This window comes from Mycolicibacterium neoaurum ATCC 25795 (assembly GCF_000691525.1).
In the GTDB taxonomy this organism is placed as follows: Bacteria; Actinomycetota; Actinomycetes; order Mycobacteriales; family Mycobacteriaceae; genus Mycobacterium; species Mycobacterium neoaurum.
The window spans coordinates 450,205-507,656 of sequence record NZ_JMDW01000008.1; the positions used below are offsets into that span (position 1 = coordinate 450,205).

The 57,452-nt window shown below is 67.4% G+C and carries 57 protein-coding genes (2 of these 57 only partly in view); 38 read left to right on the forward strand and 19 right to left on the reverse strand.

The window, feature by feature from the left end; genetic code table 11:
- Positions 1-63, reverse strand: the beginning of a protein-coding gene (locus tag IC40_RS0109660; RefSeq protein WP_030134509.1) for a sensor histidine kinase. 1,431 nt of this gene lie to the left of the window's left edge; 63 of the gene's 1,494 nt are visible here — the first part of the coding sequence; it begins with the start codon at positions 61-63; its stop codon lies off the left edge, out of view.
- Positions 64-78: 15 nt separating this feature from the next.
- On the reverse strand, positions 79-1,794 hold the full coding sequence (locus tag IC40_RS0109665) for an NAD(P)/FAD-dependent oxidoreductase (RefSeq protein WP_030134510.1): 1,716 nt from the start codon (positions 1,792-1,794) through the stop codon (positions 79-81).
- Between the two features lie 91 nt (positions 1,795-1,885).
- On the opposite strand from IC40_RS0109665, the gene IC40_RS0109670 reads away from it, so the two are divergent.
- Positions 1,886-2,359, forward strand: coding sequence for an SRPBCC family protein (locus IC40_RS0109670; RefSeq protein ID WP_030134511.1), 474 nt, complete (start codon positions 1,886-1,888; stop codon positions 2,357-2,359).
- 34 nt (positions 2,360-2,393) lie between these two features.
- On the opposite strand, the gene IC40_RS0109675 is transcribed toward IC40_RS0109670, so the two are convergent.
- Together IC40_RS0109675 and IC40_RS0109680 are read right to left on the reverse strand one after the other, a co-directional pair.
- Positions 2,394-3,263 (reverse strand): universal stress protein, encoded by an 870-nt coding sequence (locus IC40_RS0109675; RefSeq protein ID WP_030134512.1) that lies wholly within the window; start codon positions 3,261-3,263, stop codon positions 2,394-2,396.
- Positions 3,247-4,440 carry a WS/DGAT domain-containing protein gene (locus tag IC40_RS0109680; RefSeq protein WP_030134513.1) on the reverse strand — a complete coding sequence of 398 codons (1,194 nt, stop codon included), beginning with the start codon at positions 4,438-4,440 and terminating at the stop codon, positions 3,247-3,249. Before IC40_RS0109680 ends, IC40_RS0109675 begins: the two co-directional genes overlap by 17 nt.
- A gap of 316 nt (positions 4,441-4,756) precedes the next feature.
- Here IC40_RS0109680 and infA point away from each other — a divergent pair, with 316 nt between their 5' ends.
- The 8 genes from infA (at position 4,757) to truA (ending at position 9,387) form a co-directional block, all read left to right on the forward strand.
- Positions 4,757-4,978 (forward strand): translation initiation factor IF-1, encoded by a 222-nt coding sequence (gene infA / locus IC40_RS0109685; RefSeq protein ID WP_003418601.1) that lies wholly within the window; start codon positions 4,757-4,759, stop codon positions 4,976-4,978.
- A 44-nt stretch (positions 4,979-5,022) separates the two neighbouring features.
- Positions 5,023-5,136, forward strand: a complete 114-nt coding sequence (gene rpmJ / locus IC40_RS27260) for a 50S ribosomal protein L36 (RefSeq protein ID WP_079925868.1) — start codon at positions 5,023-5,025, stop codon at positions 5,134-5,136.
- Positions 5,137-5,294: 158 nt separating this feature from the next.
- Positions 5,295-5,669 (forward strand): 30S ribosomal protein S13, encoded by a 375-nt coding sequence (gene rpsM, locus IC40_RS0109690; protein WP_019512359.1) that lies wholly within the window; start codon positions 5,295-5,297, stop codon positions 5,667-5,669.
- A gap of 6 nt (positions 5,670-5,675) precedes the next feature.
- Positions 5,676-6,092, forward strand: a complete 417-nt coding sequence (gene rpsK, locus IC40_RS0109695; protein WP_019512358.1) for a 30S ribosomal protein S11 — start codon at positions 5,676-5,678, stop codon at positions 6,090-6,092.
- A gap of 14 nt (positions 6,093-6,106) precedes the next feature.
- The gene (rpsD, locus tag IC40_RS0109700) at positions 6,107-6,712 is read left to right on the forward strand and encodes a 30S ribosomal protein S4 (protein ID WP_030134514.1); all 606 of its coding nucleotides are present in this window, start codon (positions 6,107-6,109) and stop codon (positions 6,710-6,712) included.
- A 94-nt stretch (positions 6,713-6,806) separates the two neighbouring features.
- Positions 6,807-7,859, forward strand: coding sequence for a DNA-directed RNA polymerase subunit alpha (locus IC40_RS0109705; protein ID WP_030134515.1), 1,053 nt, complete (start codon positions 6,807-6,809; stop codon positions 7,857-7,859).
- A 69-nt stretch (positions 7,860-7,928) separates the two neighbouring features.
- Complete coding sequence (gene rplQ, locus IC40_RS0109710; RefSeq protein WP_030134516.1) at positions 7,929-8,510, forward strand: 50S ribosomal protein L17; 582 nt, start codon at positions 7,929-7,931, stop codon at positions 8,508-8,510.
- A 7-nt stretch (positions 8,511-8,517) separates the two neighbouring features.
- Positions 8,518-9,387: a tRNA pseudouridine(38-40) synthase TruA gene (gene truA / locus IC40_RS0109715; RefSeq protein WP_030134517.1), complete on the forward strand. Its 870-nt coding sequence runs from the start codon at positions 8,518-8,520 to the stop codon at positions 9,385-9,387.
- A 78-nt stretch (positions 9,388-9,465) separates the two neighbouring features.
- On the opposite strand, the gene IC40_RS0109720 is transcribed toward truA, so the two are convergent.
- The 5 genes from IC40_RS0109720 to IC40_RS0109740 form a co-directional block, all read right to left on the reverse strand.
- Complete coding sequence (locus IC40_RS0109720; protein ID WP_030134518.1) at positions 9,466-10,152, reverse strand: cutinase family protein; 687 nt, start codon at positions 10,150-10,152, stop codon at positions 9,466-9,468.
- A gap of 52 nt (positions 10,153-10,204) precedes the next feature.
- Positions 10,205-10,915 (reverse strand): cutinase family protein, encoded by a 711-nt coding sequence (locus tag IC40_RS0109725; protein ID WP_030134519.1) that lies wholly within the window; start codon positions 10,913-10,915, stop codon positions 10,205-10,207.
- A gap of 22 nt (positions 10,916-10,937) precedes the next feature.
- On the reverse strand, positions 10,938-11,585 hold the full coding sequence (locus IC40_RS0109730; protein ID WP_030134520.1) for a cutinase family protein: 648 nt from the start codon (positions 11,583-11,585) through the stop codon (positions 10,938-10,940).
- 40 nt (positions 11,586-11,625) lie between these two features.
- Positions 11,626-12,249: a cutinase family protein gene (locus tag IC40_RS0109735; RefSeq protein ID WP_036460187.1), complete on the reverse strand. Its 624-nt coding sequence runs from the start codon at positions 12,247-12,249 to the stop codon at positions 11,626-11,628.
- 71 nt (positions 12,250-12,320) lie between these two features.
- Entirely contained in the window at positions 12,321-13,322 is a 1,002-nt protein-coding gene (locus IC40_RS0109740; protein WP_030134522.1) for an EamA family transporter, read from the reverse strand.
- Between the two features lie 73 nt (positions 13,323-13,395).
- Here IC40_RS0109740 and IC40_RS0109745 point away from each other — a divergent pair, with 73 nt between their 5' ends.
- Both IC40_RS0109745 and IC40_RS0109750 read left to right on the forward strand, forming a co-directional pair.
- Positions 13,396-13,950 carry a CGNR zinc finger domain-containing protein gene (locus IC40_RS0109745; protein WP_030134523.1) on the forward strand — a complete coding sequence of 185 codons (555 nt, stop codon included), beginning with the start codon at positions 13,396-13,398 and terminating at the stop codon, positions 13,948-13,950.
- Between the two features lie 11 nt (positions 13,951-13,961).
- Positions 13,962-15,224 (forward strand): saccharopine dehydrogenase family protein, encoded by a 1,263-nt coding sequence (locus IC40_RS0109750; protein WP_030134524.1) that lies wholly within the window; start codon positions 13,962-13,964, stop codon positions 15,222-15,224.
- Here IC40_RS0109750 and IC40_RS0109755 read toward each other — a convergent pair.
- The 4 genes from IC40_RS0109755 to IC40_RS0109770 are packed head-to-tail and all read right to left on the reverse strand — an operon-like array spanning position 15,212 to position 22,343.
- Complete coding sequence (locus tag IC40_RS0109755) at positions 15,212-17,266, reverse strand: FAD-dependent oxidoreductase (RefSeq protein ID WP_030134525.1); 2,055 nt, start codon at positions 17,264-17,266, stop codon at positions 15,212-15,214. The two genes, IC40_RS0109750 and IC40_RS0109755, sit on opposite strands and share 13 nt — an antisense overlap.
- Complete coding sequence (locus IC40_RS0109760; protein WP_030134526.1) at positions 17,266-20,460, reverse strand: ATP-binding protein; 3,195 nt, start codon at positions 20,458-20,460, stop codon at positions 17,266-17,268. The genes IC40_RS0109755 and IC40_RS0109760 overlap by 1 nt, the downstream gene beginning before the upstream one ends.
- Complete coding sequence (locus tag IC40_RS0109765) at positions 20,457-20,975, reverse strand: hypothetical protein (RefSeq protein ID WP_030134527.1); 519 nt, start codon at positions 20,973-20,975, stop codon at positions 20,457-20,459. Before IC40_RS0109765 ends, IC40_RS0109760 begins: the two co-directional genes overlap by 4 nt.
- On the reverse strand, positions 20,976-22,343 hold the full coding sequence (locus tag IC40_RS0109770; protein WP_138158161.1) for a hypothetical protein: 1,368 nt from the start codon (positions 22,341-22,343) through the stop codon (positions 20,976-20,978).
- 81 nt (positions 22,344-22,424) lie between these two features.
- Here IC40_RS0109770 and IC40_RS0109775 point away from each other — a divergent pair, with 81 nt between their 5' ends.
- From IC40_RS0109775 to eccB, 3 genes are read left to right on the forward strand one after another with little or no spacing between them, the layout of a single operon-like run.
- Positions 22,425-23,102: a hypothetical protein gene (locus IC40_RS0109775; protein ID WP_030134529.1), complete on the forward strand. Its 678-nt coding sequence runs from the start codon at positions 22,425-22,427 to the stop codon at positions 23,100-23,102.
- Positions 23,099-24,151: a polyprenyl synthetase family protein gene (locus IC40_RS0109780; RefSeq protein ID WP_030134530.1), complete on the forward strand. Its 1,053-nt coding sequence runs from the start codon at positions 23,099-23,101 to the stop codon at positions 24,149-24,151. The genes IC40_RS0109775 and IC40_RS0109780 overlap by 4 nt, the downstream gene beginning before the upstream one ends.
- A 54-nt stretch (positions 24,152-24,205) precedes the next feature.
- Complete coding sequence (eccB, locus tag IC40_RS0109785; protein ID WP_030134531.1) at positions 24,206-25,339, forward strand: type VII secretion protein EccB; 1,134 nt, start codon at positions 24,206-24,208, stop codon at positions 25,337-25,339.
- Here the strand turns inward: eccB and mycP are convergent.
- Complete coding sequence (gene mycP, locus IC40_RS0109790) at positions 25,271-26,638, reverse strand: type VII secretion-associated serine protease mycosin (protein ID WP_036469667.1); 1,368 nt, start codon at positions 26,636-26,638, stop codon at positions 25,271-25,273. The two genes, eccB and mycP, sit on opposite strands and share 69 nt — an antisense overlap.
- A complete protein-coding gene (eccD, locus tag IC40_RS0109795) occupies positions 26,635-27,888 on the reverse strand; it encodes a type VII secretion integral membrane protein EccD (RefSeq protein ID WP_157837313.1) in 1,254 nt (417 codons plus the stop codon). Before eccD ends, mycP begins: the two co-directional genes overlap by 4 nt.
- A gap of 119 nt (positions 27,889-28,007) precedes the next feature.
- On the opposite strand from eccD, the gene eccCb reads away from it, so the two are divergent.
- From eccCb to glpK, 7 genes are all read left to right on the forward strand, one after another.
- A complete protein-coding gene (eccCb, locus tag IC40_RS0109800; protein WP_030134534.1) occupies positions 28,008-31,532 on the forward strand; it encodes a type VII secretion protein EccCb in 3,525 nt (1,174 codons plus the stop codon).
- A complete protein-coding gene (locus tag IC40_RS0109805) occupies positions 31,529-32,644 on the forward strand; it encodes a type VII secretion-associated protein (RefSeq protein WP_030134535.1) in 1,116 nt (371 codons plus the stop codon). The genes eccCb and IC40_RS0109805 overlap by 4 nt, the downstream gene beginning before the upstream one ends.
- 70 nt (positions 32,645-32,714) lie before the next feature.
- Positions 32,715-33,023: a WXG100 family type VII secretion target gene (locus IC40_RS0109810; protein ID WP_030134536.1), complete on the forward strand. Its 309-nt coding sequence runs from the start codon at positions 32,715-32,717 to the stop codon at positions 33,021-33,023.
- A 10-nt stretch (positions 33,024-33,033) separates the two neighbouring features.
- Positions 33,034-33,327, forward strand: coding sequence for a WXG100 family type VII secretion target (locus IC40_RS0109815; protein WP_030134537.1), 294 nt, complete (start codon positions 33,034-33,036; stop codon positions 33,325-33,327).
- 137 nt (positions 33,328-33,464) lie between these two features.
- Positions 33,465-34,742 carry a helix-turn-helix domain-containing protein gene (locus IC40_RS0109820; protein ID WP_030134538.1) on the forward strand — a complete coding sequence of 426 codons (1,278 nt, stop codon included), beginning with the start codon at positions 33,465-33,467 and terminating at the stop codon, positions 34,740-34,742.
- A gap of 100 nt (positions 34,743-34,842) precedes the next feature.
- The gene (gene exaC / locus IC40_RS0109825) at positions 34,843-36,366 is read left to right on the forward strand and encodes an acetaldehyde dehydrogenase ExaC (protein ID WP_030134539.1); all 1,524 of its coding nucleotides are present in this window, start codon (positions 34,843-34,845) and stop codon (positions 36,364-36,366) included.
- Between the two features lie 128 nt (positions 36,367-36,494).
- The gene (gene glpK / locus IC40_RS0109830; RefSeq protein ID WP_030134540.1) at positions 36,495-38,012 is read left to right on the forward strand and encodes a glycerol kinase GlpK; all 1,518 of its coding nucleotides are present in this window, start codon (positions 36,495-36,497) and stop codon (positions 38,010-38,012) included.
- A gap of 78 nt (positions 38,013-38,090) precedes the next feature.
- Here the strand turns inward: glpK and IC40_RS0109835 are convergent, their stop codons facing one another.
- Complete coding sequence (locus tag IC40_RS0109835) at positions 38,091-38,489, reverse strand: GlcG/HbpS family heme-binding protein (protein ID WP_030134541.1); 399 nt, start codon at positions 38,487-38,489, stop codon at positions 38,091-38,093.
- Positions 38,490-38,751: 262 nt separating this feature from the next.
- Between IC40_RS0109835 and IC40_RS0109840 the strand changes: the two genes are divergently transcribed.
- The 3 genes from IC40_RS0109840 to IC40_RS0109850 all read left to right on the forward strand — a co-directional run bounded on the left by IC40_RS0109840 (position 38,752) and on the right by IC40_RS0109850 (position 40,568).
- A complete protein-coding gene (locus tag IC40_RS0109840; RefSeq protein ID WP_019512329.1) occupies positions 38,752-39,465 on the forward strand; it encodes an MIP/aquaporin family protein in 714 nt (237 codons plus the stop codon).
- Positions 39,466-39,535: 70 nt separating this feature from the next.
- A complete protein-coding gene (locus IC40_RS0109845) occupies positions 39,536-40,132 on the forward strand; it encodes a cob(I)yrinic acid a,c-diamide adenosyltransferase (RefSeq protein ID WP_030134542.1) in 597 nt (198 codons plus the stop codon).
- Position 40,133: 1 nt separating this feature from the next.
- Positions 40,134-40,568 (forward strand): OsmC family peroxiredoxin, encoded by a 435-nt coding sequence (locus IC40_RS0109850; protein WP_030134543.1) that lies wholly within the window; start codon positions 40,134-40,136, stop codon positions 40,566-40,568.
- 14 nt (positions 40,569-40,582) lie between these two features.
- On the opposite strand, the gene cobA is transcribed toward IC40_RS0109850, so the two are convergent.
- From cobA to IC40_RS0109865, 3 genes are all read right to left on the reverse strand, one after another.
- Positions 40,583-41,719: a uroporphyrinogen-III C-methyltransferase gene (gene cobA, locus IC40_RS26465; protein ID WP_081843379.1), complete on the reverse strand. Its 1,137-nt coding sequence runs from the start codon at positions 41,717-41,719 to the stop codon at positions 40,583-40,585.
- Between the two features lie 52 nt (positions 41,720-41,771).
- Complete coding sequence (locus tag IC40_RS26840; protein ID WP_157837314.1) at positions 41,772-42,422, reverse strand: LuxR C-terminal-related transcriptional regulator; 651 nt, start codon at positions 42,420-42,422, stop codon at positions 41,772-41,774.
- A 182-nt stretch (positions 42,423-42,604) separates the two neighbouring features.
- On the reverse strand, positions 42,605-43,321 hold the full coding sequence (locus tag IC40_RS0109865) for a (2Fe-2S)-binding protein (protein WP_030134546.1): 717 nt from the start codon (positions 43,319-43,321) through the stop codon (positions 42,605-42,607).
- A gap of 214 nt (positions 43,322-43,535) precedes the next feature.
- Here IC40_RS0109865 and IC40_RS0109870 point away from each other — a divergent pair, with 214 nt between their 5' ends.
- From IC40_RS0109870 to glmM, 14 genes are all read left to right on the forward strand, one after another.
- Positions 43,536-43,964, forward strand: coding sequence for a diol dehydratase small subunit (locus IC40_RS0109870; protein ID WP_030134547.1), 429 nt, complete (start codon positions 43,536-43,538; stop codon positions 43,962-43,964).
- Positions 43,965-43,977: 13 nt separating this feature from the next.
- Positions 43,978-45,705, forward strand: a complete 1,728-nt coding sequence (locus IC40_RS0109875; protein WP_042509981.1) for a propanediol/glycerol family dehydratase large subunit — start codon at positions 43,978-43,980, stop codon at positions 45,703-45,705.
- A gap of 2 nt (positions 45,706-45,707) precedes the next feature.
- Positions 45,708-46,298 (forward strand): propanediol/glycerol family dehydratase medium subunit, encoded by a 591-nt coding sequence (locus IC40_RS0109880; RefSeq protein WP_030134549.1) that lies wholly within the window; start codon positions 45,708-45,710, stop codon positions 46,296-46,298.
- Between the two features lie 38 nt (positions 46,299-46,336).
- Positions 46,337-48,208: a diol dehydratase reactivase subunit alpha gene (locus IC40_RS0109885; protein ID WP_030134550.1), complete on the forward strand. Its 1,872-nt coding sequence runs from the start codon at positions 46,337-46,339 to the stop codon at positions 48,206-48,208.
- Entirely contained in the window at positions 48,201-48,563 is a 363-nt protein-coding gene (locus tag IC40_RS0109890; RefSeq protein WP_042509980.1) for a glycerol dehydratase reactivase beta/small subunit family protein, read from the forward strand. The genes IC40_RS0109885 and IC40_RS0109890 overlap by 8 nt, the downstream gene beginning before the upstream one ends.
- Positions 48,560-49,018 (forward strand): hypothetical protein, encoded by a 459-nt coding sequence (locus IC40_RS0109895; protein ID WP_030134552.1) that lies wholly within the window; start codon positions 48,560-48,562, stop codon positions 49,016-49,018. The genes IC40_RS0109890 and IC40_RS0109895 overlap by 4 nt, the downstream gene beginning before the upstream one ends.
- A gap of 220 nt (positions 49,019-49,238) precedes the next feature.
- Positions 49,239-50,651, forward strand: a complete 1,413-nt coding sequence (gene eat / locus IC40_RS0109900; protein WP_030134553.1) for an ethanolamine permease — start codon at positions 49,239-49,241, stop codon at positions 50,649-50,651.
- Positions 50,648-52,057, forward strand: coding sequence for an ethanolamine ammonia-lyase subunit EutB (locus tag IC40_RS0109905; RefSeq protein ID WP_030134554.1), 1,410 nt, complete (start codon positions 50,648-50,650; stop codon positions 52,055-52,057). The genes eat and IC40_RS0109905 overlap by 4 nt, the downstream gene beginning before the upstream one ends.
- A gap of 8 nt (positions 52,058-52,065) precedes the next feature.
- Positions 52,066-52,839: an ethanolamine ammonia-lyase subunit EutC gene (gene eutC, locus IC40_RS0109910; RefSeq protein ID WP_030134555.1), complete on the forward strand. Its 774-nt coding sequence runs from the start codon at positions 52,066-52,068 to the stop codon at positions 52,837-52,839.
- 19 nt (positions 52,840-52,858) lie between these two features.
- Positions 52,859-54,229, forward strand: a complete 1,371-nt coding sequence (locus IC40_RS0109915) for a haloacid dehalogenase-like hydrolase (RefSeq protein ID WP_030134556.1) — start codon at positions 52,859-52,861, stop codon at positions 54,227-54,229.
- Positions 54,230-54,408: 179 nt separating this feature from the next.
- A complete protein-coding gene (rplM, locus tag IC40_RS0109920; RefSeq protein WP_030134557.1) occupies positions 54,409-54,852 on the forward strand; it encodes a 50S ribosomal protein L13 in 444 nt (147 codons plus the stop codon).
- Positions 54,849-55,364: a 30S ribosomal protein S9 gene (gene rpsI / locus IC40_RS0109925; protein ID WP_019511337.1), complete on the forward strand. Its 516-nt coding sequence runs from the start codon at positions 54,849-54,851 to the stop codon at positions 55,362-55,364. The genes rplM and rpsI overlap by 4 nt, the downstream gene beginning before the upstream one ends.
- 301 nt (positions 55,365-55,665) lie before the next feature.
- Entirely contained in the window at positions 55,666-56,151 is a 486-nt protein-coding gene (locus IC40_RS26845) for a hypothetical protein (protein WP_051644298.1), read from the forward strand.
- 150 nt (positions 56,152-56,301) lie between these two features.
- On the forward strand, positions 56,302-57,452 hold the 5' portion of the coding sequence (glmM, locus tag IC40_RS0109935; RefSeq protein ID WP_030134559.1) for a phosphoglucosamine mutase. 187 nt of this gene lie beyond the right edge of the window; the window shows 1,151 of its 1,338 coding nt (coding positions 1-1,151); its start codon is at positions 56,302-56,304; the stop codon falls past the right edge of the window.

A 57,452-nucleotide genomic window follows, 5' to 3' on the forward strand; every position in this document is an offset into this window, starting at 1 on the left:
GTCGGTCAGATGCTCGAACAGGAACAGGGTCCGCAGTTCGTCGCGCACACACGTCTCGCCCATATGTCTCAAGCCCCTCTACGCCTCGGCCAGGTACCGGTGCACGAACATCACCGCCATCGACCCTTCGCCGACGGCCGCGGCAACCCGCTTGGCGGATTCCGAACGCACATCTCCTGCAACAAACACACCGGGCACACTTGTTTCCAGGTGGTGCGGAGGACGGTCCAGGCTCCAGCCGCACACGTCGCGCAGATCGGGGCCGGCCAGGATGAAACCGCGGTCGTCGCGGGCCACCACCCCGTCGAGCCAGTCCGTGCGCGGAGTGGCGCCGATGAAACAGCACAGCCTGTTGGCGGGGACATCCTCGGTCTCACCGGACTTGCGGTCGGCCAGTGTGAGGCCGACGAGGTGGTCATCGGCGGCCGTCGTGCCCACCACCTCGGTGCAGGTGCGGACCTCGATCTTGTCGTTGGCCTCGATCTGCTGGATGAGGTAATACGACATCGACGCTTCCAGCGAGGGGCCCCGCACCAGCATGGTCACCCGCTTGGCGGTCCTGGACATGAACATCGCCGCCTGGCCTGCCGAATTGGCGCCTCCGACGATGTAGACCTCTTCACCGGCGCATTCGGCGGCATCGGATACCGAGGCGCCGTAGTAGACGCCGCGCCCGATCAAGTTGGACTCCTCGGCGGCCGAGCAGCCCGTCACCGCCAGCTCGCGGTAGTCGACACCGGTGGCAAGGATGACCGCCCGCGCGCCGATGGTGCGCTGGCCCACACCGTCACCGGAACCGTCATCGGAGAAGGTGATCGTGCGCGCCGTCCCGATCTCACCGGCTTGCAGGTGCAGAGCCTGGCGAGTGGTGATCACCTCGGCGCCGAAGCGCTCGGCCTGCCGACGTGCCGTGGTGGTCAGATCGACTCCGGAGATACCGTTCTCGAAGCCGAGATAGTTCTCGATCCGGGAGCTGCGGCTGGCCTGGCCGCCCGTCATCGCACGCTCGATCAGGACAGTGTTGAGGCCCTCGGACGCGCCATAGACCGCGGCGGCCAGCCCGGCCGGCCCGCCTCCGATGACCGCCAGGTCGTACATCTCCAGGGACGGGTTGGTGGACAGGCCGAGCATGGTGGCCAGCTCGGTGTCGGTGGGTTCGACCATCGGCTTGCCGTCCTCGGTGATCACCACCGGCAGCTGCCTGCCATCCAGCCCGGCCGCCTCGAGCAACTGGCGGCCCTTGGGTTCCTCGGCGGTGAACGCCTTGAAGGGATAACCGTTGCGGGCGAGGAACTGACGCACATCCCAGGACCGCGGATTCCACTGGTGGCCGATCACCTTGGTGTACGGGATGGCGTGATCGCCGGCGGCATGCCAGGACTCGAGCAGACCGTCGATCACCGGGTAGAGCTTCTCCTGGGGCGGATCCCACGGCTTGAGCAGGTAATGGTCGAGATCGACGACGTTGATGGCGTCGATGGCGGCCGTCGTATCGGCATATGCGGTGAGCAGGACCCGTCGTGCCATCGGATACAGGTCCATCGCGGCCTCGAGGAACTCGATTCCGCTCATCTGCGGCATCCGGTAGTCGGCCACGAATACGGCGACGGTGTCACCGCGCAGTTTCAGTTCGTGCAGCGTGTCCAGGGCATCGGGACCGGATTCGGCACGCACGATCCGATATCGCTCGCCGTAGTGGCGGCGCAGATCGCGTGCCACGGCGCGGGACACGGCCGGATCATCGTCGACCGACAGGATCACGGGCTTGCGGGGTTGGCGCTCGGCGTCAGGCATCACTGATGATTATGCGCTGGACGTCCACTTCTTATCCCCACCTGATCGCTGACGGCGAAACGGTGCGCATCGTCGGCCTAGACTGCCGCGTGTGACGGCGCTCGAGTACTCCGATTCCATCCACCTCACCCTGGACGCGAAGGCGACCTACGACCTGGTTTCCGATATCACCCGGATGGGCCAGTGGAGTCCGGTGTGCAAGGAGTGCTGGTGGGACGACCCGGCGGCGGGTGCGGTGGCCGGGGCATGGTTCACCGGGCGGAACGTGCTGCCCGAGCGCACCTGGGAGACCCGCAGCCAGGTCGTCGCGGCCACGCCGGGTCGCGAGTTCGCGTGGGAGGTCAACGATGGGTGGGTCCGGTGGGGCTTCACCATGGAGCCGGACGGCCAGGGCACCACGCTGACTCAGTACTGGCGGTTCCTGCCCAAGGGCATCGAGGGATTCCGGGAGCGTTTCGGCGCCGATGCCGACGCGCAGATCGCGACGCGCTCGGAACTGGCGCTCAGTGGGATCCCGCAGACCCTGGCGGCCATCAAGGCCAGTGCCGAGGCACAGTCCGCCTAGGTCCAGCTGGTCGGGGTGGTCGGCCACCGCCCGTTCAGCGTGGGCGGGCCACCAGGACCGGCACCCGCGCCGCCTGGACCACGGCATTGCTGACCGAGCCCAGCAGTACCGAGGCCACGGCGCCGTGGCCGTGACTGCCCACGACGATCAATTGCGCGGCCGTCGAGTGCTCGACGAGCCGGGCGGCGGGCCGGTCGGGAACCACGATGCGGTCCACGTCCACGTGCGGGTATCGGTTCTGCCAGGGGGTCAGCATCTCGCGCAGTTGCCGGTCGACCTCGGGGCGCAGTGTCTCCCAATCGAAACCAGGCATCTCGAATGCGCCGGGGGACCACCAGGCATGCAGGACGGCCAGGCCCACACCGCGTCGGGACGCCTCCTCGAAGGCCAGGGCCGTCGCCGACTCCGATGCCTGCGAACCGTCGAAGCCGAGCAGGACCGGGGCGGTAGGTGCCGGTAGTCCGTCGTCATCGCTGATCACCACCACCGGGCAGTGGGCCCGATGGAGCAGCCCCGTGCTGACGCTGCCCAGCAGGTGACGCGAAAGCGCACCCCTGCCACGGCTTCCCGTGACGACCATGCCCGCCGTGCGGGACGCGTCGACCAACGCGGCGGTGGGTGTCGCGACGACCAGATCGGTGGTCACCGTGGTGTCGGTGAGGGTGCGGACCGAGTTCGCGGTCTCCTCGAGCAGATCGCGCCCGAGCTGCATCTGCCAATCCAGGTAGTCCGCAGGCGCAGGAACCGCGGGCCAGGCGCCGACCGGCATGGTGTTCGCGTGCAACAGCACCAACGGGATGCCCCGCAGCCCGGCCTCGGTGGCCGCCCACTGCACGGCGATCCGAGCAGACGGTGAATCATCCACTCCGACAACGATGTTGTCGACGTCAACCCGCTCGGTCATCTGTGTTCCTTTCACCGAGGCCATGGTCCCCGGTAGCTCTGGTCCCGATCAACGCCAGGGCCGGCCGACCGGGGTGCGGATGCCGGGCGGCAGCGGCAAGATGCTCGATCGTTCGGGCGATCCCGTGGGTGACATCGTCCGCCTCAGGGAACGTATCGCAGTCGGCGGTCAGCCCGAAGAACAGATCCGGACCGTAGGTGAGGAGTATGACGGCGACCTGGCCCGGCGGGGGGACCGGTGGAACACCCACCATTGCCACGATCGGACGGCCCAGCATGTCCCCAGGACGACGAGGGCCCGTGACGCTGGTCATCGCCACCAGAAGATCGTCCCGGGGCGGGTCGGTCACCATCTTGAGTGCCCGCCGTGCCAGCGCGACGGGCATCAGCGCGGTGGCGGGCAACGACCAGGGGGACCGGTGTCGCGCGTCGGCCTTGAAATCGGCCAGCGTGCGGTGCACGGTCCGTAGCTGCCGCAGCACATCCGGTTCCTCGACCGGTAGCGCCCGTCGTAGGACCGGTATCCGCCGGCTCATCCTGGCCGCCGCAGCACCTGCCCTGGCCGAAAGCGGCTGCCGCGTGCGCACAGAGATCCGCCGCGGATCCCGGCCCCGATGTCGCAGCGCGGACCGCAGACCGTTGGTGACCGCCGTCAGTGCCAGCTCGTTGAGCGTGACGTCGAAGGTCTTGCAGACCGATACCGCGTCGGCCCGTGCCACCTGGACGGCGCTGAAGCTGGTGGGTCGACCCGGCGGAAGGGTGCTCGGCTGCGGCGCACCGACCGTTGCCGATACGGCACTGTCGGTACCGAGCCCGGCAAGGACGTCCGTGACGATGCCGGCATCGGCAATATCGTGCCGCGCCGCCAACAGCACGGCCCAGCGGTGATCGCTCAGACCCGCCACGGCCCAGCACCGCCACTGCGGACCGGGTTCGGGGCGGGGCCGGATGGCCTGCGTGACGAACGCGAACAGGGCCTCGTCGTCACCGGGTTCGGCCAGCTCGACCGCGAGGAGGTCGGCGGGCCTGCCGAGTCGGTCGTCCAGGGCTGCCGCCAGCTCTTCGTGCGCGGGCATCGGGCCGGTCATGACGGCGATGACGCCGACGTAGGGCACCAGGTCGGGATCGGAATGCGCACCATCGCGGGAGTCGGAGTACGCGGCACCGGGGTGATTCACCCCTCGACTATCCGGTGCGGGAACATCCCTGCGACAGGGTCGTAGGTCCTCGATGTGATCCGACCGGCACGGCCCGCGGCCGGCCGGCCGGCTTACGTCATCGTGGTGGGCGCGTCGAGCTGCAATTTCGTTGATTTTGGGGTACGGCGCGGTGCGGGTAGTATGGATCGACGGTGCGGCCTGCGCACCGACTCTTTGCGTGCCTCGTCTGAGAACCATAACGATTTCGGGTCCGGCTCACACGTCATGTAGTCGGTGAATCGGTCGTGCCGGGGCGTAGAGATACGAAAACGAAGACAAGGATCGCTAAGACAGTATGGCCAAGAAAGACGGTGCCATCGAGGTCGAGGGCCGCGTGGTCGAGCCTCTGCCCAATGCGATGTTCCGCATTGAGCTGGAGAACGGACACAAGGTTCTGGCCCACATCAGCGGCAAGATGCGGCAGCACTACATCCGCATCCTGCCCGAGGACCGCGTCGTGGTGGAGCTCTCTCCCTACGACCTGTCCCGGGGCCGCATCGTGTACCGGTACAAGTAACTGCCCACCATCAAGACCATCCGAGAGAACAGGATCGCGAAGCCGTGAAGGTGAACCCGAGCGTCAAGCCGATCTGCGACAAGTGCAGGGTGATCCGCCGGCATCGGCGAGTCATGGTGATCTGCTCCGACCCGCGCCACAAGCAGCGTCAGGGCTAGGTCTCTTCCCGAGGCCGACCGGCACCACCCATAACTGAATGCAGACATCCCAGTACCACTGAGCAGATTGGCTGCTCACCACGTCCGGCACGGAGGCCGGACCCCGACCGGGGAACGGACTGGGAACAGACCTCCGCAACGAAAAGGAACACTGCCTGATGGCACGTCTCATGGGCGTTGATCTCCCGCGCGACAAGCGCATGGAGATCGCGCTGACCTATATCTACGGCGTTGGCCGTACCCGCTCCCAGGAGATCCTGGACGCCACCGGCATCAGCCGGGACCTGCGTACCAAGGACCTGACCGATGATCAGGTCTCGCAGCTGCGCGATTACATCGAAGGCAACCTCAAGGTCGAGGGTGACCTCCGTCGCGAGGTGCAGGCCGATATCCGTCGCAAGATCGAGATCGGCTGCTACCAGGGCCTGCGCCACCGTCGCGGCCTGCCCGTGCGCGGACAGCGCACCAAGACCAATGCGCGTACCCGTAAGGGCCCCAAGCGCACCATCGCCGGCAAGAAGAAGGCCAGGTAATCCCGGATGGCACAGGCTAAGAAGGGCGGCACCGCCGCCAAGAAGGGTCAGAAGACCCGTCGTAGGGAAAAGAAGAACGTCCCGCACGGCGCTGCTCACATCAAGAGCACCTTCAACAACACCATCGTCTCGATCACCGATCCCCAGGGCAACGTCATCGCCTGGGCATCCTCGGGTCACGTCGGGTTCAAGGGTTCGCGTAAGTCGACCCCGTTCGCCGCGCAGCTGGCCGCCGAGAACGCGGCTCGCAAGGCGCAGGAGCACGGTGTCAAGAAGGTCGACGTGTTCGTGAAGGGCCCGGGCTCGGGCCGCGAGACCGCGATCCGTTCACTGCAGGCCGCCGGCCTCGAGGTCGGCGCGATTTCCGATGTCACTCCGCAGCCGCACAACGGCTGCCGTCCGCCCAAGCGGCGCCGGGTCTAGGGAGGATCTAGAAAATGGCTCGTTATACCGGACCCGCAACCCGCAAGTCGCGTCGCCTCGGCGTCGACCTCGTCGGCGGCGATCAGTCGTTCGAGAAGCGCCCTTACCCGCCCGGTCAGCATGGCCGTGCGCGGATCAAGGAGAGCGAATACCGCACCCAGCTGCAGGAGAAGCAGAAGGCTCGCTTCACCTACGGCGTCATGGAGAAGCAGTTCCGCAAGTACTACGAAGAGGCCAACCGGCAGACCGGCAAGACCGGTGAGAACCTGCTCCAGATCCTGGAGAGCCGGCTGGACAACGTCATCTACCGGGCCGGCCTGGCCCGCACCCGTCGGATGGCGCGTCAGCTCGTCAGCCACGGCCACTTCCTGGTCAACGGTGTGAAGGTGAACATCCCGAGCTACCGGGTGTCGCAGTACGACATCATCGACATCAAGGACAAGTCGATCAACACGCTGCCGTTCGAGGCCGCGCGTCAGGCCGCGGGCGAGCGCCCGGTCCCGTCCTGGCTGCAGGTCGTCGGCGAGCGTCAGCGCATCCTGGTCCACCAGCTCCCCGAGCGGGCGCAGATCCAGGTGCCGCTCACCGAGCAGCTCATCGTCGAGTTCTACTCGAAGTAATCAGGTAAACGTCCCAGGCCGCCGCCAACATCCAGGGGGCCTGGGACGCCCAGACGGCATCAAATAGCGGGTGCCGAGAAGGAGATAGAAAACAATGCTGATCTCACAGCGACCCACACTGTCCGAAGAGTCGTTGGCCGAGAACCGGTCCCGGTTCACCATCGAACCGCTGGAGCCCGGCTTCGGTTACACCCTCGGCAACTCGCTGCGGCGCACGCTGCTGTCGTCCATCCCGGGCGCAGCGGTCACCAGCATCCGCATCGACGGTGTGCTGCACGAGTTCACCACCGTCCCAGGGGTGAAGGAAGACGTCACCGACATCATCCTGAACCTCAAGGGCCTCGTCGTGTCCTCCGAGGAGGACGAGCCGGTCACCATGTACCTGCGCAAGCAGGGCCCCGGTGCGGTCACCGCCGGTGACATCGTGCCGCCGGCCGGTGTGACCGTGCACAACCCGGATCTGCACATCGCGGCGCTGAACGACAAGGGCAAGCTCGAGGTCGAGCTGGTCGTCGAGCGGGGTCGTGGCTACGTCCCGGCCGTGCAGAACAAGGCCTCCGGCGCCGAGATCGGCCGCATCCCGGTCGACTCGATCTACTCGCCGGTGCTCAAGGTGACCTACAAGGTGGAGGCCACCCGCGTCGAGCAGCGCACCGACTTCGACAAGCTCATCCTCGATGTCGAGACCAAGAACTCGATCAGCCCGCGCGACGCCCTGGCGTCGGCCGGTAAGACCCTGGTCGAGCTGTTCGGTCTGGCCCGTGAGCTCAACGAGGCGGCCGAGGGCATCGAGATCGGCCCGTCGCCGGCCGAGGCCGATCACATCGCCAGCTTCGCGCTGCCGATCGATGATCTGGACCTGACGGTCCGCTCGTACAACTGCCTCAAGCGTGAGGGTGTGCACACCGTCGGCGAGCTCGTCTCGCGGACCGAGTCGGATCTGCTCGACATCCGTAACTTCGGGCAGAAGTCGATCGACGAGGTGAAGATCAAGCTGCATCAGCTGGGTCTGTCGCTCAAGGACTCGCCCGCCACCTTCGATCCGTCCGAGGTGGCCGGCTACGACGTGGCCACCGGCACCTGGACCGGAGACTCCGGCTATGACCTGGACACCGACCAGGACTTCGCCGAGACCGAGCAGCTCTAACGCTTTTCATTTCAGTTCCGTCCCGGCCCTACCTGATACGGGGGCCGGCCCCACAAGGAGATAGTCGCAATGCCCAAACCCACCAAGGGTCCCCGTCTCGGCGGGTCGTCCTCGCACCAGAAGGCGCTGTTGGCCAATCTGGCCACCGCGTTGTTCGAGCACGGCCGGATCAAGACCACCGAGCCGAAGGCCCGGGCGTTGCGTCCGTACGCCGAGAAGCTGATCACCCACGCCAAGAAGGGTGAGCTGCACAACCGGCGCGAGGTCATGAAGAAGATCCGCGACAAGGATGTGGTGCACACCCTGTTCGCCGAGATCGGTCCGTTCTTCGCCGACCGTAACGGTGGCTACACCCGCATCATCAAGATCGAGAACCGTAAGGGCGACAACGCCCCCATGGCGGTCATCGAGCTGGTGCGGGAGAAGACGGTGACGTCGGAGGCCAACCGTGCCCGACGTGCCGATGCCGCGCAGAAGGTTGCGGCCGCCGCCGCACCGCAGGCAGCTGTCGAGCCCGAGGCCACCGACGGCCCGGCCGCTGACGAAGCCGTGACCGAGGAGACCACCGACGCCGAGGCCACCGAGGCCCCCGCCGAGGAGTCCACCGAGGTCGAGGGTGCCGCCGAGGACGCGAAGTCTGACGACAAGTAGTCACGCTGTGAACGAACCCGCCACCTCCACAGGTGGCGGGTTTGTTCGTCTGCGCCTCGATATCGCCTACGACGGAACCGATTTCGCTGGCTGGGCCGCCCAGGCGGGGCAGCGGACGGTCGCCGGTGTGCTGGAGGACGCGCTGTCCACGGTGTTCCGCACCCCGGTGGTGCTGCGGGCCGCCGGCCGCACCGACGCCGGCGTGCATGCCACCGGGCAGGTGACCCATGTCGACATCCCCGATGAGGCGCTGGCACAGGTATTTCCGCGCAGCCCGCGCCCTGCCGGCGAACCGGAGTTCCTCCCGTTGACGCGGCGGCTGAGCCGTTTCGTGCCCGAGGAGATCCGGGTGCTGCGGATCGAGCGGGCCCCACAGGGATTCGACGCGCGGTTCTCGGCGCTGCGTAGGCACTACGCGTATCGGCTGGGTGTGGCGCCGTACGGCATGCTGCCGCAGCAGGCCCGGTTCGTCACCCCGTGGCCCCGACCGCTGGATGTCGAGGCCATGATTGCCGCGTCACGGCACCTGGTGGGGCTGCACGATTTCGCCGCCTTCTGTCGGCACCGTGAGGGCGCCACCACGATTCGGGATCTGCAGCGGCTGGACTGGGAGCGCACGGATGAGATCATCACCGCGCACGTCAGCGCCGACGCGTTCTGTTGGTCGATGGTGCGCTCGCTGGTCGGCGCGCTGCTGGCAGTCGGGGAGGGCCGCCGCCACCCGGATTGGTGCGCGGGACTGCTCGATTCGACGAAGCGCTCCAGCGATTTCGCGGCCGCCCCGGCCCGGGGCTTGACCCTGGTCGGGGTGGACTATCCGCCCGATGATGAACTCGCCGCCCGGATCGAGATCACCCGGGATCGGCGCACGCTGTAGTCGGGACCGCCCAGACTGCGGGTTGTGGCGACAGATCGGCTGAACTGCGCCAGAAAACGTCGTCTCGACGCAGAGAACTCAGATCCGTGGTGCGACGAAATCGGCTGCCTGGGTGACCATCCCCGCCTTGATGTAGGCCGGCGCCAGATGGTCGGCCCAGTAGTCCTGCCAGTTCTCCGGATCGGTCGGGTTGCAGATCGGATCGTCACCGTGGCAAAGCTCGATGGTGCGTTCCTTATAGATCGGATTGAAGTTCGAGATGGGACCGACCCAGGCAATACCGTTGCCGAACAGCGCGACGGCGGCCACCTTCTGATCGAGGCCCGGCGGCAGTGGATTCTTGAAGCCGAAGAAACCGAACGGCACCGCCAGCACCACATCGGTGACCGCGGCCCCGAGCGAGTAGCCGCCGAGCACCAGGCGGGTGTCGGGGCAGGACGAGGCCATGTATTGGACGCGGGCGCTCATATCGTTCGCGCCGATGTCGATCTGGGTGTCGGCGGGGTACTTCACCGCATAGAGAGCGACGTTCTTTCCTGTCTTGGAGCGCAACGATGCAACGAGCGCATTGCCGATCTGTCCGGCGCCCGGGGACTCCATGCGCCCGCGGGCGAAGATCAACTCGGCATCCGGGCAGTTCGCCGCCGAGGCGACGGGCAGCATCGGTGCGGTCAGCGTCGGTATGGCCACGGTGGCCAGCGCCAGGAGCGCGGCAACGGCGAGCACGGTGAAGCGGCGGACCGGACCCCTCGGCGTCAAGATCACCGTGCCGATTGTAGCGGCGGTTTTTGACGCCGGTGTAGCCGAAGCAGGCCGATCAGCGCACGCGGGCGGCCGCGAAGTCGGCGGCCTGGTTGATCAGATCCGAACCGATGTAGGCGTCCTGCCAGTGGTTCGGCCACACGTTCTGCAGATCCTCGAAGCCCGTGGGCAGGGAGTCGCCGCAGACCGGGTCGGTCGGGACACACACGTTGATGGTTCGGTCGCGGTAGGGCGGACCGATCTCGTTGCCCACCATCCGCCGGGTGATGTTGGCGACCAGCACGACGGCCGCCACATGGCCGGACATCTCCGGCGGCAGCGGACGGTCGAAACCGAGTCCCGACTGGGTCGCGGACAGGGCCAGCGCAGCAGAGGCGGCGCCGAGGGAGTATCCACCGACGATGAGCCTGGTGTTCGGGCAGGCTCCGGCCATGTACTGGATCCGGTCGCTGATGTCGTTGGCGCCCACCGGAACCTCGAAATCGGCGGGATAGTTCACGGCGTAGACGCCGACGGGTTGTGGCAGCCGGGCATTCAGGGCGCCGACGAGCGCGTCACCGATGCGGCCGATCCCGGGAGCCTCGCCACGCCCGCGCGCGAAGATCAGCTCGACGGGAGCGCACGGTTCGGCCGACGCGGTGGGCAGTTGACCGGCAGGGGCCACCGCGATGGAGGCGACAAGCCCACCGGCGGCGGCCGCAGCGGCGGCTACGGCCGCGATGAATCTGCGCGCGCGGTGCTTTGCTGGGAGCGTTCGGCTGGACACCAGACGAGTGTACGGGGCCGGCTCAGAGCAACCCGGCGACGAAGGTGGCCGCCTGATCGGCGGGGGCACCGTCGTAAGCGCGGTGGGCGGCGACGTCATCGCCACTGGTGCAGACCGGATCGCCGGGATTGCACAGGTCTATCGCCCGCGGCCCCCAGACCGGGCTCACGGTCAGCGGCAGGCCGACCTTCGCCGACGGGTTGCCGAACACGGCCAGCGCCGCGACGTGCTCGGGGGTGTTCGGCGGGAGTGGGGCGGTGAAACCGATGGCGGGTACCGGTACCGCGGCGATGACGTCGATGACCCCGGCACCCTGGGAGTAACCACCGAGCACCAGCCGGGTCGTCGGGCAGTTGTTGATCATCCACTGGATGTGGGCACTGGCGTCGTTGGCGCCTGTGGCGGCAGCCAAGAAGTCGTAGCTGGCCGGATAGTTCACCGCATAGGTGCCCACCGACCTGCCGCCGACCTTGCCTCGTAGCGACTCGACGAAGGCCGCGCCGATGCGGCCGAGACCGGGATCCTCGTTCGTGCCGCGGGCGAACACGACCTCGATATCGGGGCAGGACTCGGCGGAGGCGGGTGTCGCCGGCGTCAGGAGCAGCGAGCCGATGGCCGCGGTGACGGCGGCGAGCAGTACCGAGCGGCGACGAACAAGATCAAAGCGCACGCCACATGGTAACGCGAAGACGTCGAGAGCAAGCCTGGAGTCAGACCCGGCCCGCGATGAAACCGGCAGCCTGTGGGATGAATCCGGAGGACTCGTATCGGGTGTGCGCAAATGGGTTGCGGCCGCCGGAACAGATCGGGTCACCGTCGGCGCACAGGTCGATACCCCGCCCGCTGAACGGAGGCCCCGCGGCACTCACCGGATAACCGAACTTGGCACCCGCATTACCGAACGCGGCGATGGCGGCGACATTGCCGGCCAGGTTGGAGGCCAGCGGGGGAGCCGAACCGATATCGCCGATGCGGTCACCGACCGGCGGAAGCCCCACCAGCATGTTGACGATGGCGGCGCCCTGGGAGTACCCACCGAGCACGACGCGGGTGTTCGGGCAGGCGTCGGCGAGGTAGGCGATCCGCGCGCTGGCATCGAAGGCGCCGTCCGCCGCGCGCAGGAAATCGTAGGTCGCGGGGTAGTTGACGCCGTAGGTGCTCAGCGTGCGGCCACCGAGCTGCGGGCGCAAGGCGTTCTCCAGAGCAAACCCGACCCGGCCGATACCGGGTGGCTCGCTGGTGCCGCGGGCGAAGATCAGTTCGACGTCCGAGCACGCCGGTTCGGCAGAGGCGACCGGCGCCGGAGCCGCCAGCACGGCCAAGGTGGAGACCATTGCCGAGCCCACCGCGGCCCACCGGGCCGCCAACTTGCGCAACTTCACGAGCCCATCTTCACATCTGATGGTCAGGTATGAGCAATCGGTCGTTCGGCAGGCGGCGGCACGTCCGGCCAATTGGCCTGCGCCACCTGGTCGGACCGGTCACCGTGGCGGGCAAGGGCCAGGCCCATCAACACCACCGCGCCGCCGACGGCCTGGGTCGGCGAGACCGATTCGCCGAGCACGACCCAGGCTATGAGCACCGCGAACAGCACCTCGGACAGGCCCACCAACGAGGCGAACCGGGGCTGTAGCCGGGCGATGCCCATGATGCCGAGCGTGTACGCGATCGCCGTCGGGATGAGCGCCAGGGCGATCACCGGGACGTACCAGGGCACGGTGAGACCGGCGACGACGGCGTCGGCGGCAGTGAAGCGCAGCGGCATCACGCCGGTTGCGCCGAGTCCGGCCACCGCGAGGGCGCCGATGACGAGGCCTGCTGCGGCCAGCGTGACCGGGCTCAGGCCGGTGCCATCCGAGCTGGCCTTCTCCGACATCATGAAGTAGCAAGCGGCGCAGATCGCCGCGGCCAGGCCCCAGACCACCCCGGTCGAGTTGATATGGGCACCGGCGAAGACGTCGAGGACCAGCACGATGCCGGCGACCGCCAGTGCCGCACCGGCGAGAGTCAGCGCGGCGGGCCGACGCCGCGTGGTGGCCCACAACCAGCCGACCACCAGGATCGGGGCGGTGTACTCCAGCAGTAGCGCCACGCCGACCGACAGGTGTGAGACGGCGTTGTAGTAGCAGAGCTGCGCGCCGGCGATCGGGATCAGGCCGTACGCGATGACGGTCGTGCGATGCCGCAGGGCCTCGCGGACCCAGCCGGGCCGGTAGTAGGTCGCGAACGCGGCCATCGCCAGTGCGCCACCGGCCAGCCGGGCTGTGACGGCCGCGGTCGGGGTCCAACCGGCCTCCATCAGTGCCTTGGCGAGCGGGCCGGACATACCGAAGGTGAAGGCCGAGGTGATCGCGAAGATCAGACCGACCCGAAACCTGGTCGTCGCGCGCGCGTCGATCATCGTCATGGGGCACTCCGGACTGTAATGAGTAAAATGGAAGTTGCTCATGACACTAACGGCGACGGGAGTCACGCGTCAAATGATTTTTACTCATGACACGGAACTCACACTCCGGGCTGCCTGCGTGCTGATCAACAGTGATCGCGTCGATGGTGACGAGCTCGCCGATCTGGCCGGACTGGAGGCCTATCTGGCCGAGTTCGGCTGGACCGGCCGCCGTGACCGTGACGCAGGGGAGCTGGCCGCCGTGCACCGATTACGCGAACGACTCGGCAGGCTCTGGGAGGGCGCCGACGACGAGGAGCGCACGGTCGGCCAGGTCAACGCCCTGCTGGCCGACACCCAGGCCTCGCCGTGGTTGACCCGGCACGCCGAGATGCCGGAGTGGCATCTGCATCTGGCCTCCGTCCGGGATCCGCTGGCCCAGCGGATGGGTGCGGAGATGGCGATGGCATTGGCGGACCTGATCCGTGGTGGCGAGCTGCGCAGGCTCAAGGTGTGCGCGGCACCGGACTGCACGGCGGCGTTGTTCGACGTGTCCCGCAACCGGTCGAAGATCTTCTGCGACACCGGAAATTGTGGAAATCGTCAGCATGTTGCCGCTTATCGGGAACGTCGCGGCCGGGACGGGTAGCGTCGATCCGCATGCGCGCCCGGCGTGATCTGGACATCGTGCTCTACGGTGCGACGGGCTTCGTCGGTCGACACGTCGCACGCGCACTCGCGGCCGCCGGCGCAGGTGTGCGCATCGCCCTGGCAGGCAGGTCCGCCGACCGGATGACCGCACTGCGCGATTCGCTCGGTACCGGGGCGCGGGACTGGCCGGTGCTTGTCACCGGTCTCGACGAACCCGGACCGTTGGCGAACCTGGCAGCGCGGACCCGGGTGCTGGTCAGCACCGTCGGTCCCTATTCGACGGTCGGACTGTCCCTGGTGGCCGCCTGCGCGCATGCCGGCACCGATTATCTGGACCTGGCCGGCGAAATCCCGTTCGTGCGCGCCAGCATCGACCGCTATCACCGCATCGCGGCGTCGACGGGTGCGCGCATCGTGCACTCCTGCGGATTCGATTCCATCCCTTCCGATCTCACCGTCTACGCCCTGCATCGCCGTGCCGTCGACGATGGTGCCGGGGCGATGGGCAGGACCACGATGGTGTTGCGCGCCTACTCGGGCGGGTGCTCGGGCGGTTCGTTGCGCACCATGGTCGAGCTGATGCGCGCCGCGTACACCGATGCGTCCCTGCGCGCAGTTCTCGACGATCCCTACAGTCTGTCGCCGGACCGGGCCGGCGAACCGGATCTCGGTGCGCAGCCCGATGTCCCGGTGTTCAGCGGATCCGAGATCGCCCCCGAGCTGGCCGGGTTGTGGACCGGCGGCTACCTGATGGCGTTGTACAACACCCGGTGCGTACGACGGACCAACGCGCTGCTCGGCTGGCCGTACGGCCGTGGATTGCGCTACACCGAGACGTTGAGTTACGGATCCTCGCCGATGGCGCCGTTCCTCGCGGCGATGAGTGGCCCGACCATCACCGCGGCCGCGCGCCTGGGTGGGGCCTACCTGGCCACGGTGCCCTCGACGGTGGTGGATCGTCTGCTTCCGGCCTCGACCATCGGCCACGATCACGGTGACCGCGGCCGGTACGTGGTCGAGACATACACCAGGACGGCCGCCGGACACCGTTACGTGGCGACCATGGCACAGCCTGGTGATCCCGGATACTCGGCGACGGCGACGTTGATCGCCGTGGCGGCGATGGCAATGGTCACCGACTCCGCCCGGCTGTCCGCGCTGCGCGGTGTCCTGACCCCGGTCGCGGCGATGGGCGACCTGCTGCTGGAAAAGCTTCCCGGACAGGGAGTCACGTTGACGGTGACGCCGCTGGGGCGCGGTCAGGGCAGGTAGAAACCGCGGATCCGATAGAACCTGCTCCGGCCGAGCAGTGCATTCGCCGCTTGCAGCCCCGACATGACGGCGGCCTCGATACACCCGGCATTGATCCCGCAGTCGGTCCAGTCGCCGGCCAGAACCAGATTGTCATAACCGCTTTCATCTGGACGCAGCCGGTACTTGTCCGAACCGGGGACCGACTGCACGTACCGGTCCGAAGGGTCGATGTTGACGCTCACGTGCTGGGTTTCCAGCGCGGCAGGTCCACGCAGACTGCCTGTGCCGCAGAGCATCTCCCAGGCGAAGCCATCCGCGGCGACGGCGCCCGGCAGGTACAGCCCGACGTGGCGGTCCAGATACTCGGTCGCGGTGGTCAGCACCAGGTCCCGAGACCTGCGCCGATATTCCTGGTCTTCGGTATCGGGTGGCCAGGGGGCGTCGAGAACCCCGCAGAAGTAGGCCACCGTCTTCGGATCGTCCTCGGCAGGCCAATTCTCGGCCCACAGCGTCTGCGGCATCGACGCCCAGGTGTCGAACGGCGCGACGTAGCCACTGGTCGTCACGCCGGGCCGGAACCAACCGAGACTCGACTCGTCGGGGTGGATCCACAGCTGGAATGCCTGGGTGGCCACCGTCCTGACGTGGCGCGTCATATCCCGCCACTCGGGGCGATCCGCGATCAGCTCGCCACAGATGATCTCGACCATCCCCGCCGACGCGGCCAGCACCACGTGGTCGAAGTCCGTACCGCACCGCAGGATGCGCTGCCCGGCATCACGCCGCTCGGCGAAGTGCGTCTCCAGATCGCGCATCGGCTGGCCGGCGTCGACGATCTGCTCGCGCAGGGGCTCGGCGGGGAACACCGGCAGCCCACCGACGCGGATCAACGGATCGTAGGGCGTCGCCGGGTCGACGAGGTCGACCTGGCGTCCCATCGAGATGGCGTCCACCCGGGTGCCTGCGGCGTCCAGATGCAACGCATCCACCCGGTGGAAGAACTCGAATCGCACACCACGGGCGCGTAACGCCAGATAGATCGGGGCGATCACCACATCACCCATACCGGCAGTCATCTTCCAGAAGAACGCGCCCTTGTACTGGAACAGCGCGATGCCGGTCAGCAATACCGCCAGACCTGCGGCGAACGACGGCCGGCTGCAGTCGCCGTCCTCGTATCCGAAGACCATGTCGTACAGACCCCGCACCAGGGCGAAGTCCAGCACGTCGGGGTGGGCGCCGTGGCGGCGCAACCAATTCCCATATTCCTCATCGTTGATCGCCCGGAACCCGGCCGGGTCGGTCAGCAGATCATCGGCGATCAACCCACGCGCGGTAGCGGTCAACAGCGACAACAACAGCCAGAACCGGCGGTGCTGTGGTCGGTGCTCGTAGTCCAGCGCATCGCGCAGCGCCTGCAGCGGTTCGTCGAGCGGCCCGCCGGCCGACGCAGACCCGGACCGCGGGGCCGGCCCGGTCAGCACATCGCAGAGGCTCTCGCCGAGCATGGTCGAGATGTGGATCAGCCGGGCCGCGGTGTCGTCGTCGGTGCCGACGACGCTGTTGTCGGCACCGAGCGAGGCGGCGAAATCGGAGACCAGTTGCAGCACTCTGCGCAGGAACCCGATGACGGTCAGCTCCCGTCCGTCGGCATCCGGTTCGCCGGGTAGGTCGGCATTCCGGGAGAACCGGCCGGGCCACACCGACCATCGGCCTGCCCAGTTATCGGCCATGCCCAGTTCGTCGGCCGGAATCAACGCCTGATCCCAGGTCTGGATGGGGCACTCGGGATCTTCTGTCGCACGGTCGATTTCGGTATAGCATTCGCGAAGAAGGGTGAATGCGTTCTCGTAGGACCCGAGCCAGATGTGTAGGCCGTGCTCCTCTATGCGGTCATGCACGCCGCGGCTGGAAGCAGCCTTACCGCCGAGTCGCCAACCGCGCTGATAGACGGTGATGGCATCGAAACGGTCCTGCCAGCCCGGCGAACTCAGTCGCCATGCCGCGCTGAGCCCCGCCATCCCGCCGCCGAGTATCGCGACCTTCCCCCGGCTCGGCATCAGTGCAACAGCGCGCGCGCCTCGGCGAGTGCGGGCCAGTCCTGGTCGGCGGGTAGTCGGGCGATGACCTGCTCCAGATCGGCGCGGCAGCGGTCACCGTGGATCCGTAAGCGATCGGCGGCCACCGCCAGTTCGAGTACCACCGCGCCCTGGGTGCGGGACAACTCCAGGGCGTTCTCCAGGTCGGCGTCCCGATCGACGGCCGAGTCCTGGGTGTGGGCGCGCAGCCGCAGTAGCTCGGCGTCGAAAAGATGCCAGGACGTCTCCGCCGACATCTGCAATGCCATGTCGAGCTGGCGGCGCGCGCCCTGGACATCACCGGCGCCGAGCAGGGCCGCCGTCAGCCCGGCGTCATACCAGCACAGGAATGCTTTGAGCTCGAAATCGCGCCAGACCTGCACCAGGGTCGCCAGCGTGGCGGTGCTCTCGCCCAGCGCTGCCATATCCGGTTGCGGCCCGGCCAGTGCGGCCTTCGCGCCGGCATTGGCCGCGGCGGTGGCCGAGATCATCACCCACTCGTCAAGCCCGTTCTCGGTGGCGATCTCGGCAATGCGTCCGGCGAGCTCCATCGCCTGGGCACATTGTCCGGCATGGGTTCGCACCACGGCCTCCTGCACTCTGCCGTAACACTCGGTGAACGGGCCGTGCGGGAAAATCAATGCCTGACAACGCTTCTCCAGCTCGGCGAATGACTCGACCGCCGATTCGAGATCACCCTGCAGATAGCGGGTCAGCCCCAGCAGCGCATACATCCCGCCGACCGGGTCGTTGGGTGCATACCAATCACCGTCGATCTCCGGCGATTCCATCTCTGCGATCGCCGCTGCCGCCGACTCCAACCAACTCCGCGCGTCGTTCAGCTCACCACGGAACAGTGCCAGTGAACCGACCACCGCATCCATGACCGCCTGGTACCACTGCGGCATATCGGCGATGTTGGTGCGCAGCGCGTCGACCAGCTGGGCGGACCTGCGTAGATCACCGCGCGAGGCGAAGAAACTCCACAGGGCGCTGAAGGTCGCGAACATCTCCACGCCCGGGTGGTTGTCGATGATCTGCAGGCAGCGTTCGAAGTCGGCGGCCGCATCCACGCTGGCGTGGCCGGCGGCGGCGAATCCGAGAAAGCCACGCTCCAACCGAATCGCCACCTCGCGAGCATCCCGCGCCTGGGTATCGGGCGGCAGCTTGGCGGTACTGTCCAGTGCTCGGCTCAACAGGGACCTGGCCTCGTTGAGCGCACCGCGTCGCCGTGCATCGGCCGCGGCCTTCTCATAACTGTCGGCGGCCTCGTCGAACTGCTCACCCTGTTCGTAATGGTGTGCCACCAGGGGCCATTCGGGTGTGCCATCGGCCGCCGAGCTGACCAGTGCGGTGCCGATCCGGGTGTGCAGCCGCTTGCGCGCGCTGGGCGGCAGTAGCTCGGCGGCCACCTCTCTGAGCAACTCGTGCCGGAAACGCCAGCCGCCGTTGCCGAATGGCTTCATGACGCGGGTGCGGGTCAGCTCGTCGAGGATGTCCTCGATCGCCCGACGGTCGAGTTCGACGACGGCGGCGAGTAGCGCCTGGTCGACCTGACTGCCGATCAGCGCGGCGGCCTCGATCACGTGCCATGCCCGCTCGTTGAGTCGTAACCGTGCCACCAGCGCTTCGTAGAGGGTGTCCGGTACGTTGCCGGTCTCCGTCGACTCCGCGGGCGCAGACCGCATCTTCGCCACGACTTCTTCGATGTAGAGCGGCATTCCGTCGCACCGTTCCACCACCGCTCGGCGGGCGAGGTCATCGAGATCGGGATGCAGTGCGGTGACCAACAAATCGGAGTGGTGGTCCTCGAACGGGGTGAGCTCGAAAGTGGTGCAGTGGGTCAGCGCCGGTACCTCACGACCGGTGATGACGACCATGAGTCGCCCCGGAGCCTCGCTCAACACTGCCTGCAGGATCTCCACGGTGTCCTCGTCGTACCAGTGCACGTCCTCGAACACCAACATTGCCGGTCCGTCACCCGTCGCCGCGATCAGATATCTGCGGACGGTATCGGCGATCTGGTCGTAGAGGCGTCCCGCTGTCGCACTCGGGGGCTGATAGTCGACCCCGGGCGCGATACCCAGCACGGGCGCCAGCAGGGGTACGGCCTGCTCAGGATCGAGACCGTGACGGATGACCTCGGATCGCAACTGTCGCAGGCCCTGGGCCGGATCGGAGTCGCGGGCAATACCGCTGGTCGCCTCCAACAGTCGCCGGATGGGACGCAGACCGATATCGGTGTGGAAGGACGAGCCGTAGATGCCGAGCACCACGGCGCCCGATTGACGGGCCATCGCGATGGCGGCATCGGCCAGCCTGGTCTTGCCGATACCGCCCTCACCCTTGAACACCACGCCGGGCACCGCCAGGGTCCCTGTCTGCGCGGCCTCCCAGCAACGCCGCAGGTGGGCCACCTCCTCGTCACGTCCGACCAGCGGACCCGAGAGCAGCGGCGCCTCCGTACGCTCGGCCAGCACCCGGAAATGCTCAAGGGGCTTGTCGAAACCCTTCACCGATCGGGGCGGTAGCGGCTCCAGCGTGAAGTCCTCGCGCAGCACGCGTCGCACCGCCTCGGAGATCGCCACGGTGCCCGGTTCGGCCAGGTCGCAGACCCGCGAGGCCAGGTTGGCGCCGACTCCGATGACCTCGTCGCGCACCGGGTCGATGGTCACCACCCCGCGGTGGACACCCACCCTGACCTCGATGCCGAAGCCGAACTTGCGGCGCAATCGTCTGCTGAGGGCGGCCACCTCCGAGGCGATGTCCAGACCGGCCGACACCGCACGCTGCGCATCGTTCTCATGTGGTGTGGGATGTCCGAAGGTGATCAGCAGCCCGTCGCCCTGGGCCGCACCGATATGACCCTCATAGGTCGCGACGATGCGGTGCACCTCGTCGCGATAGCGCCGGATCACGGTGCTGTACATCTCGGGCTCAAGCCGGGTCGACAGGCCCACGGAGTCCACGACGTCGACGAACAGCAGTGTCAGCCGCTGCACGACGGAGCCGTTGTCCGAGACCGCCATCAGTTCCTCGGCCTCGAGATTGTCGCGGTCTACCGCGAGGACCTGGCGGGCCAGCGATCTGGCGCTGCCGTGGTCCTGGCGGTTGATGGCCTCGACGGCGCTGTCGAGCAGTTCCTCGATCGTCGGTCCGGTGGTGTATTCGTTCACAGGCCTACTTCGATGGTGACCGGCGGTCGGTCGGCACCGCGCCCACCGGGCTCACGATGCCGGAACCCGACCGTTCCGAGATAGTTGGCGCCGATGTAATCCGCATCCGTCAGTTTTATCCGGAACGTGGTCTCGCCCGCACGCAGGGTCGCAGGCTCGAACTCGATGGCCCGGTCCGGGATGCACTCGTCCTCGCGCCCGATGCGCCGGAAGGGTCCGGCCACGGTGAGCACCCGCTCGTAGGGGGCTGCGGCGATGGTGATCTCCTCCGACAGGGCGTGGAACCGTTCGACCGGGCGGCGCCACCACGGACCGGCCAGACCCAGCGCCACGCCGTTGGCCGCTGTCCGGATCTGCAGATCGATCAGATCATGGATGATGGTGATCCACGGGTCGATTCCCCACACGCCGCGTTCGTCGGTGCGGGCGGCCTTCTCGACGATGGTGTTCAGCTGGCCCAGGTAATGGTGCGCGGCATTCGTCGCGTGGACGACCGGTGAGTCCTTGTCGGGCATCTACGGGCTCCGGTGCCGGGATCGGTACATGGCATCCAGAAAGGTCAGCGGGGCGGCCGCCAGCCGACTGCCGACCCGGCCACCGAACTCGGTGAGATCGGCGGCATCGATGCCCCGGTCCCACCACTTGCCGGCGAGTTCGGCGTAATCCCCGGTGACACCCATCATGGTGTCGGTCCAGATCTGTACCGCGGTGGGCACGGCGTGCCGCGGCCGCGTGGCCGGGGTGTCGTCGATGTCACCGACTGCCTCATCGGTGTCCGGGTAGTCGAACGGTTCGGCGGTCGGGTAGGGCGGATCGGCCCTGCCGAGCAGGAAATCCGACGACGCGGTGCCATAGCCGCAGATACACACCAGACGCTGCTGGGCGTACGGGCTGATGCCCTCGATGTGCACCACCTTGCGGGTGCGAATCCGGACCCCGCCATCGTCGGGATCTCCGATGGCGGTCATGTTGATGTATCCATGGTCCACCCGCACCCGTCCGTCGCCGGTGTCGAAGCGCGAGATGTCCAGGTCGTAATCGAGGCGTGCTGTGGTGGGGCCGGCCGTCGGATTGAACTTCAGCGGGGTGTTGAGTTCGAATCCCTCGACGAACGAGACCGTCTCCAGGACCCGCCGCCAACCGTCGGGACTGTGTGTCGGACCGTTGTGCGACATCCTGAGGAAGAACTCCGGATAGTTCTCGTTCCAGTTGTACGGGTTGACGACGCGTTTGAGGTTGTTCAGTGACACCGAGTCCGAACTGAACTCGGTGTCGACGACGACCGCGTCGAAGCCCCGATAGTTGACGACCCCGGCTGCGCACAACGGCATCGTCGCGGTCTGTTCGCCGATGGCGCCCGCCCGCAGCGCGGCGGCACGCACATCGTCGAATGCGGAGCGCGTGACGAACGATTCCGGAACTGCGCGGGCGAACTGATCGTCGAAGAACGCCCGTGCCCGGTCGCGGCACTGTCCAGGGCTCGACGAACCCGGTCCGGCCGCCGCCAGGGCCTCGATGGTGAGGTCGCGATGCTCGTCGGCGCACAGCGCGGGCAGCGGGTTGTCGGGTTGCAGTCGGTTCACCCGGGCGATCACCGCCAACGCCAACAGCAGCCGGGCCTTCTGCGGCTGAGGTAGCCGGATGTCGTCGGCAGCCTCGGTGGCGAGTGCGATCAGCGCCTGTTCGGTATCGGGTGGTCCGCCGGGATCGGTGGGATGCAGGAAGTGGTCGACTTCGGAATACCAGTCGGGGTGCGCCGAGTAGCCGGGCAGGAACTCGTCGACGGTCGCCCCGAAGTCGTTTCGATCGAAATCTCTTACCGCCGCCGAAATTCCGCCATACACCGCGAGCAGGTGTCGCACGCCTTGTCTGCTGGACGACATCACCCCTCCTGGCGGTGTTGGCGCAGTTAGCATACCGCTCAGGGGACCCGTCTGCGGCCGGGTTGACGGGAGGAGAGCGTCGTGGAAAACGGTACTGGCAACGGGCTTCCCTGGGCGTCGGTCTTCGATTCGGCTGCCAACATGCGGGCGCTGACCGCGATCCAGGCCGAGGGTCTGCGCGCTGCGAGCACACTCGTCGACCGCTTCATCACGGCGGCCTCCGACAGCGTGAACACCTTTGGTGGGGCCGCGGGTTCGCGTTCGGCGCTCTCGGAGGACCAACGCGCCGACCTCTGGGGCGCCACCGATCTCGAACCCTTGCTGGCATCCTGGTGGAAATTGGTCGACCAGTTCGGCCGTGGGTTCGCCTCCGGAGACCGCGAGCCGCAGGGAACCGGTGACGGTCCGCCCGTCCTGGATGTCACTGCCGGATCGGCCACCGGCCGGATTGCCATCGGCTCGGTCCGCGGTGATACCGCCACCGCCGAGATCTGGCTGGACAACCGGGGCGTCGACGACGCCGGCGAGATCCGGTTGCGGATCGGCACCCTGGAATCAGACGGGGGCAGTGTCATCCCCGCCGTGGACGTCGACCTGCGTCCCGCCACAGTCGCGATGCCTGCGCGCTCGGGTCGCGGGGTCGTACTGCAGATCCACACCCGCGTGCCGCCCGGGGTGTATCGCGGGGTCCTCTTCACACAGGGACATCCCGACCTGTGGTTGCCGATCGAGCTCGCCGTGTCGGATCAACCGGAATGACTTCCACAGCCGACCGACCCGATCTCGTCGAGGATGTCGAGAACCGGTTGCGTCTGGTCGGTCGCGATGTCCGTCGCGCGATGCTCGATGCGATACCCGACGGTGAGCCCGTCCAATGGCTCTACGCGCCGATGCGGGAGTATCCGTTGCGACCGAGCAAGTCGTTGCGTCCGGCGTTGTGCCTGTCCAGCGGGCGGTGCTTCGGCGCGGATTCGTCGGCTCTGACCGGTATCGCCGTGGCGATCGAGCTGCTGCACAACGCTTTTCTCGTCCACGATGACATCGCCGACGGTAGTGAGATGCGCCGGGGTCGGCCCACGCTGATGGCCGCCTATGGCACGGCGGCGGCGCTCAACGCCGGCGACGCCCTCGCCATCGTGGCCAGCCAGGTGTTGCGGCGCGCCACCCGGCAGCTGGACCGCGGCCTGGCCGAGCAGGTGATGACGGAGTTCGACACCATGGCCCTGCGCACCCTGGAGGGTCAGGCCACCGAGCTCGGATGGCAGCTCGACAATGTCGAAAACCTCACACCGTCCGACTATCTCGACTTGATCATGCACAAGACCTGTTGGTACACCACCATCTACCCGTTGCGCGTCGGAGCCCTGGTCGGATCGAACGGCACCGCCGAGCTGGCACCGCTGATCCGGTTCGGATTCCACTTCGGGGCGGCATTCCAGATCCGCGATGACCTGCTCAATCTGATCGGCGAGGAAAAGACCTACGGCAAGGAGATCCTCGGCGATCTGTACGAGGGAAAGCGGACCTTGACGCTGGTACATCTGCTGGACGTGGCGCGCGGCCGCGACCGTGCGGTACTGCGCGATTATCTGCGCTGTGACCGGGCGGACCGGGACAAGGCCATGGTGTACAAGGTGCGCTCGTTGATGGACGACTACGGCAGCATCGCGTTCACCCGCGAGTACGCCGAAGGCATCCTGGTGGTGGCAGAAGGGTATTTCGAGCAGGCGTTCGCCGATGCCCGTCCGGGACCGGATCTGGATTTTCTTCGCGCTCTGGTGCCGTATGTATGGGCGCGCTGGCGCTAGAAACTCCCGCGTTCGGGTGATCCGGAACTGCGTTAGGGTCGAACCGGGGGTCAGATGGCGCGACGTTCGGTTTCACGGTTGGAGGTCAGCGGATACCGCTTCCTGACGCGCAGGATGGAATACGCGTTGGTGTGCCGGGACACCCGGATGCTCGACGATCCGATTCGCACCCAACTGCTTTCGCTGGCCTCGGGGATTGCCGTTGCCGCCATCGTGCTGGCGGTGTGTGCCGTGCTGGCGCTGCTGCGACCGCACGGCCCGCTGGGTGATGACCCCATCGTGGTCGTCAAGGAGTCCGGCGCGATGTACGTCCGGATCGGCGATACCGTCCATCCCACACCGAATTTGGCGTCCGCTCGGTTGATCGCCGGTACCCCGGCCCAGCCCCGCGTGGTCAGTGCTGCGATGCTCGACGATGCCCTGATCGGTCCCGCGGTCGGAATTGCGGGCGCCCCGGGCAGCATCGGGACAGCGCTGGATGTCGAGATGACCGCATGGACCGTCTGTGACGGCGCCCCCGAACGTGCCACCACCCTGCTCATAGGTGCCCCCGTCGCGCCGCCGGTCGCCCCGCCGATGCTGGTCACCGCCCGCGGATCGGCGCGCACCTACCTGCTGCACGACGGACGCAAGCGTGCGGTGGACCTCCGAGATCGCTCTGTCGTCGAGACGATGCGATTGGAAGGCGTTGTCCCACTCAATGTGTCGCGGGTGATGGTCGACATGTTGCGCGAGGCAACGAACCGCGCCACGGCCCCGACGGACGCGCCGGTGGGTGCGGAGTTCGGGGAGGTGCTCTGTGCGCAATGGCGCTGGACCGGAATCGGGCAGCCCCCCGAAACCACCTTCTTCACCGCAACCGCCGTACCCGCGGGGCCGTCAACTGTCGCTCTCGCACAATCCGACGGCCCGGGTCCACATATCGACGCGGTGTCGATCCCGCCGGGGCACAGTGTCTATGCCCGTGCCGCCGGATCGGCCGGGGACGGGTCGACGACCGGCCCGCGCTATCTGATCACCGGGACCGGGGCGGCTTTCGGCATACGTGACGACGAGTCGGCGGCTGCACTCGGGTTGCCGCAGGTGCCCGGTGCCGCGCCGTGGCCGGTGCTCGCCGTGCTACCGCGCGGACCCGAACTCGCCATCGACAGTGCCCTCCTGATGCGCGATGTCCTCACCCCGCCGTGACCTGACCGGTGGCAGCAGTCCCGCGCCGACGGCAAGGGCGGCGCACAAGGCCGCTCCGATAACCGCGAAACGGTTGCCGGGGCCGGCATGCGCCGACGCGGGTGGGTCCGCCGGGTGGGCGGTGCCGGTCTGCGCTTCACCGATGCCCTCCAGTGCGGCGAGCACATCGACGACCCCGTGCCCGATCAGCGGATCCCAGCCCGCGCCCGGGTGCCGCGCGGTGCTCTCGATCCGGTCCATCACCTGTCTGGCGGTCAGTTGCGGGGCCACCGACCGCAGCAGCGCCACCACCCCAGACACCACCGGGGTGGCATAGCTCGTTCCGGAAATCGGTTGTGGCCCTTCCTGTCCTGGCATCGCATCGACGGTCCCTTCGCCGGCCGGGCTCAACGACACCACGCCCTCGCCGGGGGCGGCGACATCCACCCACGGGCCGCCGAGGGTGAACCGCGACGGGCTGCCGTCGGTGTCGACCGAGCCGACGGTGAGCACCAGATCGTCATACCAGCTCGGGCTGACCACCACATCCACCCGATTCCAATCGGGTTCATGCCGACGAGCCGGGTCCGGGGTGGGGTTCTGCTTCGGGCAGGTGCCACGGCCGCCGACATTGCCTGCCGCCGCGACCACCACCACATTGCGTACGTCGACCGCGTAGGCCAGGGCCGCACCGAGTGCGCGGTCGTCGAGGTCGGTTGCGGCATCCAGGCATGCCACCGAGGCGATGTTGATGACCGTGGCCCCCTGGTCCGCCGCGCTGCGCACCGCGGCCGCGAGCGAATCGACATCGCCGATACCAGCGGGTGCGGCACCCTCGCTGTCACGGAACGTCATCGACGATTGCCGGATCGCCAGGATCGTCGCCTCCGGTGCGATACCCCCGAAACCCGATACCGGATCGTAGGTCGCGCCGACCAGTCCGGCCACGATGGTGCCGTGCCCGTCGCAATCCTGGGCGCCGTCCCCGGTCGACACGTAGTCGCCACCCGGCAGCAGACGAGGCAGCAGTCGATGCGGGTTCACGCCGGTGTCGATCACGGCGACCACCTGGCCCGCCCCGCGAGTTCGTGCCCAGGCTGCCTGCAGATCGGGCCGTCCAGGACGCACCGGCGGCGGCGTCGCGGGCAGCGCTACGCATGGTTGGGTCTGCTCGGTCCGGCCGCGTGGCGCGGCGGGCCCCGGAGCGGGTACCCGGGTCATGTCGATCGCCGGCGGTCCTACTGCGGCGGCCGGGGCGGCGATGACGACCGGTGCGATCACCATCATGATTACCGCGGCCATCCCGCCCACGCGCCTCATGGCAGACTCGTCGATCGGACGAGGTCGAATACGCCGCCCGCCCAACAGGCCAGCGGTATGACCGCCGCCGATGCCAGCGACTCGACAACATCACCAACCCTGGCAAGCAGCGGGTTTCCCGGTGCGCCCCGTCCCCGGTACCAGGCAGCCGCGCCGAACGCGGTGACCGCCGACCAGCCGGCATGGACCGGAACGGATATCGCCAACAGCACGAAACCGGCTGTCGCGCAGATCAATCCGGACCAGCCTACCGCGTGCCTACACCGCGGGTCGGCGTATGACCGCATCCGCAGCGATAGCACCACCGCAATCACCGCGACGAGTACCGCCGTCGCCGGCCATGTGTGCTGTTCCAACGCAGCGCTTGCCGCCACCGATATCGCCGCCACGGTGGCGGTCGCCGCGAACCCGGATACCAGACCGGCCAGGCGGTCCCTGGCGCGGTCGGCATGCAGGCCGGAAAGTGGCCGGCCGGGGCGGATGCCGTCGATGAGCAGGGCCAGGCGTCCCGACACGGCCAACCCACCCAGCGCCACCACCGCCAGGGTGGCGCCGTGGGTGGTCAGATCCATCGGCAACGCCAAGGCGGTGGCGGTCACCGCTGCGATGGCGGTGGCCCCTGCGGCGATGGCGGTGAACAACCGGGTGCCGTGCTCGCTGACCCGCAGCAGCATCACCGACACGGACGCACAGACCGCGGACGTCAGCAGCAGGTGTCCGGCACCGGGCCGGCCGGGAGTGGCGAGGAATGCCGCCGCGCCGGCGAACACGATGCACAGCAGCATGGTCCAGACGTGTCCGGTGCGCATCCCGATGCGCAGTGCACCGACCGCGACCACGGCCGCGAGGATCGCGGTGGCCGGCTGGCTCGCGCCGTTCACCCCGGACAGGACGAGGACGGCCGCGGCCGCGATGCCTGCAACGGTCCAACCGACCGCCGAACCTGTCGGCGGCGGCGGATCCAGTCCGGCCGCCGACAGGGTCACGCAGGCTTCCCCGGGCACCGGTCCCGGCGCGGCGGACTGTGCCGGTGCGAGCACGATGACATCCCCGTCGTGAACCCCGTTGTCGTGCAGGCTCCTCGACTCGTCGCAGCGGTCGCCGGTGATCCGGTCCAGTCGCCAGGCGGTCTGCGGCGGATCTGTCCCGACCACCAGCGCGACGATATCGGGGATGAGCAGCCCGAGCCCGGCATGTCGCGGTATGGACAGATCGACAGCGCGCGACGTGTGCGCACACTGAATCGTCACCCGGCACAACGGATCATCCATGACAGCCCCCCGATTCCCACCGTAATCGGAGCGCAGGCCATCGCCGCGCACCAGAATTCCGGTGGAACCGGACACCGTCGGGCTGCGTCAGTGGTGGCATGGAGTTCGTCAGCGACCACCGTGCACCGCCGCCGCCGGTGCCCTCGGGTGCGGTCCGGGTGCACACACCACCGGAGGTGCCCGCCGTGCCGCCGGTCAATCCGCTGGTGCGGTTGTTACCCGTCGTGATGCTCGTGGCGGCCGGCGGCATGGTGATTCTCTATCTGTCCGGCGACCGGCTACCCACCGCGCGCAGCCCCATGTACCTGGTGCTGCCCGTGATGATGCTCGTCTCCGTGCTCGCGACGGCGACCCACGGTATGCGTGGACGCAGCACCGAACTCGATGCGGTACGTCGTGACTACCTGCGCTACCTGGACGAGGTGGCCGGGGACGCGGCGGCCACCGCCGGTCATCAACGCGCCAACCTGTATTGGACACACCCGGATCCCGCCGCGCTGTGGACCGTCGTCGGTACCGCGCGAATGTGGGAGCGTCGTGCGAGCGACCCGGATTTCTGCCAGGTGCGAGTCGGCATCGGCCCGGCGGTCCTGGCGACACCGCTGATCGTCGAGGACGGTTCGCCGGTCGGTGAGACCGACCCGGTCACCCAGACCGCCCTGGATGCGCTGCTGGCAGCGCACGCAATCGTGCCGGGACTGCCGGTGGTCACCGAGCTGTCCGGCCACCTCGGTATCGGTGGTATCCCGGCCGGCGCCCGTGATCTGGCGCGGGCCATCGTCTGTCAACTTGCGGTATGGCACAGTCCGGCCGATATCCGGATCGTGGCGCGGGCCCGGGACGGTGACCGGTGCTGGGATTGGCTGAAATGGTTGCCGCACCACTCGACTGCGTCGAGCACGGCGCGCACGGTGCTGATCGTCGACGACGGCAAACCGGTCCCGGCGGGGACGGCCGAGATCGTGTTGGAACTCGGCGGGCGGGGTGACCGGCGGATCGAATCAGGGCCTGGCTCTGACGCATTGTCAGCCGAGCTGGCGCAGCTGTGCGCGCGCCGGCTGGCGCGGTGGCGCCCCGGCGCGGTGTGTTCGGGCGCGCCGGTACCCGGCTGGGCAGAATTGGTGGGAATGGGCGGTCCGTCCGACCCCTCGCCGGATCGGATCCCACTCCGCGTGCCGATCGGAACCGGCGACGGGCCTCGAAACCGCGGTGCGCCGGTATATCTGGACATCAAGGAGGCGGCCGAGGGTGGGATGGGCCCACACGGCCTGTGTGTCGGCGCCACCGGGTCGGGCAAGTCCGAGTTCCTGCGGACCCTCATCCTCGGGTTGGCCGCGACGCACACTTCCGACGAACTGAACTTGGCGCTGATCGACTTCAAGGGCGGGGCGACGTTTCTCGGATTCGAGCGGTTGTCTCATGTCGCCGCGGTGATCACCAATCTCGCCGAAGAGTCGCATCTGGTCAGCCGGATGCAGGCCGCACTGACCGGAGAGATGCAGCGCCGACAACAACTGCTGCGCGCGAGCGGTACCGGCAGCATCGCCGAGTACCGCCGTGCGCGCGAGGCCGGCCGCGAGCTGGTCGTGCTCCCGGTGCTGTTCCTGGTGATCGACGAGTTCTCCGAACTGCTCACCCAACATCCCGAGTTCGCCGAGGTGTTCCTTGCCGTCGGCAGGCTCGGCCGTTCGTTGGGGGTGCACCTGCTGCTGGCGAGTCAGCGCCTCGATGAGGGCAGGCTGCGCGGTCTTGAGACCCACCTTTCCTATCGGGTGTGTCTCAAGACGTTCTCCACCAGTGATTCTCGTTCTGTCATCGGAGTTCCCGACGCCTACGAATTGTCCGCCGAGCCGGGATCTGCCTACCTCAAGACCGTCGACGGCGATTTGGTGAGACTGCGAACCACCTATGTCTCCGGGCCGACACGACAAATTGCCGAGGAGCCGGTCGGCGTGGCGTTGTTCACCGCGGACCGTCCACCCGCCCCGCCGTCGGCCGGCAGCCCGCTGCAGGTACCCACCATTCTCGAAACCGTGCTGGATCGGCTGGCCGGTCGTGGACGCCCCGCGCACCGTATCTGGTTGCCGCCGTTGTGCGCGCCGCCGACGCTGACCGAACTGCTGGCCGAAAATGAGTGGCCGACGCTGACGGTGCCGATCGGTCTGGTGGACAACGCGTTCGAACAGCGTCGGGACCCACTCACTGTCGATCTGACCGGCGCCGGTGGGCATGTGGCGGTGGTGGGGGCGACCCGGTCGGGTAAGTCCACCGCGTTGTGCACCCTGCTGCTGGCCCTCGCGCTGCGGCACGGCCCCGGTGACATCCAGTTCTATTGCCTGGATTTCGGCGGGGGCGCCCTGGCGCGGCTGCGTGAGCTCCCTCATGTCGGGGTGCTTGCCGGACGTGATGAGCCAGAGCTCGTCGGTCGCACCATCTCGATGGTCCAGGCGCTGATCCGGCGGCGCGCGGCCCAGCCTGCGCGAGCAGACGGCTACGGCGAGGTCTTCCTTGTCATCGACGGCTGGGCGGCCCTGCGCCAGGATGGGGGCGCCGCCCAGGACGCGGTCACCGATATCGCGGCGCATGGTCTGGCTCACGGTGTGCACGTCGTGATCTCGGCGGCGCGGTGGGCCGAGCTTCGACCGGCACTCAAGGACCAGCTCGGCAGCCGGGTGGAACTGCGCCTCGGTGAGCCGGGGGAGTCCGAGATCCATCGGACGGCGGCCCGGCAATTGGCAGGCAGCCCGCCGGGAACCGTGCTCACCCGTGACGGGAATCTGGCCGCCTTGGCGTTGCCGTACCTGGACGCAGTCGACGTCGCCGGCTCCGTCCGCTCCGTCCTGGCCCGGCACCCCGGTCCTGCGGCACCCCCGGTGCGGTTGCTCCCGGCGCGCCTGGACCGGGAACGGCTACCCCGGTCGGTGCGCCCGCGGACACATGTCGTCATCGGTGTCGGTGAATCCGAACTCGGTGCGGCAACCGTCGATTTCACCGATCCGGCACATCTGATGGTGCTGGGCGACAGCGGTTGTGGGAAAACCGCGCTGCTGCGGACCCTGTGTACGCAATTGACGAAGGCGTGTGGGCCCGGCGAGGTGCAGCTCTATCTCGCCGACGTCCGGCGAACCCTGCTCGGAGTCGTCGATGGTGCTCATCTCGGTGGATACGCGATATCTGCGGCCATTCTCGGCGACCAGCTCCGGGGGCTGGTCGACATGCTGCGCGAACGACTGCCCGGGGCCTCGGTTTCTCAACAGGAGCTGCGGGACCGGTCCTGGTGGTCCGGACCGGAGGTCTACGTCATCGTCGACGACCACGATCTGCTGGCCACCGGCACCGACCCGTTGAACCAGCTGCTGGAATTCCTGCCCTATGCCAGGGATATCGGGCTGCACCTGGTCATCGCGCGCCGCGCCGGGGGAGCGGCGCGCGCACTCTACGATCCGGTGCCCGCGATGATGCGCGAGCTCGGTAGCACGGGGTTGGTGATGAGCAGCGCCACCGAGGAGGCCCCGTTGCTCGGCACCGTCCGACCCGTGGTGTTGCCGCCGGGGCGGGCGACGCTGGTGCTGCGCGGGACCGCCGTCGAACGCGTCCAGATCGCCTGGACCGATCCGCCGTGACGGTCGTCCTGGTGGTCGGCCCGGCCACTGTGCACGGATCTGTGCACGGATCGGTGCCGGTGTCCATCGATCTGGCAACGGCGGCGTGTGCAGCGATCGATGATCGATACACCATCGTCGATGACAGGCCGGTCGATGTCGACGACCTGTGGCGCACCGTTCTGCGGGTCGATGCCGAACGGACGGGTCCGGTACTGCTCATCTGTCCAGGATGGTGGCATCCGCGGCGAATCGACCGGATCCGTCGTGCCATCGGTGGTGAACCCGTTGTCCGGCAACGCCATACCGCGCATCGCAGGGTGGTGGATGTCATCGTCGAGATCGCCGAGGAGTTCGTCCTCGTCCGGGTCGGCGATCGGGTGGCGGCCTCGGTGCCGCGGGTCGGAGACACCGTCGCCGCGGAGGTCGCGGCACACATCACGGTGGGAGCGTCGGTTCTGCTCGACGCACCGATCGGGGTCTCCGGTGCCCGACGACTGGCCGAGACCATCGCCGGCGACGTACTGGCCGGTGGCCGCGATGCCGTCATCGTCGATGACCACGTGTTGGTGCGGGAGACCATCGGAGCGGCCCGGCCCCGACGGGTGCGCATGTCACCGGCCCTGGTCGGTGTCGCGGTGGTGGCGGTGTGCGTGATGTGGATGAGCTGGCGGGTGGACCGCCCACCTCCGGCGCAGGACGAGCTGGTGGTCGAGGGCCGGGTGGCGCTGCTGCTGCCCGCCGGATGGGAGCGTAGTCGCCTCGTCGATGGTCCGGGTTCGCCTCGGCTGCAGTCGATCTCGGCAGAGCATCCCGATGCGGCGATCCTGCTCACCCAGTCACCGGCCGGTCCGGACGCGGCCGGCGTGCTGGCTGCGGCGCTGGCGGTGCAACCCGACGGGGTTTTCACCGACTTTCGGCAGCATGACCGGCGCGCGGAACGCGATGTCATCAGCTATACCGAGAATCGACCCGGCCGGACGATCGAGTGGGTGGTGTTCACCGACGGACCGGTGCGGATCGCCATCGGTTGCCAACACCCCGAGCCGATCCGCAGCCAGTGCGACCTGGCGATGCGCTCGGCGCATGCGGCGTCGACCGACCGAAATCCGAAAAAGAGTGGAACCGGATGACCGTCAGCTGCGTCCAAGACAGATAGAGCACGTCTGACACCTGATGGCACTTACCGAGGAGGACACCCGAATGCCCGCTCTGACCACCGACCTGGACCTCATGCATGCGGTCTCAGGTCAGATCGACGCCCGCAACGATGAGATCCGGGCGATGCTCGGCTCGTTCATCGGACGGATGTGCAGCGTGCCGGCCTCGGTGTGGGGCGGTGCGGCGGCGGTGCGCTTCCGCGAGGTGGTGGACCGCTGGAATACCGAATCGATCGCGCTGCATGCCGCCCTGGGACGGATCGCCGAGACCATCCGCCTGAACGAACAGACCCTGCGGGAGGCCGCCGAAAGCCACTCACATCAGCTCGCCGCCGTCGCCAACCAGCTGTGAAGGACAAGCCATGGACATGATCCTGACCTACAACTTCGACGAGATCGAGCACACCGTGCGGCGGGAGATCCACACCGTCTCGGCCCGGCTCAATGCCGCCCTGGAGGAGCTGCGCGCGCAGATTGCCCCGCTTCAGCACACCTGGACCGCCCAGGCCGCCGAGGCCTATCGGGCCGAGCAGGTTCGGTGGAACCAGTCCGCGGCCGCGCTCAACGACATCCTGCTCCGGCTCGGCAACGCGGTCCGCGACGGCGCCGACGAGGTCTCGGCCACCGACCGGCGGGCCGCCGGCGCCTGGGGCTGACCGGGCCGGCCGAGGCCGTGCCGGACACGATTGCGACGCCCGGAGTCGACGAACACCGCTGCACTGTGACGCGGTCCACTATCCTGGCTGCAGAGTGCGGTGCGTCCGGCGATCGGCGCACCGCGGGGAGTGTGAGCATGGTGGTAGCAAGGACGTCCGGCAGCCGAGTGCAGCCGGCGAAGGTGCGTGCCGTCCACGACCTTTTCGTCGCAGGTCAGGTCGACGCGGCCTATCTCGACGCGGCTCCGCTGCGCCGGATCGTCGCCGAGAGCTGGCAGCGCAGTCTGGCGACCGGGGTGGACCCGGATACCGGCGGGCGGGCCACCGAGGCGGCCAAGGCCCTCGAGGATCTGCGTAGATCCCATCCGCTGGCGCCGACCCTGCCGCTGATCCGGCGGCTGCTGGTCGAGGATGCCGTCGACGCGGGTGTCGTGGTGGCCATCACCGCCGCCGACGGCACCCTGTTGTGGGTCGAGGGTGACAGCCGGGCCATCCGCAAGGCCGAGGCGATGAACTTCGTGCCGGGTACCGACTGGAGCGAGCACGCCGCCGGGACGAATGCGCCGGGAACCGCCCTGGCGCTGGACCGCGAACTACAGATCTGCGGTACCGAGCACTTCTCCCGGATCGTGCATCCGTGGAGTTGTACCGCCGTACCGGTTCACGATCCGCGCAGCGGTGCGCTGCTCGGAGCGATCGACCTGACCGGCGATCTGTCGGTCGCCACACCGCAGACGCTGGCGCTGGTCCGGGCCACCGCGGTTGCCGTCGAGAACCAACTGGCCCTGCTGCGACTGTCCGGTCCCGACGACGGCGCCAGGGAGGGGTCGATGTTGTCGGTGCTCGGTGCCGAACGACCGCGCTGGCAGGCCGGTTCCGCCGGCCCCGTCGTGCTCACCGGTCGCCATGCCGACATCCTGGTGCTGCTGATCCGTCATCCGGAGGGATTGAGCGCCGATCACCTGGCGATGCTGCTCGATGACAAGGATCTCGACGTCGTCACCATCCGTGCCGAGATGTCGCGGCTGCGCCGGGTCATCGGCGGTGACCACATCGCATCGCGCCCGTACCGACTGGTCGGGCCGGTGGCCAGTGACATGGGTGATGTGCTCGATGCCCTGGAGGCCGGGGATGTCGCGGGTGCGCTGTCGGCATATGCCGGTTCACTGCTGCCGCAGTCGGTGTCACCGGCCATCGCACGGTTGCGCACCGAATTGACCACCAGCCTGCGCGGTGCGGTGCTCGCCGAATCCGCCCGCGGAAACCTCGCGCTGTTGCGGCATTGGCTCGGTCTTCCGGACGGTCGGGACGACCGACGGGGCTGGCAGTTGCTCGCCGAGCACGGTGCCGTCGACCCCGTCGAACGGGCTCGCGCCCGGGCACATCTGATCGGACTCGACGCCGAACTCGGCTGAGTAAAACTGCGTTGCCAATTGCAACCGTCATGCAACGTTGCAACCCCTAGGTTGAGTGACGACCGACACACTCGAAAGTGTCCGAACGCAGGAGAATGCCATGACTGTTTACGCACGTCCGGGCGCAGAGGGCGCCCTGATGTCGTTCGACGCCCGCTATGACAACTACATCGGCGGCCAGTGGGTGGCCCCGAACGCGGGCCGCTACTTCGAGAACCGCACTCCCGTCACCGGTGAGGTGTTCTGCGAGGTCGCCCGCTCCGACGAGTCCGATATCGAGAAGGCTCTCGACGCCGCGCACGCCGCCGCGCCGGCCTGGGGTAAGAGCACCGCCGCCGAGCGCGCGATCATCCTCAACAAGATCGCCGACCGGATCGAGGAGAACCTCGAATCGATCGCGCTGGCCGAATCGTGGGACAACGGCAAGCCGATCCGCGAGACGCTCAACGCCGATATCCCGCTGGCCGTCGACCACTTCCGCTACTACGCCGGTGCCATCCGGGCGCAGGAGGGCTCGCTGTCGGAGATCGACAACGACACGGTGGCCTACCACTTCCACGAGCCGCTCGGCGTCGTCGGACAGATCATCCCTTGGAACTTCCCCATCCTGATGGCGGTCTGGAAGCTGGCACCCGCGCTGGCCGCGGGCAACGCCATCGTGCTCAAGCCCGCCGAGCAGACCCCGGTCTCGGTGCTCTACCTGATGTCGATCATCGGTGACCTGCTGCCCGCCGGTGTGCTCAACGTGGTCAACGGTTTCGGTGTCGAGGCTGGTAAACCGCTGGCCTCGTCCAACCGGATCGCCAAGATCGCCTTCACCGGTGAGACCACCACCGGCCGGCTGATCATGCAGTACGCCAGCCAGAACCTCATCCCGGTCACCCTGGAGTTGGGCGGAAAGAGCCCCAACATCTTCTTCAACGATGTCCTCGCCGCCAACGACGACTACCAGGACAAGGCGCTGGAGGGCTTCACGATGTTCGCCCTCAACCAGGGCGAGGTGTGCACCTGCCCGTCGCGCAGCCTGGTCCAGGCCGACATCTTCGACGAGTTCCTGGCGATGGCCGCCATCCGCACCAAGGCGGTGCGCCAGGGCGACCCGCTGGACACCGAAACGATGATCGGTGCGCAGGCCTCCAACGACCAGCTGGAGAAGATCCTGTCCTACATCGAAATCGGCAAGAGCGAAGGCGCACAGGTGATCACCGGCGGCGAGCGGGCAGATCTGGGCGGTGACCTCAACGGCGGTTACTACGTCGCCCCGACGATCTTCACCGGTCACAACAAGATGCGGATCTTCCAGGAGGAGATCTTCGGACCCGTTGTCGCGGTGACCTCGTTCAAGGACTACGACGATGCCATCGATCTGGCCAACGACACCCTCTACGGCCTCGGCGCCGGAGTGTGGAGCCGCGACGGTAACACCGCCTACCGCGCCGGCCGGGATATCAAGGCAGGCCGGGTGTGGACCAACTGCTACCACCAGTACCCGGCACATGCGGCGTTCGGCGGTTACAAGCAGTCCGGCATCGGACGTGAGAACCACCTGATGATGCTCGATCATTACCAGCAGACCAAGAACCTGCTGGTGTCTTACAGCAGCAAGGCGCAGGGCTTCTTCTAAACTGCACCCACGATCTCCGCGGGCGTGAGCTTGGGTTCGAAACTCCCCCCGATCTCCGGCTCAAGCTCACGTCCGCGGCTGCACCACCCTCAACTGCAAAAGAACCCATCTCGGCGTCAGGAGCAGCGTTGCCCAAATTCGTCGCGGCCATCGACCAAGGCACCACCAGCACCCGTGCGATGATCTTCGATCACGACGGAGCTGAGGTGGGACGCCACCAACTCGAGCACGAACAAATCATGCCGCAGGCGGGCTGGGTCGAGCACAACCCGGTGGAGATCTGGGAGCGCACCGCATCGGTGCTGACCTCGGCGCTCAACAAGACCAACCTGCAAGCCGAAGATATTGCGGCACTGGGCATCACGAACCAACGTGAAACCACGCTGGTGTGGAACCGACACACCGGGCGCCCGTACTACAACGCCATCGTCTGGCAGGACACCCGCACCGACCGCATCGCCACCGCACTCGATCGCGACGGCCGCGGCGACGTGATCCGGCAGAAGGCCGGCCTGCCGCCGGCGACCTACTTCTCCGGCGGCAAGATCCAATGGATCATCGAAAACGTCGAAGGGGTACGGGAGGCCGCCGAAAGCGGCGATGCGATCTTCGGCAACAGCGACAGCTGGGTGGTGTGGAACCTGACCGGCGGCCCCCGCGGTGGTGTGCACGTCACCGACGTCACCAACGCCAGTCGCACCATGCTGATGAACCTGGAGACCTTGGACTGGGACGACGAATTGTTGTCCTTCTTCGGGATTCCGCGCCAGATGCTGCCCCAGATCCGGCCGTCGTCATCACCGGAGCCCTACGGGATGACGCTGGCCACCGGTCCGATGGGCGGCGAGGTACCGGTCACCGGCATCCTCGGCGACCAGCAGGCGGCCATGGTCGGGCAGGTGTGTCTGAAGGCCGGCGAGGCCAAGAACACCTACGGCACAGGTAACTTCCTGCTGCTCAATACCGGTGAGAAGATCGTCCGATCCGAGAACGGGCTGCTGACCACGGTGTGTTACCAGTTCGGCGACGCGAAACCGGTGTACGCACTGGAAGGTTCGATCGCGGTGACCGGTTCGGCCGTGCAGTGGTTGCGCGACCAACTCGGCATCATCAGCGGTGCGGCGCAGAGCGAATCACTGGCCCGGCAGGTGGAGGACAACGGCGGGGTCTACTTCGTTCCGGCGTTCTCCGGCCTGTTCGCCCCGTACTGGCGTTCGGACGCGCGCGGCGCGGTGGTGGGACTCAGCCGCTTCAACACCAACGCTCACCTGGCCAGGGCGACCCTGGAGGCGATCTGTTACCAGAGTCGCGATGTGATCGACGCAATGGAAGCCGATTCCGGTGTACACCTCGATGTCTTGAAGGTCGACGGCGGTATCACCGCGAATTCGCTGTGCATGCAGATCCAGGCCGATGTCCTCGGTGTCGACGTGGTCAAGCCGGTCGTCGCCGAGACCACCGCGCTGGGTGCCGCGTATGCCGCGGGGTTGGCGGTCGGGTTCTGGGACAACCCTGATGACCTGCGCGCGAACTGGCAGGAGGGGCAGCGCTGGAGCCCGCAATGGTCCGAGCAGCAGCGCGATGACGGATACGCGGGCTGGCAGAAGGCCGTCAAGCGCACGCTCGACTGGGTCGACGTCTCCTAGCCTGCCGAAACGGTAGTCAGGCGAAGACATTTCAGCCCTGCGGATCCGGCGATCCGCAGGGCTGAAATGTGTTGAGACTCAGAGCGCGGCGACGCCGGCCTCGGCCACCGTGACGTCCTGTTCGACACTGCCGGCACTCACCCCGATCGCGCCGACCACCACGTCGTCGACGACCAGCGGGATGCCCCCGCCGAAGATGACCAGTCCGCCGCTGGTCTGCTCAAGGCCGTAGAGTTCGGCGCCGGGCTGGGCCAGCGGCATCAGGGCGCTGGTCGGAGCGTTCATCAGGATCGACGTCCGTGCCTTGCGGGTCGAGATGTCGATGCTCGCCTTGATGGCGCCGTCCATCCTGGCGAACGCGATCAGATGCCCGCCGTCGTCGACGACGGCGATGTTCATCGGTTGGCCGATCTCGTGGGCCTTGGCAATGGCGGCCTCCAGGACCGCCTGCGCTTTCTGTAGGGGTAGCGAGGTCATCTAGGGCCTTTCGGAACAGGTTCGGCTGCAGGCAAATCGGGCAGCATCAGGCAGGATTGATGGCACTGACGATTCTAGAGCGCGGCCGGCGGTGGGGGACAGGTTCGCCACCGGCCGATGACCGGTCCTAATCGAAAGTTCAGTATGGCGGACAGTAAATCGGTTGGTAGCTCGGGTGAATCATCACATCGGCGGCGCGGGCGCGAATACTTTTCCCTTGAATCGTCATCGCGATCGGGGCCCGTCAGGAGGATTGCTGTCAGTGTCCAATATCGACATCTTCATTTGGGAGTTCCTCGGCACGGCGGTGCTGTGCCTCATCGGTAACGGTTCGGTTGCCGCCGTCGTCCTGAAGAATTCCTACTCGCACGGCGGCGGGGGAGACTGGCTGGTCATCGTATTGGGTTGGGGCTTCGGGGTGTTCACCGGAGCCAGTATCGCCAGCCCGGCGGGTGGGCACATCAACCCGGCGGTGACACTGGCAGTGGCGATATCCGGCGACGTGCCGTGGTCGAGCGTGCCGGTCTACTGGGCCGCACAGCTCGCCGGCGGCTTCGTCGGCGCGGTACTGGGCTGGGCGGTGTTCAAGCTGCAGTACGACAACAACGATGACAACAGCGGCACCCGCGGAATCTTCTGCACATATCCGGCGGTCCGCAACATCCCGTGGAACATCGTCACCGAGGTCATCGCGACCTTCGTGCTGATCTTCTGGGTGTTGACCAATCCCGCGGATGTCAACAGCGGATTGGGTTATGCGGCGGTCACGTTCGTGGTCATGGCGATCGGATTCGGGCTCGGTGGGCCGACCGGTTACGCGATCAACCCCGCCCGTGACCTCGGTCCGCGCATCGCCTACGCCATCCTGCCGATCAAGGGCAAGTCCGATGCCGGCTGGGATTACGCCTGGGTGCCGGTGGTCGCACCGCTGATCGGTGCAGGCCTGGCCGCAGGCCTCGCCCTGGCCATCGTCTGAACCGGCACAGTCTGAACCGGCACAGTCTGACCTGACACAGTCTGAACCAAGTGAGTGCGGGGTACACACCATGGCAGTGCATTTGACCAGGATCTACACCAGGACCGGTGATGCCGGGACGACCGCGCTGGGGGATATGTCGCGGGTCGCGAAGGCAGATGTCCGGGTCGGCGCCTACGCCGACTGCGACGAGACCAACGCGGTGATCGGAATGGCCATCGCCGCCGGCGGTGTGGGTCCGGCCACCCGGGCGGTGCTGCAGCACATCCAGAACGATCTGTTCGATGTGGGCGCGGATCTGTGCACCCCGATCACGCCGGACCCGGAGTATCCTCCGCTGCGGGTCACCGACGAACAGGTGTCGCAGCTGGAATCCTGGTGCGACGAGTTCAACGCGGGCCTGGCCAAGCTGAGCAGCTTCATCCTGCCTGGTGGCAGCACGGCCTCGGCCCATCTGCATCACGCTCGCACGGTCGCCCGCCGCGCCGAACGCAGCGCCTGGATGTTGGCAGGGGAGGCAGAGGTCAACGATGCGGCCCTGCGGTACCTGAACCGGCTGTCCGATCTGCTGTTCATCCTGGCCCGCGTGGAGAATCCCGGGGGCGATGTGCTCTGGCAGCCCGGCGGCGAGCGTGCCGCGTCGGTTCCGCGTGACGAGGAGAGATGACATGAGCGCACGACAGGCGATCGCGGAGTGGAACGGCGCATTGGTGACCGGTTCCGGCACGATCGAGCTGGCCACCTCCGGGCAGGGGCAATTTCCCTACTCGCTGCCGGCCCGGGCCGCCGACGCCGCCACGATGACCTCGCCCGAGGAATTGTTGGCCGCGGCATACGCGTCCTGTTACGCCATGCAGTTGACCGCGTTGCTCGACGCGGGCCCCGATGACCCGGTCGGCCTGCACGTCGAGGTGGTGGTGACCCAGGGCGGTCCGGAGGTCGACTTCGGCATCGCCGACGTGGCGCTGACGGTACGCGGCCGCGGTATCGGCCGCAGCGCAGAAGAATTCGTCGAACTCGCACAACAGGCGGCCCAGGTCTGCCCGGTCGGCCGCGCACTGGCCACGGTGCCCAAGACCGTGGACGCCGCCCTCCAGAACTGAACCGCGGGAGCGGGTCAGGCGTGGGTCTGGGCGACCCGCTGCGCCGGCGCCCGGCCGGGCACGAACCCGGCGACCGCGCCGATGACCGTTGTCGCGGGCGGTTCGATACCCGCCGCGCGGGCCAGCCCGGCGATGGTGCCCAGCGTGCCGCGCACCTCGTGCTGGCTGGACAGGCTGCCGTCGGCGACGACCGCGGCCGGGGTGGCCGGGTCCATCCCCGCCGCGGTCAACGCCGTGGCGATGGAGGCCAGGTTGGCGACCGCCATCATCAACACCAACGTCGTATTGGCCTGTGCCAGGGCGGCGTAGTCGACGGTGCACTCGGGATGGCCGGGGGGCACATGGCCGGACACCACGGTGAAACCTTGGGTGAGCCCGCGATGGGTGACCGGGATCAGGGCCGATGCCGGTGCGGCGATCGCCGAGCTGACGCCCGGGATCACCTCGACCGGCACTCCCGCCTGGACGCAATGGTCGAGCTCCTCGCCGCCGCGGCCGAAGACGAACCCGTCACCCCCCTTGAGACGCACCACCACCTGGCCGTCGAGTGCCCGGGAGACCAGCAGCGCATTGATATCCCATTGTTCGGTGCGCCGCCCACCGGGGATCTTCGACACGTCGATGATGTCGGCATGCGGGGCAAGCCGTTTCAACGCACCGACGGGGGCGAGCCGATCGGTGACGACGGTATCGGCGGCGACGATGGCGTCCCGGCCGGCGACGGTGAGCAGGCTGGGATCGCCGGGGCCGCCTCCGACCAGGATCACCCGGCCCATGCCCGGCCGCCCGGTGCGCTGTCCGGTCGGTCCGTTGTCGACGACGCAGAGCACCGCAAGCTCGCGTGCCGTCTCGGCGATCCACCGATTGTGGTCGTCGTCATCGGTGGAGGCGAAAATCATTGCCGCCGAATCGATATCGCCGGGCTGAATGCTCCGGTACAGGACGGTGGCCAGGCCCCGCTCGGCGAGGTCGCTCAGATACGGCGTGGCGTGCGTGCCGATCACCGTGACCAACGCGCCCGCCTCGATCAGTTCGGCCACGGTGACGGCCGCGCGCGCGGTGGCTCCGACGACCGTCACCCGGTGTCCGCGTAACGCCAGTTCGACCGGCAGCGTGCACGGCACCCGCGTCGAGGGTGAGCTCGTGGTCATCGTCGGATTCCTCGGGTCGTGGTGGTCGGCAGGTGTCGTGTCGGGGGCTGCCTCACCCCGTGGTGTCCCCACCGCGCAGGGCCGCCGCGATCAGCGCGGCGCGTTTGTGCACCCCGAACTTGTTCATGATGTTGTGCAGGTGGAACTTGACCGTCGCCTCGGAGACGAACAACCGGCCCGCGATGGTGCGATTGTCCAGGCCTTCGACCAGCTCGTTGAGGACGTCTCGTTCACGGGCGGTGAGCAGTCTGGTGTCGCCCGCTGTGCGGGGCACCGCCGGGGAGCGTAACTCGGAGATCAGTGATTGCACGCTGAGCGAGTCGAGGGCAGGCTGCCCGCTGACGACCTTGGCGAAGGTGGCGCGCAGCTCGGTGGCCGATGAGCGGCGGTCCACCAGGGCGTCGGCACCGGCACGCAGGAGCTCGACGGTGTTGTAATCGGCGTGCTCACTGTCGGTCACCACGACCACCTTCACCGCGCTGTCGAGTTCGGTCAGCAAATCGATCAATGTGCCTGCCGGTGGCATTCCCAGGATCAGCAGTTCGGGTTGCAGCTGGCGGATGCGTTCGACGAGTTCGGGACCGTGTCGAAGATCACCGACGAATTGGATCTCCTCGATGCAGGACATCACGTGTGTCAATCCGTGCCGAACCAGTTCGTCATCGAGGACAAGGGTTGTCCGCAGTCGTTGGTGATCAGTCAAATCACCACGAGCAGAGGCTATTTCGTATGTGTTGCTGGTGCCACGGCGGCGTCGTGGCGGTGGAATCGGGACGTATCGGTGGGGTGACAAACTCATGACTGACTCCGTCCTGCCATTGGCGGCCGAAGGATAGCGATGATGGCGTTGCAGCAACGTTGCATGCGTCGTGCTGCCGCACCGACTCACGATCGCGCAACGGGCAGGACGCAATCTCCGCAGAGCCCGCCGCCGGGTGCCTGATAGAACAGGCAGCAACTGTTCCTGGTGAACGTGCCCCGTCCGAAATCGCCGGTGTCACGCAGTGGGGCATGACGGGTCAACGCGGCGACCAGTTCCCTGCCTGCGGGTTCGAGGTCGGGGCGGGTCATCGCCAGGACGGTGACCGCGCCGTTGGCCGCCGATGTCAGATTGCCCAGCGCCACCCGGGTCGGGAGCCCGGCCACCGAACGCAGCGCGTGATGCAACGGGTCGAAGAGATCGGGCAGTAGCGCGCAGATCGCCGCGCCGGCAGCTGCCGGACCCGCGGTGACCCGTAGTCCGTCGACGGTGGTGCCGAAATCCGGGTGGTGCGCGCTGACCCGATAGAACACGTTGTCCGGCAGGAGGATCGGAATGCGTTGATGGCACAGTGCCGAACCGACCAGCGGCGACAGCAGCCGCGCGGCGACACCCAAGTGGAACGATGATGCGGCCACCCGCACCGGGATCGACTCGATGTCGACCGCCATCGATGCCGCGATCGCTGCCCTGGTTGCCGCGACGAACCAGTGCGTCGTCTCCGGGTCCGCCAACTGCGCGAGCTCCACAGAGTCGGGATCATCCCGGGTCTTCAGTGCGAAGTACCCGCCGAGCCGCGGCAGCTCGGAAAGGGCATCGACGACTGTGTGGCGACTGTCCATCAGGCACCGACCCTAGCCACAATCGGCCGCCGCCCGTGATCGCGTCCGCGCATTCCGGTGCCGACAACTAGCCGAACGGTCAGTGCGATGCCCTCCGGGTGGACGGTGCAACCCTCGTGCAACGTGACGGGCGACACAATGGGCGATACGTGCCGGCGACACGTCACACACCCCGCGGCGGAGCGCCTCCCGCCCCGAACCTTTGGGAGAGTTCATGACGGAACCAAACCTGGACCCGGCGGTGGACTACCCGCTGAGCGTGCATCGCAGCGATCTGCTGTTCACGCCGACCGGTAAGCCGTTCGACGCCGTGACGATGGATGCGGTGATCGCCGGTGATATCGAGGCCGCCGATCTGCGCATCACCCCGGAGGCGCTGCGCCTGCAGGCGCAGATCGCCGAGAAGGCCGGGCGCACCCAGATCGGGGCGAACATGCGGCGGGCCGCCGAGATGACGGCCATCTCCGACGAGCGGGTCTTGCAGATCTACAACGCGCTGCGCCCCAACGCATCGACGAAGGCCGAACTGGACGCCATCGCCGACGAACTGCTCGACACCTACAACGCCGAGCATCTGGCCACGTTGGTGCGTGAGGCCGCCGAAGTCTACGAACGCCGCGACATCTTGGCCGAAAGCGAATAGGAGCCCCTGGACAATGACCGCTTCAGCAGTCCCGCACGATCCCGCCACCGGCAAGGATGGTGTCCGCCACTCGCACCGCACGATGTTGTTGGAGGACCGCCCGGTCAACCTCGACGGCTTCGTGGAGGAATGGCCCGAGGTCGGCATGGTCGCCATGGAGAGCGCCTTCGATCCGGAGCCCAGCGTCCGTGTCGAGAACGGCGTCATCGTCGAGATGGACGGGGTGGCGCGCGCCGATTTCGACTTCATCGACCAGTTCATCGCCGACAAGGCGATCGACGTCGAGACCACCGAGGCCTCGATGGCGATGCCGGCGGCCGAGATCGCGATGATGTTGGTCAATCCCACCGTCACCCGCGCCGAGGTCATCGCGGTGACCAAAGGACTGACGCCGGCGAAGCTGCTGGCAGTGGCCAAGACGTTGAACATCGTCGAGATCATGATGGCGATGCAGAAGATGCGGGCCCGCCGCACGCCGGCCAACCAGGCCCACTGCACGAGCGCGCGGGACAACCCGGTGCAGGTCGTCTGCGAGGCGGCCGAGGCCTCCATCCGCGGATTCGCGGAGATGGAAACGACTTTGGGCGTGGTGCGGTACGCACCGCTGGTGGCCATGGCCCAGCAGATCGGCAGCCAGGTGGGCACGGGTGGACCATTGACCCAGTGCGCGCTGGAGGAAGCGACCGAACTCGATCTCGGTATGCGCGGGATCACCGCCTACGCCGAAACGATATCGGTGTACGGCACCGAACCGGTGTTCGTCGACGGTGATGACACGCCGTACTCCAAGGCGTTCCTGGCCTCGGCCTACGCATCACGCGGGATCAAGATGCGCTTCACCTCGGGCACCGGCTCGGAGGTCCAGATGGGTAACGCGCAGGGTAAATCCATGCTGTACCTGGAGATCCGCTGCATCCTGGTGACCAAGGGTGCCGGCGTACAGGGGCTGCAGAACGGGTCGATCTCCTGTATCGGTGTGCCGGGCGCGGTGCCGGGTGGTATCCGGGCGGTGGCCGCCGAGAACCTCATCGCCTCGGCAGTGGATCTGGAATGTGCTTCGGGTAACGACCAGTCGTTCTCGCATTCGCCGATGCGCCGGACCGCGCGGCTGATGCCCCAGATGATGCCCGGAACCGACTTCGTCTGCTCGGGCTACTCGGCGGTACCCAACTACGACAACATGTTCGCGGGATCGAACCTCGACAGCGACGACTTCGACGATTTCAACACCATCCAGCGCGATCTGCAGATCGACGGGGGTCTGCGCCACGTCAAGGAAGCCGACATCCTGGCGGTACGCACCCGCGCTGCCAAGGCGTTGCAAGCGGTGTTCGCCCACCTCGACCTCCCGCCGATCAGCGATGCCGAGATCGATGCCGCGGTGTACGCCAACGGAAGTCGTGAGTGCATCCCGCGCGATGTACTGGAGGATCTCAAGGGCGCTCAGCAGGTGATGGACCGCGGCATCACCGGCCTGGATCTGGTCAAGGCGCTCGAGGCCACCGGCTTCTCCGATATCGCACGGAATCTGTTCACCGTTCTGCGGCAGCGCATTTCCGGTGATCTGTTGCAGACATCGGCGATCATGACGCGTGATCTGCAGCCGTTGTCGGCGGTCAACGACGCCAACGACTACAACGGCCCGGACACCGGTTACCGGCCGACGGGGCAACGGTGGGAGGAAATGAAGCGACTGCGCCATGTGACCAGCGCTGCCAACCCGGAAATGGAGGTGGAGTGACCATGTCGACCACAATCGGTGAAGAACAGCGTTCACTCGCGTTCGAAGAGGTCGGACCGGCGCAGCGCGGAACGCGCAGTGACGAGGTGGTGCTGGCGATCTCGCCGGCCTTTGCCGACTTCTTCAGCAAGACCATCGTCGACACCCCGCATGCCGAGGTCATCCGCCAGATCTTGGCCGGTATCGAGGAACAGGAGGTGGCGGCACGCTGCATCCGTGTCCGGCACAGCGCCGATCTGGCCGTGTTGGCGCACACCGCTGCCAAACTGTCCGGCTCGGGCATCGGGATCGGGATCCTCTCGCGCGGTACCGCGATGATCCATCAGCGCGATCTGCCGCGATTGTCGAGTCTGGAACTGTTCCCCCAGTGCCCGCTGCTCACACTGGACACCTACCGCAGTATCGGTGCCAACGCCGCGCAGTACGCCAAGGGTGAATCCCCGGAGCCGGTTCCGACGCTCAACGACCAGATGGCCCGCCCGCGGTGGCAGGCCAAGGCGGCGCTGTTGCACCTCAAGGAGACCGAGCAGATCCGCAAGGGCAACAAGCCCGTCGAGGTGACACCGAAGTTCAGCGTCGCCGCCGCGGTCTGATCGCCGGGGCGGGCGTGCAGCAGGGAGGTTAGGTCTTGGTGAGTGTCACGGTGGTCGGGGTCGATATCGGTAACTCGACAACCGAGGGCAGCGTCGCCCGGATAGACGAGACCGGCTCGGTGGTCTATCTCGGCGGCGCGCTGACCCGCACATCGGGGATCAAGGGCACCGTCCGCAACGCCGAGGGCGTGGTCAAGGCGGTCACCCGCGCCGTGCAGAATGCCGGGATCACGGTGGACGAGCTGGATCTGATCCTGCTCAACGAGGCCACCCCGGTGATCAGTGGACTGGCGATGGAGACCATCACCGAGACCATCATCACCGAGTCGACGATGATCGGACACGACCCGCGCACGCCCGGTGGCCGTGGGCTGGGTGTCGGTGTCATCGTCGATATCGGGTCGCTGGACGACGTGCATCCTGGTGATTCCGTGATCGTCCTGGTGCCCGGTGGCGCCGATTTCGAATGGACTGCCACCACCATCAACAAGGCCGTCGAGCGCGGTGCGGACGTGACCGGTGCGATCCTCGGCAACGACGACGCGGTGCTGGTGGCCAATCGGTTGGCCACCAAGATCCCGATCATCGACGAGGTCTCCCGCGTGGACGCCGTCCCGGTCGGCATGCTCGCGGCAGTCGAGGTCGCCGGACCTGGCCAATCCATCCGCACGTTGTCGAATGCCTATGGATTGGCAACCATTTTCGAGCTCGATCCGGACCAGACCCGGGTGGTTTCCCCGGTGGCCAGAGCGCTGACCGGTAACCGGTCTGCGGTGGTGGTGCGCACCCCGTCCGGTGATGTGGAAGACCGCACCATCCCGGCAGGTTCGCTGGAGTTCATCGGCGCCTCCAAGCGAGGTCTCATCGACGTCTCCCGCGGTGCTGCCGAGATCATGGCCGAGGTCGAGCGCGTCAGTCCGCTCCAGGATGTGCTCGGGGAATCGGGCACCAACACCGGTGGCATGATCGCCAATGTCCGACAGAGCATGGCGGATCTGTCCAAACACGCGCTGGCCGATGTGCGCATCCAGGATCTGCTGGCGATCGACACTCTGGTTCCCCAGGAGGTGCGTGGCGGGGTGGCCGGTGAGGTGGCCCTGGAGAACGCGGTCGCATTGGCGGCCATGGTGCGCACCAAGGAGAGCGGGATGCAGGCCGTCGCCGACGCGGTTGCGACGGCATTGCGTGACGCCGGTGCCACCCGCATCTCGGCGGTGGTGGGCGGAGTGGAGGCCGAGATGGCCGTGCTCGGTGCGTTGACCACACCGGGCACCGAAAAGCCCTTGGTCGTCCTCGACATGGGTGGCGGATCGACCGATGCGGCGGTGATCGAGCGCTCCGGTGATGTGCAGGCCGTCCACCTGGCCGGCGCCGGGGACCTGGTGACCAAGCTCATCGACGCCGAACTGGGCTTGGACAACCTGGAGCTGGCCGAGGACATCAAGCGGTTGCCGCTGGGGAAGGCGGAGAGTTTCTTTCACGTCCGGCTGGAGAACGGCACCGTGCAGTTCTTCGACAAACCGCTGCCGCCCAACGCCTTTGCGCGAGTGGTCACCCTCTCCGAGACCGGGATGAGCCCCATCCCGACCCGGCACTCACTGGACCGCATCCGCACGGTCCGCCGGACTGCCAAGGAACGGGTCTTCGTCGTCAACGCCCTGCGCGCGTTGCGCGCGGTCGCGCCGCACGGTGACCTCCGCCAGATCGGCTTCGTGGTGCTGTTGGGTGGATGCGCGCTGGATTTCGAGATTCCCGAGCTGATCGCCGATGCGGTCGCACCCTACGGAATCGTCTGTGGGACTGGAAATGTGCGCGGAACCGAGGGGCCGCGCAATGCTGTGGCGTCCGGTCTGGTGGCCTCGTATGCCGCCCGGTCGCGTGAGCGCGACAGGGCGCCGGTCGATGCTTGAAGGGGGACAGCCCGAGAAACCGGCGATCCTTGTCCTGAGCGCGGGTGGCGCACTGGAGAGTGAGGTGCTGGCCGGTATCGAGGAGGAGGGCGTGCCCTACCTCGTCGAACGGGTGGCCCCGGACGGCGACAGCGATGCGCAACGGCTGGCGCGACGTGCTGCGGCACGGTCGTCGTTGGATGTGGGCGTGGGCATCGACGCCGACGGCGGGGTCGCGATCCTGCACGACAAGTTGCCCGACGGGGTCGAGGGTCTGTCCGCCGCGCAGCCGGCAACCCCGCGCGAAGGCCGGGTCGCCGGGCACAATGCCGCGCGCATCGTGGTGGGTGTGCCTCTGATGGATGTGCCGAGATGACCGATGTGGCCGCACAAGCCGTCGACGTGTTGACGGCGCTGGAGGCTTCGGTCAAGTCGCACAGTGCGTTTGTGAGCAGCTGTTGCGATGCGGACTGGATCGACGAGGACGGCCGGATTGCGGTGCGCTGGCTGTTGTCGGCGCTGCGGGAGCACCGACGCAGATTGCGGCGGGCCATCCGATTGTGGCGGACACTGTCGGTCGCCGATCCGGTGGACGGCGCGTTGGTGACGGCGACCAACGAGTTGTTGGACGAGAACCGGTTCTTCACACCGCATATCGCACGGTGGCGGTCGGCGGCGGTGGGTTCACTCCAGATCGACAGGGTCGGCTTCTGGCGCGATATGGCCGCCTTGGCTGCGGCCAATCTGCAGGAAGCCGAAAAGGGTTGCCCGACGGCGCCGCTGCCGACCTCCGCACGGCAATGGCCCCCGGTATCCCGGCGAACTGCATAGATTCGGTGCGTTTTCGAGGCCATGTTGGGCTGGACAGCGCGCCGGTAACGGGTGATACTACTTAACCAAAGGTCGGCTAACCGACCTTTAGGCTGACTCGTACAAGGCAGTCGAACGCTTCCCGGTCAGCCAGCGGCTGGCAGATGCGGAGACGCCCGTTCCGGCGCCCCCGATCACCGTCGATCGAGCGCAATTGCACTGTCAATGAAGGAGTTTTGAAGTGGCCGGTGTCGAAGAACACCTCGAGAGCGCAGACTATCTGCAAAAACGACAGCTCAAATCGGGCACCGCGGGCTGGGTGCTGCTGGCCGGGCTGGGCGTCAGCTATGTCATCTCCGGCGATTACTCGGGATGGAACTTCGGGTTGGAACAGGGCGGCTTCGGTGGGCTGGCCATCGCCGCGGTGATCATCGCCGGCATGTACCTGGCGCTGGTGCTGGGGATGGCCGAACTGTCCTCGGCGCTGCCCGCGGCCGGCGGTGGCTACACCTTCGCCCGGCGGGCGATGGGGCCGTGGGGTGGTTTCGCCACCGGCACAGCGATTCTCATCGAGTACGCCATCGCCCCTGCCGCCATCGCCACCTTCATCGGTGCCTATGTCGAGTCGCTCGGGCTGTTCGGTATCACCGACGGCTGGTGGGTATACCTGGCCGCCTACGCCTTGTTCATCGGTATCCATCTGGCGGGTGTGGGCGAGGCGCTGAAGGTGATGTTCGTGATCACCGCGATCGCCCTGGTGGGTCTCATCGTCTTCGCGATCGCCGCGATCGGGCATTTCGACATCGCCAACCTGACCAATATGGCGGTCGACGAGACGGCAGCGGGCGCGTCGAGCTGGTTGCCCAACGGCTACCTCGGAATCTGGGCGGCGTTCCCGTTCGCCATCTGGTTCTTCCTGGCCATCGAGGGCGTGCCGCTGGCGGCCGAGGAGACCGCCGATCCGGAGCGCAACGTCCCCCGCGGCATCATCGCCGGGATGGGTGTCCTGCTGGTCACCTGTGCGACGGTTTTGATCCTGACCACCGGTGCCGGTGGTGCCGACGCGATGTCGAGCTCCGGCAACCCGTTGGTCGAGGCGCTCGGTGACGGCACCGCGGCCAAGGTCGTCAACTACATCGGCCTCGCCGGTCTGATCGCCAGCTTCTTCTCGATCATCTACGCCTACTCGCGGCAGCTGTTCGCGCTGTCCCGGGCCGGGTACCTGCCCAAGGCGTTGTCGGTCACCAACTCTCGCAAGACGCCGACGCTGGCCCTGATCGTTCCCGGACTGATCGGGTTCGGGCTGTCACTGACCGGACAGGGCGCGACCCTGCTGAACATGGCCGTCTTCGGCGCCGCGCTCAGCTACGTGCTGATGATGATCAGCCACATCGTGCTGCGCCGGCGCGAACCGGACATGCCGCGGCCCTACCGCACCCCCGGCGGTGTGGTGACCACCGGTTTCGCCCTGGTGATCGGTGTCTTCGCCGTCATCGCCACCTTCCTCGTCGATCCGGTCGCCGCCGGCATCTGCCTGGGCGTGTTCGCCGCGTTCATGCTGTACTTCGCGGTCTACAGCCGGCACAAGCTGGTGGCCAACTCGCCCGACGAAGAGTTCGCGATGCTCGCGAAGGCGGAGAGCGAACTCAAGTGATCTACCGGCAGCAGGTCTCGGGCGTGAACTACGCCTTCGACGGACTCGTGGAGCTCTTGGCCAAGGCGACACCACTGCGCTCGGGCGACCAGCTCGCCGGGTGCGCCGCCGAACACGACGCCGAACGCGCGGCCGCCGCGTGGGTGTTGGCGGACCTGCCGCTGGAGACCTTTCTCAACACCGAGGTCGTGCCGTATGAGACCGACGAGGTGACCCGGCTGATCATGGACAGCCATGACCGGCGGGCCTTCGCCCCGGTGTCGGGGCTGACGGTGGGCGGTCTGCGGGACTGGCTGCTGGAGACGGCGTCGCGGGACGATGCCGCGGTGCGCATCGCGGCGATCTCTGCGGGGTTGACCCCGGAGATGGTGGCCGCGGTCAGCAAGATCATGCGCAACCAGGACCTGATCGCGGTGGCGGCGGCATGCACCGTCACCGCGGCATTCCGCACCACCGTCGGCCTACCCGGCACGCTGGCCACCCGACTGCAGCCCAACCATCCGACCGACGATCCGCGCGGTATCGCCGCAGCTGTCCTCGACGGTCTGCTGCTGGGGTGTGGTGACGCGGTCATCGGGATCAACCCGGCCACCGATTCCCCGCAGGCGACCGCGGATCTGTTGGATCTGCTGGATTCGATCCGCACCCGCTACGACATCCCGGTGCAGTCGTGCGTGCTCTCGCACATCACGACGACCATCGGACTGATCGAAGCGGGTGCGCCGGTGGACCTGGTGTTCCAGTCCATCGCGGGCACCGAGGGTGCGAATTCCGCTTTCGGAGTGAATATTTCGTTGCTGCGCGAGGGGCGTGATGCGGCGCTGGGTCTGCAGCGCGGCACCGTCGGCAGCAATGTCATGTACCTGGAGACGGGGCAGGGGTCCGCGCTGAGTTCCCACACCCATCTCGGTGTTGGCGGCAAGCCGGTCGACCAGCAGACGCTGGAGACCCGCGCCTACGCCGTCGCGCGCGACCTCGATCCGCTACTGGTGAACACCGTCGTCGGATTCATCGGACCGGAGTACCTCTACGACGGTAAGCAGATCATCCGCGCCGGGCTTGAGGATCACTTCTGCGGCAAGCTGATGGGCCTGCCCATGGGCGTCGACGTCTGCTACACCAATCACGCCGAGGCCGACCAGAACGATATGGACACCCTGCTGACGCTGTTGGCGGCGGCCCGTGCGGCGTTCGTGATCACCGTGCCCGGCGCCGATGATGTGATGCTCGGGTACCAGAGCCTGTCCTTCCACGACGTGCTCACCACCCGCCGGACCCTTGGACTGCGGCCCGCCCCGGAGTTCGAGGCCTGGCTCAAACGCGTCGGGATGGTCGATGACACCGGCCGGCTGACCCCCTTCGACCTGACGCACTCACCGCTGCGTGCGCTGACCTCCGCACCATGAGGAGTGCCATGCGCGATACACCGACAGATGTTGCCGTTCAAGAGTTCTGGGACGAGCTGCGCAAGACGACCCAGGCCAGGATCGGGCTGGGCCGGGCCGGCACCGCGCTGCCCACCCGGCAGGTGCTGGAATTGGCCGCCGCACACGCCGCTGCCAGGGACGCGGTCCACATACCGCTGGACACCGACGAACTCGCCGACGCCGTGCGGGCGGTGGGAATCGGGGAGCCTGTGGTGGTGTCCAGCCGGGCCGGTTCCCGCGAGGAGTACCTGCGCAGGCCCGACCTCGGCAGGATGCCTGCCGAGTCCCTCGAGGTCCCGGCGAGTCCCGCCGATATCGGTTTCGTGCTGGCCGACGGGCTCTCCCCGACGGCATTGAGCCATCACGGTGCCAAACTGCTTGCCGCGCTGGTCTCGGCGCTCGGCGACCGCTACTCCATGGCCCCACCGGTGATTGCGACCCAGGCCCGGGTCGCCCTCGGCGATCACATCGCCGCGGCCCAGGGGGTACGCACGCTGTTGGTGATCATCGGCGAGCGGCCCGGTCTGAGCGTGGCCGACAGCCTCGGCATCTACCTGACCCATCTGCCGCGGCCGGGGCGCACCGACGCCGACCGCAACTGCATATCCAACATCCATCCACCCGACGGGCTCGGCTATGCCGAGGCGGCCCGGGTCGCCGCCGGCCTGGTCGGCGGAGCCGTGGCGCTCGGACGTTCCGGGGTGGATCTCAAGGACACCTCACGCGCACTGGCCGCGGCCGACCCCGACGAACTGACCTGATCCGTCCCCCACTCAGGAGATGACCGTGTTCACCCATGTCCGCAGGATGGTCCTGCCCGTCTTCGCCGCCACGGCGGTTGTGACCCTGGCGCTGTCGGGGTGTAGCTCCGACAGTGGCGAACGTGCTGACGGCCAACGTGCTGACGGCCAACGTGCTGACGGCCAACGTGCTGACAGCACCGCACCCGAGAGCACGGGTGCCGCGAGCACCACCGGTGCGGCCTCGGCTCCGGACTGTCGGGTGCTGGCCGAGGACCCGGGCTGGTACGGCGACAATCGCGCGCGTATCGACGCCATGATGGCGGAGATCGGACGCTGCGGTGCCCCCGGCTACATCGCCGAGGGCGCTCCGCTGGCGCTGTTCGACTGGGACAACACGGTCGTCAAGAACGATATCGGCGATGCCACCTTCTTCTGGATGGTTCGCAACGGGAAACTGCGCGCGCCGAAGGGCGGGGACTGGTCCACCACGAGCCCCTATCTGACGCCCGCCGCTGCGGGAGCCTTGTCGCGGGCCTGCGGTGCCGCCGGTCCCGGGCAGCCGATGCCCACCGATACCGATACCCGCTGTGCCGACGAGTTGGTGTCGGTCTACAGCGAGGCCGAGACCACGGCCGAGGAGCCGGCGTTCGCCGGGTTCAACGCCCGCCGGATCGAACCCGGCTATGCCTGGGCGGCGCAGATGCTCGCGGGCTGGCCGGAAAAGGAGCTCGAAGGATTCGTCGAACAGGCCCGCCGGGAGAACCTGGATGCCGCCGAGGGCACCGAGCAGAAGGTCGGGACCACCGAGCAGACCGGGTGGGTGCGCTATTACCCCCAGATGCGCGATCTGATCGGTGCGCTGCAGGCCAACGGTTTCGACGTCCGGATCATCTCGGCCTCGGCCGAACCGGTGGTCCGGGTGTGGGCCGCCGAGTTGGGTATCCCCGCCGACAAGGTGATGGGCGTCCGCACCGAACGCGACGGGGACGTGGTGACCTCGCGTCTGGTCCCGTGCGGCGGCGAGCTCTCCATCCCGTACATCGAAGGCAAGCGCTGCCGGGTCAACGAGCAGGTGTTCGGGGTGAGCGGGCCTGCCGCCTATCAGCAGCAGCCCGAACCTCGCCGGGCCGCGTTCGGCGCCGGGGACTCCGATACCGATATCAGCTTCCTCGATGACGCGACCGTCCTGCGGCTGGCGATCAACCGGAACAAGGACGAGTTGATGTGCACGGCCTACGACAACGCCGACGGGCGCTGGATCATCAATCCGATGTTCATCGACCCCGCCGAGCAAGCCGAACCGTACTCATGTGCGACCGAGGGCTATATCGAACCCGACGGCGGCACGGGCCCGTTGCGCCGCGCCGATGGCACCCTGGTGCCCGACCAGACCGATTCCGTCCACTGACGGTGCCGTTCGCCCGCTGGGACGCGTTTTGACCTGGGCAGATGTCTGCCGGTAAGCTCCACCGTCGGCGTGTGCTGCCCTTTCGAGGGCATACGGGCCCCGGGTCAATGTCGGTCGCCGGGAGCCTCATCGCATGCGCCGGACCGGCACGTAACCCGAGAGAAGAGAAGGTAAGCACTGTGCCTACTTACACGCCGAAGGCGGGTGACACCACGCGTTCGTGGTACGTCATCGACGCCCAAGACGTGGTGCTCGGCCGGCTCGCCGTCGAAGCAGCAAAGCTGCTGCGCGGCAAGCACAAGCCGACATTCACGCCCAATGTCGACGGTGGCGATTTCGTCATCGTCATCAACGCCGAGAAGGTCTCCCTCAGTGGAGACAAGCTCACCAAGAAGTTCGCTTACCGTCACTCGGGTTACCCCGGTGGCCTGCGTCGGCGCACCATCGGCGAGCTGCTGGACAAGCACCCCACGCGCGTGGTCGAGAACGCCATCGTCGGGATGCTCCCGCACAACAAGCTGAGCCGTCAGGTGCAGAAGAAGCTGAAGGTGTACGCCGGCCCGGAGCATCCGCATGCCGCGCAGCAGCCGATTCCGTTCGAGATCAAGCAGGTGGCGCAGTGACCGAAGCCGAAGTGACCGAAGTGACCGAAGAGGTCGTCGAGACCCCGACCGGTGAGTACGTCGAAGAAACCGTCGTCGTCGAAGAAGGTGTCGAAGAGGCCGCCCCGCGCGAGCCCGTCTACATCGATCGCCCCATCCAGACCGTCGGCCGCCGCAAGGAGGCCGTGGTTCGCGTGCGCCTGGTGCCCGGCACCGGAAAGTTCAATCTGGACGGCCGCTCGCTGGAGGCGTACTTCCCGAACAAGGTCCACCAGCAGCTGATCAAGGCTCCGCTGGTGACCGTCGATCGGGTGGACAGCTTCGACATCTACGCCCACCTCGATGGTGGCGGCCCGTCCGGCCAGGCCGGCGCGCTGCGGCTGGCGATCGCTCGTGCACTGATCCTGGTGCAGCCCGAGGATCGTCCCGCACTGAAGAAGGCCGGGTTCCTCACCCGCGACCCGCGTGCCATCGAGCGCAAGAAGTACGGCCTGAAGAAGGCCCGCAAGGCGCCTCAGTACAGCAAGCGCTGATCTGTCGTCTTTCGGCCGCCGGGTGTGGAGCAATCCACACCCGGCGGTTTCTTTTTATCGTGACCTTCTTTGCTCTGTCACCGTCTGCGCTGGTCACACGCCGCTCAAGCCGGTAGCCCGGGGGCCATACCGAGAGTGATCCAGGTCTCTTCCGGGTTTGATTCCTCGACGCGATGGTGAACCGTGGGGACCGAGGAGCGGGGGCGCGCTTGCGCGTCCGGGCAGATCCGATCTGCCGTCGGTACGAGTCAGTCAGCTCGTAGTGAGACCGAACCGCTCCCGCTGACTGAAAGGATGCTCGATGAAGAACACCATGATGACGCGTATGACCGCCGGCGCCGCGATGAGCGGGGCCCTGCTGTTGTTCGGTGGCGCAGCCGTTGCCGCCGCCCAGCCCGAGGACGGCAAGGTCGACCTGTCGATCGGTACCGCAGGCGTGCTGACCGACGTGCCGGTTACCACGGCCGCGCAGATCGCCGCGGACCTGTGCAAGACGGATCTCGGCGAAGTGACCGTGACCGCGGAGAGCGTGGACACCGCCGGTGCCCAGCAGAGCGCCTGCACCAACGCGACGGTGGGTCAGGTCGACTTCCGACAGAACGGCCAGCAGCCCGGTGAGGCCACCACGCCGGCCACCCCGGCGCCGGCCACCGCCGAGGGCGCGTCGTACTCCGAGGAGCCGGTCCAGACCGACGAGCCGGTCACTGACGAGGCCACCGCGGGCTCGACCGATGAGGCCACGGAGACCACCGTGACCCCGGTCCCGCAACCGGAGCCGGCCGGTTGATCTGATCGCCGTATTTCAGCTCGCTGAAGCCACTGCCCGCGTCCATCGGACGCGGGCAGTGGTGTTTCTCCTGGGATTGGTGGGAATTCTCAGCCGGCCGTCGGGCTGTCAGTTCGCTCTGGGGCGCCCGGGTATGAGAAATTTGACGTCATGGCTCGACTGTTCGGCACCGATGGCGTGCGCGGAGTCGCCAATCGGGATCTCACTGCGGAACTGGCGGTGGCGCTCGGTTCGGCGGCCGCGCGGCGGCTCGGCTCGGTATCGACGACCGGACGCCGGGTAGCGGTCGTGGGACGGGATCCGCGGGCCAGCGGCGAGATGCTCGAGGCCGCGGTCATCGCCGGCCTGACCAGCGAGGGCGTCGACGCTTTGCGTGTCGGCGTCCTACCCACTCCCGCGGTGGCCTATCTGACCAGTTCCTACGATGCCGACTTCGGCATCATGATCTCCGCATCGCATAATCCGATGCCCGATAACGGCATCAAGATCTTCGGGCCGGGCGGGCACAAGCTCGACGATGCCGCCGAGGACCGCATCGAAGAACTGGTCAGTTCCGGTCCGGGACAGCGTCCGGTCGGGGCCGGTATCGGTCGCGTGGTGGACGCCGAGGATGCGCTGGAGCGCTACCTGCGCCACGTCGCCAAGGCCGTCACCACACCGCTGGACGGCATCAGGGTGGTCGTCGACTGCGCCAACGGTGCCGGTTACGCCGCCGCTCCGCTGGCCTACCGTGCCGCGGGCGCCGAGGTGATCGCCCTGAGCGCGGAGCCCAATGGTCTCAACATCAATGCCGATTGCGGTTCCACGCACATGGAGGCGCTCGCGGAGGCGGTCGTCGCGCACGGTGCGCACCTCGGTCTGGCTCACGACGGTGACGCCGACCGCTGCCTGGCCGTGGATGCCGACGGCCGCATCATCGACGGTGACGCGATCATGGTGATGCTGGCCCTGGCCATGCAGGAATCACAGGAACTTGCGTCCAACACGCTGGTCACGACGGTGATGAGCAATCTGGGCCTGCATGTCGCGATGCGTGCCGCCGGCATCGACGTGCGCACGACCGCCGTCGGTGATCGTTATGTCCTCGAAGAGCTGCGGTCCGGGGAGTTCTCGCTCGGCGGTGAACAGTCCGGACACATCGTGCTGCCCAGCTTCGGCACCACCGGCGACGGGATAGTCACCGGGCTGCGGCTGATGTCCCGGATGGCCCAGACCCGCAGTACCTTGGCGGACCTGACCGCGCCCATGCAGACGATGCCGCAGGTGCTGATCAACGTCGCCGTGCACGACAAGGCGACGGT

Bases quoted from the DNA above. Each gene is read 5' to 3' on its own strand.
- IC40_RS0109665 (WP_030134510.1), bottom strand. From the start codon at position 1,794: ATGCCTGACGCCGAGCGCCAACCCCGCAAGCCCGTGATCCTGTCGGTC.
- IC40_RS0109675 (WP_030134512.1), bottom strand. From the start codon at position 3,263: ATGACCGAGCGGGTTGACGTCGACAACATCGTTGTCGGAGTGGATGAT.
- infA (WP_003418601.1), top strand. From the start codon at position 4,757: ATGGCCAAGAAAGACGGTGCCATCGAGGTCGAGGGCCGCGTGGTCGAG.
- rpsM (WP_019512359.1), top strand. From the start codon at position 5,295: ATGGCACGTCTCATGGGCGTTGATCTCCCGCGCGACAAGCGCATGGAG.
- rpsK (WP_019512358.1), top strand. From the start codon at position 5,676: ATGGCACAGGCTAAGAAGGGCGGCACCGCCGCCAAGAAGGGTCAGAAG.
- rpsD (WP_030134514.1), top strand. From the start codon at position 6,107: ATGGCTCGTTATACCGGACCCGCAACCCGCAAGTCGCGTCGCCTCGGC.
- IC40_RS0109705 (WP_030134515.1), top strand. From the start codon at position 6,807: ATGCTGATCTCACAGCGACCCACACTGTCCGAAGAGTCGTTGGCCGAG.
- rplQ (WP_030134516.1), top strand. From the start codon at position 7,929: ATGCCCAAACCCACCAAGGGTCCCCGTCTCGGCGGGTCGTCCTCGCAC.
- IC40_RS0109735 (WP_036460187.1), bottom strand. From the start codon at position 12,249: ATGGTCTCCACCTTGGCCGTGCTGGCGGCTCCGGCGCCGGTCGCCTCT.
- IC40_RS0109740 (WP_030134522.1), bottom strand. From the start codon at position 13,322: ATGACGATGATCGACGCGCGCGCGACGACCAGGTTTCGGGTCGGTCTG.
- IC40_RS0109745 (WP_030134523.1), top strand. From the start codon at position 13,396: ATGATTTTTACTCATGACACGGAACTCACACTCCGGGCTGCCTGCGTG.
- IC40_RS0109750 (WP_030134524.1), top strand. From the start codon at position 13,962: ATGCGCGCCCGGCGTGATCTGGACATCGTGCTCTACGGTGCGACGGGC.
- IC40_RS0109755 (WP_030134525.1), bottom strand. From the start codon at position 17,266: ATGCCGAGCCGGGGGAAGGTCGCGATACTCGGCGGCGGGATGGCGGGG.
- IC40_RS0109765 (WP_030134527.1), bottom strand. From the start codon at position 20,975: ATGCCCGACAAGGACTCACCGGTCGTCCACGCGACGAATGCCGCGCAC.
- IC40_RS0109770 (WP_138158161.1), bottom strand. From the start codon at position 22,343: ATGTCGTCCAGCAGACAAGGCGTGCGACACCTGCTCGCGGTGTATGGC.
- IC40_RS0109780 (WP_030134530.1), top strand. From the start codon at position 23,099: ATGACTTCCACAGCCGACCGACCCGATCTCGTCGAGGATGTCGAGAAC.
- eccB (WP_030134531.1), top strand. From the start codon at position 24,206: ATGGCGCGACGTTCGGTTTCACGGTTGGAGGTCAGCGGATACCGCTTC.
- mycP (WP_036469667.1), bottom strand. From the start codon at position 26,638: ATGAGGCGCGTGGGCGGGATGGCCGCGGTAATCATGATGGTGATCGCA.
- eccCb (WP_030134534.1), top strand. From the start codon at position 28,008: ATGGAGTTCGTCAGCGACCACCGTGCACCGCCGCCGCCGGTGCCCTCG.
- IC40_RS0109810 (WP_030134536.1), top strand. From the start codon at position 32,715: ATGCCCGCTCTGACCACCGACCTGGACCTCATGCATGCGGTCTCAGGT.
- IC40_RS0109815 (WP_030134537.1), top strand. From the start codon at position 33,034: ATGGACATGATCCTGACCTACAACTTCGACGAGATCGAGCACACCGTG.
- IC40_RS0109820 (WP_030134538.1), top strand. From the start codon at position 33,465: ATGGTGGTAGCAAGGACGTCCGGCAGCCGAGTGCAGCCGGCGAAGGTG.
- exaC (WP_030134539.1), top strand. From the start codon at position 34,843: ATGACTGTTTACGCACGTCCGGGCGCAGAGGGCGCCCTGATGTCGTTC.
- IC40_RS0109835 (WP_030134541.1), bottom strand. From the start codon at position 38,489: ATGACCTCGCTACCCCTACAGAAAGCGCAGGCGGTCCTGGAGGCCGCC.
- IC40_RS0109845 (WP_030134542.1), top strand. From the start codon at position 39,536: ATGGCAGTGCATTTGACCAGGATCTACACCAGGACCGGTGATGCCGGG.
- IC40_RS0109850 (WP_030134543.1), top strand. From the start codon at position 40,134: ATGAGCGCACGACAGGCGATCGCGGAGTGGAACGGCGCATTGGTGACC.
- cobA (WP_081843379.1), bottom strand. From the start codon at position 41,719: ATGACCACGAGCTCACCCTCGACGCGGGTGCCGTGCACGCTGCCGGTC.
- IC40_RS0109865 (WP_030134546.1), bottom strand. From the start codon at position 43,321: ATGGACAGTCGCCACACAGTCGTCGATGCCCTTTCCGAGCTGCCGCGG.
- IC40_RS0109870 (WP_030134547.1), top strand. From the start codon at position 43,536: ATGACGGAACCAAACCTGGACCCGGCGGTGGACTACCCGCTGAGCGTG.
- IC40_RS0109875 (WP_042509981.1), top strand. From the start codon at position 43,978: ATGACCGCTTCAGCAGTCCCGCACGATCCCGCCACCGGCAAGGATGGT.
- IC40_RS0109880 (WP_030134549.1), top strand. From the start codon at position 45,708: ATGTCGACCACAATCGGTGAAGAACAGCGTTCACTCGCGTTCGAAGAG.
- IC40_RS0109890 (WP_042509980.1), top strand. From the start codon at position 48,201: ATGCTTGAAGGGGGACAGCCCGAGAAACCGGCGATCCTTGTCCTGAGC.
- IC40_RS0109895 (WP_030134552.1), top strand. From the start codon at position 48,560: ATGACCGATGTGGCCGCACAAGCCGTCGACGTGTTGACGGCGCTGGAG.
- eutC (WP_030134555.1), top strand. From the start codon at position 52,066: ATGCGCGATACACCGACAGATGTTGCCGTTCAAGAGTTCTGGGACGAG.
- IC40_RS0109915 (WP_030134556.1), top strand. From the start codon at position 52,859: ATGACCGTGTTCACCCATGTCCGCAGGATGGTCCTGCCCGTCTTCGCC.
- IC40_RS26845 (WP_051644298.1), top strand. From the start codon at position 55,666: ATGAAGAACACCATGATGACGCGTATGACCGCCGGCGCCGCGATGAGC.